Here is a 57,293-nt window from a genome sequence, read left to right on the forward strand (position 1 = left end):
CACCCTCGGCCTCCCGCACGGCCAGCGCGAGCCGGACCATCTCGGCGATCTTGTGCTGCCAGCCCACGGACATGCCGTGCTCGGCCGCCATCGCCTCGATCATCGGGCGGCATTCCTTCCATCCGACCACCGGCCGGCTGACGATCGCGCTGACCGTGGCGTCAGTCAGCGCCCTGGGCACCGTGAACAGCGCAAGCTGGCCGCACACCTGCGCCTGCAACACCGGCGGCCCGGCCGGGGCAGCGCGCTGCTTCCGGAGCTTGATCCACCACCCCTGCCCCACCTTGAGCCCGTTCTTCGTGCGCCGGCGCAGCGGCCGGGCGTCCGCCGACCGGTCGCCGTACATCCCGCCGACGATGAGCTGGACCGGCCGCGGCCGCGCCTCCGCAAGACCCAGGGCCCACTCAGCGTCGTCCTCGGCCCGGATCGCCATCAGGCACGGCTTGCACAGCCCGTCCGTGTTCAGGTGCGCCTCGTGCCGGCATCGCGGGCACACCCCGACCTCGGGATACCGCCTCGCCCAGGGCCGGCACCCGTCGCACACCCGGTTCCAGTGCACCACCAGCCATCCCAGACACACCGGGCAGCTCCGCGCCCGCCCCTCTCCACGCCACATCGCCACCGGCCTGCCGCTCAGTTCGGCGGGAGCGAGCGCGGCCCGGCACCCCGACGGCTCCGCGGCACCGGCCGGAGCGGGCCCGCCGCCGGCTGCTCCTCGGCGCCGACCGCGCGCTGACCGGACTCCGGCGCCGCCTGGGCGTCGGCGAGCGGCTCGGCCTGGAGAAGGTCGGCGACCGTGCAGTTCAGCGCGGCGCACATCTTGTCCAGGTCCTCCAGGCGCACGGTGACCGGGGTCCCGCCCCACAGCGCGGCCACCTTGCTCAGCGACGGATTGAACCCCACCTGCTGGAAGGCGGCCAGCACCTCGGTCGGCCGCCACAGGTCCCGTTGCGCGGCCACCATCCGAAGGTTCCATTTCACCGTAGGTTCCCCTTGTCCATCACCAGTCGTTGAGCCGCCCGGGAGCTCGCGGTCAGGTTCGCGTGCTCAGGGTCGGCGTGAGCGGTCGCCATGTACCGAAGTGTCGTGGTTGCCCAGTCGTGTCCGAGGACCTTCTGCACTTCCCACAACGTCATCCCGCGCTCGTAGTTGTGGGTCGCGCAGGCGTGACGCAGCAGGTGCGGGAAGAGGTCGGTGACCGGGCCGGTCAGGTAGTTCGCGGCCGCCGTGTGCAGCGCCTTGCGGAACGTGGACGGCACGATCGCCGGCGCGATCGGCAGGTTCAGCGAGGCGACCGCGGTCGGCTTGCGCTCCGAGGGCCACAGCGGCGCCCGCGGGTGTTCGATGTCGTCGCCGAACTCGCCGCGGATCTCCTCGATGTACCACCACAGCAGGGCCCGGCCCTCCTGGAACATGTACGCCTCGCGCGGCCGCGGCCCCGAGCCGTGGGCGCCCTTGCCCAGTACGACGAACCGGCCCCACTGCCCGTGCTCCCAGTGCAGGTCGCCCATGCACACGCCGCAGAGCTCCGCGGCGCGGACACCGGAGAGGTAGGCGACCTTGGTCATCACATAGTCGCGGCAGGCGACCAGGTACTTCCGGGCGTTGGGCAGGTCCTCGCGCCACCGGCCGAGGAAGTCGCGCATCGCCGTCTGCGACGGCGGGATCCGCAGGCCGAAGTCCCCGCGGTGCCGGGGCCTGTTGAACGGGTCGATCGGCGACTCGACGGTGGCGCCGAAGCGCCGCATGATCTCGCCGGCGTATCGCTGCTCGAGGAACGCGAAGTACGCGTCGATCTTGTTGATCTTTCCGCGCAGCGTCGATGGTGCCCGCTTGCCCGGCCCGGCGAAGTAGCGGTCGACCTCACGCGGAGACAGCTGCCACGGCACGGTGCCGTAGTAGTCGCAGACCTCCAACACGGGCTTGAGCAGGCCGTCGAGCGTCGTCGGCGCCAGACCGGCCGCGTCCCGAGCCCACTGGTACTCCGAGAGCGTGTCGAGGAAGAAACTCTCCTCGTCGACGGCGGACATGCGGGCCTGTCGGCGGCGCTGCAAGGTGACGACGTCCGCCAGCCCCGACTCCACCGAGACCGCGGCCGGGTCTACTATCGCGCTGGCATCCGCGATCGGGCGTACCAGCGTCAGCACGCGACTTTCGGAATCTGACACGGACCGGGAAATTACAGGGACTACTCGCAGAATCTGCGAGATACTGCTGAGATCTCACACCAACGTGTGAACGCCGCCGAGGGCGCGCCCTGCCTGCTGAAATGCAGCTTCGGAAGCCCAGACAGGGGCAGGGGAACCCGCGCGTACTCCACTAGTGAATGTGCTGCCGTCCGGGAGCACGGTGAGCGTGCGGGCCGTTCCCAGTCCGGTGTACGTCGCCGACAGCGCCTGGTACACGATGCCCAGGTGGCCTCTGGTCTGGATGACATGGCCGTGCTCGGTACGCCGCCATCGTGGGACAGGGTCGCTGAACATGACCGCGCCGCGCAGGCCGGCGTCCGCGGCGGACCTCAGCGCGGCCGAGGTGAAGAAACTCTCGCCGTTGCTGGGTACGGACTCGCTGAGGACGAGACGCGCGATCTCGGCGCTCTCTCGGTAGGGTTGGTTCTACGCATCGAGGGCGGTCATCGTCGCAGCTCACGTCACGTGCTACCTGTGGGTCGACGTGTTGACGGACTGGACGAGCCCATCGACTCGGCTGCGACTGGGCAGTCACCTGCGCTAGGTGTTTATGAACGTCGAGCGCACGGAGGGTCGGGACGTGTCGACTCGCGTTAGGCGATAGACAGGTGGAGTGACGGACCGCGGTGAGCCGGACGCCGGCGACGAAAACGAGGCCCTGCCCGAGCTGTGTGATCTGTGCGGGACGGTGGTGGCGGACAGCACCGAGTTGTATGCCGTGGTCCCGGACTCGTCGGTCGTCCATGCCGTCGACCCACGGCTCGACGGGAAACGCATGGTCGTGGGCTGTTCGCGCGAGCACCTGGCCGAGCTCGTCGAGCAGTACAAGGGCCGGCCGTTCATCGACGCCGAGCTGTGGGCAGGCAAGATCGGCCGTGCGATCGAGGCTCGCGGTGGAAAGGTCACTCCCGAGGAGCTAACCGAGGAGACCGGACTCGCCGAGGCCCAGATCGAACTCGGGATGTTGTGGCAGAACCTGGGCGCGTTGCGCTGGCATCAGCGGTTCGGCGGAGAAGGACCGCCAGAGTCGACGGAGGACCGACCCGGCTGAGGTGAAGCTGGCCGCGCGGACCACGGCGGCCAAGCTGAAGGGTGATACGGCGCTGTCAACCTGCTTCGCCACGCTGTGGAGACGGCCTCCGACGATGGCGGCTGGGCCCACCTCCGCTACGCGCAGTCCCCAGTGATCTGGAGGGTGTCCAGGCTGAGGAAATGGTTCAGCCCGGGCACCGTGTCGCCGTCGTACTGCGAGGGAAGCTCGCACCCCGGGTACACCGCCAGCAGCGGCGGGCCGCCGCCGGTCTGCTCGTCCTCCTCCGCCACCGTCCAGCGCAGAGCCCTGACCGAGTGGTACCACCGGTCGCCGAAGTCGAACAGGTACGTGCCGCTGTGGCCGGGGGCAAGGAACCCGGCCACAGTAGCCCCGGCACCGGCCCCGCTTCCCTCGCCGCCGTCCGAACGGGAAGCGGCCGAAGGCATCCAGTCCCAGTAGCCCCAGGGCAGCTCGACGTCGATCCCGTCCACTCCGCCGCGCGACGGCCAACTCTCGCGGTACAGCCGGTGCCCGGGAGAGAAGCTGAAGCAGGCCATATGCTCCTCGGTCCGGGCGTATACGCGGTCGATCGCCGTGGCCAGGTCCATCCAGTTGTGGCGGCGGCCCAGGACCAGCGTGAAGGCCTCGTCCGGATCGTGATAGTCGCCGCTGACCATCACGACCAGCCCCCGGCCGGGGTCCGGTTCCTCGAACCGGTGGATCGCCGGCGCCCGTTTCGCCCGGCACAGCCGCTCGTCTGCCTCGACGAGCTGGCGCAGGTTCCGCCCGGAGCGGGAGCGGTCGTACTCGCGCGTCCGTGGCCCCGAGAGTTTCGGGTTGCCCGCGCGGGGAGCGGGCAGCCAGCTGAAACCCGGCACGGCCTCCAGTTCGGCGGCTCGCTCCTCGGTAAGGCGGCCCTGACGACGGCGGCGCCGCTGCTCGTAGACCCACTCGCCCAGCGGCAGCGCGTCGACCATCTCCCCGCGCGGGGGCATCCGCTGATGCTCCTCCAGGTAGTCCTCCAGCGCGTCGAGCTGATCGGCCCACCGGTCCTGCCGAGCATTCCAGGACCAGCCCGGCAGCTCTTCCAGGGCCCGGACTTGCACTTCGGTCAGCTGTTCGCGGCGCTGTCGGCACTTGTTGACCCACCTCCCCAGCGCGAGGCCCCGGTAGCGGCTGCGCTGAGGGACATCGGCGTCGCCGTACTCCTCGGCCCAGGACCGCAACAGGTCCAGTCCCTGGGCCCACTGCTCCGAGACGTCCACCGCCTCACGCTCGCTGGTCACGCCCGGCCTCCCCCGGCGGTGGTGGTGGTGCGCACCGGCCATCCCAGCGCCTCGGCGACGACCTCCACCCCGAGGGTCAGCGTCCAGTAGGCCCCCGGCTCCGCGCCCGACAGGTCGCTGCCGACCTGCTCGAAGGCGTCCTCGAGCGAGTCGATCGCGAACTGGTCCACCACGTGCCAGGGCGGACGCTGCCTGGGCCGTTCCTGTGCCTGGGTGCCCAGGCACACCGCGTAGGCGACCACCGCGGGCCACAGCCGCGCCACGAAGTAGTTGTCCGGGTCGTACGCGTCCTCGCCGTCCTCGAGCTCGGCGTTGAGTTCGTCACCGATCAGGCTCCGCACCTGGCCCGTCAGCTGCGGATGAGTACGGTCGACGGCCTCGACGACGGCGGCCAGCGAGGCACCCGGGCCGAAGCCTGCCAGCGCGGCCGGTCGGGCGGCCGGGGGCAGGGGGATCCACAGCCTGCCCGCATCTGCCCAGTGGTCGGCGGCCAGCCGCCGTCCGTCGTCTCCCCGCAGCCGCTCCAGGAAGGCTTGTCCGCCGGCGCAGGCCAGCAGGGCGGCCACCGCGGTCCATCCGGCGGGGAGCGTGATGTCCTGATGGAAGAGCCTGTCCAGGTCCGACGCCAGCTGAAGGGGGTGCAGGTCGACCAGCTCGTTGCTGAAGGCGCACGCCGGGCAGACCCGCGGGCGGGCTGCTTCGGTGACGGTGAGCAGGTGGTCCGCCGGGTAGGGGTCGGCGCAGACCTCGCACGCCCGCCGGTCGGAGAGCTTGGCGATGTGGGCAGCTCGGGCCGCGGCGAACGCGGCCGAGACCTGTTGGACGAGCTCGGCAGCGGGGGTGGAGCCCGGAAGGGTGAGGACCATCGCCTCTGGCTCAAGGTCCATGATCCTGGGGGCGATGAACGTCCACTCGGGGTCCTGGGTGAGGTCGTTGTGCCCGGGGTCATCGGGATCCTCGGGGATCGCCCTGGGCAGCGGACCACGGGTTCGGGCCAGGGAGGACCGCACGGGGCCGGGCCAGCCGGTCCACTGCCCGCACTCGGCAGCACCGTCCGCTTCGACAGGCCAGTGGGCCGCGCGGAAGGCCGTCAGCATCCGCTGCTGGAGGTGTTCGGTGATGACCGGCCGGAGCTGCGGGCCAACGGGGCGGTCCGGGGCGAGGAGCAGCTCCAGTGCTGCGGCCCGGCCCGCCTGGTCCAGTACCGGCGGCAGCAGCCGCTGGCGGGCCGCCTCGACGACACGGCGCAGGGCTTCTTGGTATCCGCACCCACATGCCTGATTCAGGGCTCGGGCGAGTTGCTGCTGGTGGGAGAGAGAGGACGTCTTCTTGCGAGGTCGCGGCATGACCGACTCCTGTACACAACGCCAGCCGGACCGTCCCACCACGAGCCCAGCCGTGTGCACGGATGGTCAAGGAAACGCCTGATCCACGCTCGCCTCCCCGCGGCCGCGGGGTTCACTCCCATAAGGCCGGCGGTGGGGCCGACCCCGAGCATGCACTGGCGACAGCACACTGTGAGAATCATAGCGATTCAAGTCCGCCGTACCGCAAGGCGGATCGAGTATGTCGGCAGTCTGATCGAGGTGTGTCGGAACACGCCCGATTAGTGCCGCTCCGTGGCAAGGTTCTGTTCAGTACCGGGTCCCGGTTGGGCGGCCTCGTGTTCTCTCCGACTGCGAGGGGCGATGAGGCTTCCCGCGGCGGTGAACAGGTCCGTAGTCCGTCTCCGGTTGCTGAGGCCGTTTTGGTGGATCGCGTCACGGCGGCCTCCCCTGCCTCTGGCAGGGGTAGCCGAAACGCCTGCCCTACGCGGCCGAGCTGACGGACGATCGGGCCAGGTCGCGAGCGGCGGATGCGTCACCCGGCGGGAGAGGATCTCCGACATCGTGGGAGACGATCTCCGAGCAGGGTGTCATCGTCCCTGGTCAGCGAGTTCCGTCGGCGCACCTCCCCGCGAAGGAGTGGCGACCGTTCTCTATGTACGCGACAAGCGCCACGGCGGAGGTGGAGCCCAGTAGGTCAGGGCAGGGGGCTGATCCGGCCCGCTGAAGAGGCCGTCAGGGATGAAACGGAGGCCCCGGTCAGCGGCGGGCTTCTCAAGGGCAGGGCGGCGCGAGGGCGGCTGAGACTGTCCGGGGTGGTGTCGAAGTATCTGCGGCGATCAGCCGGCTGTTCTCGATCATCAGCCGTTGGTTGACGTTGCGGAGTGCCTGCATGGCGGTCTCTGCTTGACGGCTGGCTGCGAGCGCTGCGTCTCGTTGCTCGCGCAGTTCCTCCATCTCCGTGTCGCGCAACGAGCGGGCGTTCAGGCCGTCGCGAAGGCGGGCACCCAGGTTATGGGCGCGTAGCGTGCGTAGCTCGTTCTGTACTTCGTGAAGGGTCCGTTGCAGGGCGGTGTTCTGTTCCAGGAGCATGCGGTTCTCGACTTCGAGAGCCGCCTCCTTGCGGGCGGTCGCTGCTGCCGCCGCCCGCGGCCGGTCTTGGGCGAGATGGGCGCGGACAGTCTCGGCTTCGGCTTTGAGGTCGCGGTGGCGTTGAAGGTACTGCAGGTTGACGGCGGCCCGCCGGGTGATCTCCGCATCGGAGAGGGCCTGGCGGTCCTTGCGCATCGCGGCCAGGACGTCGAGCACCCGCTGTCGGCACCGTTCGCTGTCTGCGCGGCGTCGTTCAACGGCGGCCGCCCTGCCAGCGTCGAGGGCCTTGGCCCGTCCGGCGGGGACCGTCGCCTGGCCTGGCTGCGTGCGCGGGGCGGCCGGGCGCGTCATCCCGTCATCGATTCGGTGATGATCGGGTCGACGGTCGGCTGCTCCAGACGCTGCCGTCCGGCCAGAACTGCCGCTACGGGGATGACGGTGAGGAACCGGTCCCTGGTGTGGAGCCAGGACTCCACCGTGGTCCGTTCCTCGGAGGTGAGGGAGCCGATGTCGGCTTCGCATTTGCCGACGAGTTCGTCGATCTGCTGGATCTCCCGGCGCAGCAGCTCCAGGTTCGCCGCGCTCACCGGCCCCGCGGTGAGCACGCTGCCGTAGGCGCTCTCCAGCGCGGCGAGCTGCTCCGCCTTACCGGCGCGCAGCTGGCGCAGCTCGGGCAGGTGGGTGAAGTCGGTGGTGTAGAAGGTGCAGGAGAAGCAGCGGTTGTACACCGGGCAGCCGTGCCCGTCGGCGCGGACGTTGTTCATCTCGTGGCAGCGTCCCGCAGGGACGGGCACCGAGCCGACGCCCGCCCGGATCCGGTCGGCCATGTCGTCGTCGGGGGTGCGGGCGCGAATCCGGCCGCCGGTGAGGTCGAACTGATACTTGGCGGCGATGGCGCGCACCGCTTCCATCCGCCGGGGGTGCGAGGGCCGGTAGTAGACCTGCGTGGTGGAGGGGTCCTGGTGGGCCATGAGGACTTGCAGGATGTCGAGCGGGACGCCGGCGTCGGCGCGGAGCTGGGCGTAGGTGTGCCGGAAGGCGTAGGGGAACACCCGTGCCGGGTCGAAGGTCTTCCCGTGCTCATCGGTCACGGCGAACCGGTCGAGCCAGGTCTCCAGCCAGTAGCCGATCGTGCTGCTGTCGTACGGCCGCTCGCCGAGCGCGTTGGCACGGGAGCGGCGCGGGGTGGGGAACAGCACCATGCGGGTGGACCGGGGCCGGCCGTCTTCGTGGAACAGGTGCGGGGACTCGCCCCGCAAATGGTCCTGCTGGCGGGTGATGACCTCGGCGTCACTGGGATGGAGCGGAAGTTTGTGCCGCCGGCGGACCTTCTGCATCCAGTACGCGAGGAAGGGGTAGGACCGGCGGCGCACCGTCCCGTCCGGGTCCTCCACATCGATGTCGTGCCACTGAAGGCAGTCGAACTCCAGGTGCCGGAGCTCCCACGGCCGTCGGCCCACGCGCATGGCCAGCTCGACGCAGTTGCGGCGGGTACCTGCCGGGAGCAGGGCGAGATTGCGCTCGTCCATGAGCTGGAGGAAGACCTGTTCCGGTAGGGCGTCCTGGGAACGGCCCTCCAGCTCGCTGGCCGTGTCGTCCCGCTCCGGGTACGGCGGCACGTCCATCTCCAGCAGATGGACGTCCGCAGCATGGTTGTCCGCGAGCCATGCCCTGCCATGCTCGAGGACCTCACGCAGCATCTTCACCAGCTCGTAGTGGCGCACCGGGGTGACCAGCAGAGGCCCGGCGGCTCGGCGGGAGGGCAGGAGGCGCTCGGCGACGATCTGCCGTACCGGATCGTCATCGTTGAGGAGCTGGTAGTCGCTGGTGTCACGGGCCCGCTGCGTCAACCAGCGCAGGTAGGCAAGCATGCCGTCCCGGCCGACTTCCCCCGCCCTTCGGCCCTCGCCGGGCAGGGTGCGAAGGAACATCGCGAACCACCGGGCCGCGAAGCCGACGAGCGTCAACCGTGCCGACGAGGCTCCGGCTGCGGCCAGACGGAGGAGGTACTGCTGGGCGAGGTGTGTGACCCAGGGGGCGTGGACGTCCCGCAGATCCACACTCCCGCCCTTGTAGCGGGGGTTGAGGATGTGCAGCCGGACCAGGGCCCGCGTGTGTTCCGTGGCCGGGTCGGCTTCCAGGAGCGGCAGGGTTTGCTGCCACAGCCGTAAATACGTCGTCGTCGCGCCCTTGGGCGGCAGTTCCGCGGCGGCCAGGTCGTCGACGGCATGGTCGCACAGCCAGCGCACCGCCGACTTGACCTGCGCGGGATTGATCCGGCCGCCCTGACGAAGCTGGGCCTCGTATCCGCGCAGCACCTGCACTACGACCGTTGGCTCAAGATCGGTGAGCGGCACGACATCGACGGACGTGTAGATGGCAGCTGCCGTCAGCGCCCAGGCCTCGCGGTCGGGCGTCCCCGCGTTGGACCACTGCCGCTGGTGTGGCAGGCACAGCCGGCTCCGCCGCACCACGGCCATGCGCGGGCAGACGCGGACCAGGCACTTCCCGAAGCCAGGTCGAGGGGCGCGGCCCCGGGCGAGGTACTCCTCGACGGTCAGCCGGAGCCCCCGGCGCTCAGAGGCGCAGCTCTTACACAGGCCATGAACCTCCGCGGCACGGTCGCAGCCCACCTGGCACCGATGCTCGGCGTAGGTACGGCGGGCGAGCGGGACGGGCGTGCTCGCGCACCAGCTGTCAATGTCGCCCGGGGCGCCGGCCTCCCGCCAGTCGGACGCGCAGCGGTGGCACAGCCACGGCCAGCTCGTGGCCGGCCGGTCGCACCCGGCGTGCCGGCACCGGCGCAGCGAGTGCCAGTCGGCGCCCAGGGGGAAGCACAGCTGGAGCGGGGAACGGTCAAGGCCGTGCCGGGCCAGGTAGTCCCAGTCCGGCTCCCACCCGCCTGCGGGAGCTGGGGCGGGCAGAGGTGCAGAAGTCGTCATGCCGGTCCGAAGATCTTGTCGTTCACGGCCTGGGCGGCGTGGGCGACCCGGGCGTCGGAAGGGTTGCGGTACACGTTCTGGCTGGCCACGTCACGGTGGCCGAGCAGGCGTTGGAGGACGTCGCACGCGACGTCGAGGTCGGCTGCGGTCTCGCCGAAGGTATGCCGCAGCATGTGCGGATGGATGTGCCGAATCCCGGCGTCTTGGGCGAGATCCGACACAAGGTCCTGAACCCGCCGCGTGCCGAGAACCTGCCCGCCCGGCTCTCCCGTGGGACCCGGGAACGACACGAAGGCCCAAACGGCGTTGCCCGCCCCGGGGATGGCGAGGCGTTCGCGCATCCAGTCGGCGTAGAGCATCACCACAGGTCCGGGCACGGGAACGACGACGGTGCCGCGGTTCTTGTTCGCCGCCCCGCGCGGATGACCATCACGCTTCTCCAGGTGAAGGTGAGGGCCCAGGCTGTAGGGGCAGCCCGGAACAGTACTGCCGGCCGGGACGAGGTGAATGTCCTCGCGGAACAGACCGACGACCTGGCCGACACGCAGCGCGCACGCACCGAGTAAGGCGACCATGCAGCGGTCGCGGGCGGTCCTCGTAGCGCGCAGGAGCGCGGCGAACTCCTCGTGGCTGGCGGCCGGTGCCCGCCCGGAAGCGTGGCTCGGCCGCGCATCGACACGGATGCGTGGTTCCAGGACGAGTTTCCCCGTCGCCGGGTGCGGAGCGGTGACGAACAGGGCGTCGACCGCCTTCGCGCTGATCCGGCGGAGGTCGGCCAGGTGGAGGTAGAAGCCGTGGATTGCCGCCAAGGCGGGGGCGAGCGTGGAGTCCTGCGGGAGCTGCCCCTGGCCGCGGCCGCTCGTCAGCCGGGGCGTGGTCCTCAGCTTCATCAGGTAGTGCGAGAGTTCGGCGGCCGCGTGCTCCCGCGACAGGTCGTGCTCGTCGCACCAGGCGTGAAAGCGCTTGAGGTGACCCGCGTACGTCTTCGTGGTCGATTCCGCACGGGCCCGGCCGAAGCGCAGGTGGCAAAGGAAGCCGTCCACGTCCTCGACGACCGTCAAGGTGGGCCCGGCAAGGACCGTCCAGTAGGCCAGCGTGTCAGTGACCTCGACCCGCAGGATCTCGGCGGTGGGCCTGTCCACAACGAACACAAGCGGAATGTAGCAGCTCAATCACTCAGCGGAGTAACCGATGATGCGACTGCGCGTGAGCGCACCAAGGAACAGACGGATTGCGGTCAACGTCATTGTGCTGGGGCCGAACGCCCGCTCAGCGCCACCGGCCCCTGCGGGCGCTGCGTGGTGGAGGCACCCCGGTGTACGCAGATACCCCGTGCCCAGGGAAGACTTCGAGGACCGGCCAGCTCGGCTGCCGCACGCCAGTAGGCTGGCTGCGGCCCGTTGGCCTGCCATATCCTCCTCGACTCCAGGAAGTGCTGCCGTGAGTGATCAGCCCCGTCTCGCTGAAGCCGGCGACGACGCCGTCGCCCTCCGGGAAACGAGTCGGAACTATCTCCAGATGGTGGCGCAGTCCTGTGGCGAGAAGTGCGACGCGCTGTGGGCCTGGAACGAGTTCGGTCTGTGGATTCCGCCCGAGGATCCGTCGGCCGCGTTCGAGGAGGTGCAGTGGATCTTCGGTGACTGCAGTCCCGAGGACCCCGCCACCGTCGAGATCCTGTGGAAGTCCTGGGACGAGGCCACGCCGGCCTGGTACCGCATGCACATCATGGAGACCTACGCCGACCGGCCTCGGCCGGCGCTCCGCGGTACCTGGGCGAACCCGGCGACCGGCCTGGTGGAGCTTGCCGACGTGGTCGCGGTGCGGCCTTCCATCGAGGGCTTGCCGCTGAGCTGTACGCAGACGGCGAGTCCGACGTTCCGGCCCTCTCCCCTGCGTCCGGCCGCCGACCCGGAGGACCTGCTGCCCGAGGTCACGATGACCCAGGCCGAGGCGGAGCTGATGATCAGCCTCTACCTCCACCTGGAGAGTCACCGTCTTGGCCCGCTGTGGACCACGATCGACGCGCAGGCAGCGGCAACCCGCGACCGGCTCCTCGACATCATCAACACCGCCGGGGCGGCGGGCTCAAGGACCGACATCAACATCACGGTCGCCGTCCGCGACACCTCTGTGAGCCAGTGCCCGCATCACGTCTTCGACCCGGCGCCGGCCTACACCGGTGTCGACGAGACGCGCACGGTGGGTCTGCACGAGGTGGCGCACGCCCACAAGGACGGGACCGTGGGCCTGGAGGAGCACGGGCATGGGCACTTGCGTGCGGTCCTGACCTGCGTGGCCCTGTACGGCGGGAGCGTCCACCTGGCCACCGTCCCCCTCGACGGCTCGGCCGTCCCGGTGGCCACCGAGTCGCTCTACCGGGTCCACTACGACTGGCGATGCGAGCTCGTGGAGGACGCCGAGCAGCGCCAGATCCGCAACCTCAACGACATGATCGCCCCCCGCGACGGCGGTCGCTGACCGTCCCGGACAGCCGGTCTGACGCAGGGCCGCTACGCGTCGCCCTTGGCACGGATCTTCCTGATGAGCTCGGCGTCGCCGCGCATTACCCCGGGGACCCTGGCGTCGGCTTCGGTCTGTCCGTGCTCCTCGCCGCACGGACACACGCTCCATCCGTCGGTCTCGATGTGGCCCGCGACCTGCTCGATGATGTCGGCGGCTTCGTCGAGCAGCCCGAGCGGAAGTCCCGCGCTGTCGCTCGCCGAGTCCGCTCCGATGGCGAGGCCGATCTCGAAGATCAGGTCTGTCGCGTGCTGCACGGTGCGGGAATCGCCGTTGCTCGAGGCGTACTTGACGGCCTGGGCCAAGGCCATGAGCGGGCGGGAGCAGACCCAGCGCGGCATGAAGACCGTCCGGTCATCGACACGGACCGGCCGTACGCCGTGGACGGTGTGGGCGCCGTCGGTGTCCACCGCGCTGGCCTTGGCGATCTGATCCGCCACGGCGGAGGGCTCGATGTAGCGCAGCGCTGAGCGAGGCTGGATCCCGAGCTGGTCCGCCACCATCGCCACGTTGTGAGCGAGGACGTTGGTCACCGCTACGGAGACGACGTCCAGCCCTCGAGTGAGGAGTTCGGCCTCCGTCTGGGTCGCGAGGGCCTTGAACGCCTTGGTGTTCCTGATATCTGCCACGGTGACCAGCGTAGAGCCCTCGCTGGCGGGCTCTCGCCGGGTGAACAGAGCGGCCCGGCCCGCCGCGGGTTCACCCTTGGGGCTGGCCGGCGTAGGTCTGCGCCTGCTTTCGCCACAGGGTGGCGTACTCGCCGTCGGCGGCGAGGAGGGAGTCGTGGGTGCCCTCCTCCAGGAGGCGTCCGCCGTCCAGGACGATGATGCGGTCTGCGGCGCGGGTGGAGCCGAGGCGGTGGGTGATCAGGATGACGGTGCGGCCCTCGCTCAGGGTGCGGATGCGGTCGTAGACGGCTTCCTCCGCGCGGGGGTCGAGGGCGGAGGTCGGCTCGTCGCAGATGAGGACGGGTGCGTCCTTGCGGTGGAAGGCCCGGGCGCCGGCCAGGCGCTGCCATTGCCCGCCGGACAGGTCGCGTCCGCCCCACTGGGAGGGGGCGAGGTTGGTATCGAGGCCGTCAGACAGGCAGGCGATGACGTCGTCGGCGCCGGAGGCACGGGCTGCGGCCATCACGGTCTCGTCGTCACCGTCGCCCTGGCCGAGGGTGATGTTGTCGCGGGCGGATACCTGCCAGCGGGCGATGTCCTGGGGCAGCAGCGCGAGACGCGACCAGATCTGTTCGGGGTCGGCCGTCGCAAGGTCCGCGTCGTCCCAGGTGACGGTGCCGGTGGTGGGGGTGTAAAGGCCGGCGAGGAGTTTGGCGAGGGTGGACTTGCCCGCGCCGTTCGCGCCGACGATCGCCAGGACCTCGCCGCGGCGCACGGTGACACTGATGTCCTCCAGCACGGGCAGCTCGCTGCCGGGGTAGCGGAAGGTGACGTTGTGCGCGGCGATGACGGCCGGCCGGTCGGGCACCGGGACGGGCGTGGTGGGCAGCTGGGCGCGGTGTTCTGCGTCGGTGAGGAAGGTGGACCAGTCGCCGAGGTAGAGGCCGGTCTTGTAGGTGGAGTTGATGCCGGTGACCAGCTGGCCCAGGAGCAGGCGGCAGGTCTGGACGGCGATGAACGCGGTGCCCGCCGCGGCTGCTGGGATGTGGCCGTCGAGCACGAGGGCGAGCAGCGTGCCGTAGACGACGAGGGCGGCGCCTCCGGCCATGGTGTCGCCGAGGAGCTGGTAGCGGGCGGTAGTGCGGCCGATGCGGGCGGCGTGGTCGGTGAGCCGGTCGGTGACGGTGGTGAACTGGCCGAGGAGCCAGCTGCGCATGGTGTTGGCCCGTACGTCGAGGGCGGTGGCGCGGCCGGCGGTGCAGTAGATGAGGTTGTGGCGCAGGCGGCGGTCGGCCAGGGTATGCCGCTCGGCGAGGTGGGCTGCGCGTGCGCCGCGGACGGCAGCTGCGCCCCGGGGGATCACGGCGAGCAGCAGGAGCGGGAGCAGCAGGGGGTGGAGGGCGGTGAGGATGCCGGCGGCGGCGAGCAGGCCGAGGAGTGCTGCGGTCAGGGCGGTGAGGGCGTCGATCATCAGGTGGGCGTCCTTGGAGGCCCGGTTGGCGGCTTCGCTGTGGTCGCACCAGGCCGGGTCGTCGTAGGAGGCGAGCGGGACGCGGGTGGCGGCGTTGAGGTAGCGCAGTTCGGCGATCGCATCCACGCGGGGGCCGATGCGGGCGGTGACGGCCAGGGTTGTCGCGGCGACCAGGGAGCGGCCGACGGCGGCGCCGGTGATCAGGGCGAGTGAGGGCAGCGCCGTCTGGATACGCTCCGCGGTCGGCCCGGTGGAGAGCAGCGGGGCGAGGGCGCCGCGGGTGGCGTAGAGACCGACCGCGGTGATGACGCCGGTGGCCAGCTGCAGAACGGCGGTGAGCAGGACCGCACGGCGGTCGGCGTCCCAGGCCAGGCGGAGCGCGGTCGCGGCCAGGGCGGGCAGGCGCCGGGCGATGGTGGTGAAGTCGTCGGCGAGGGCGTTGTCGTGGCGCTCGGCGCTGACCGTGTACTGCGGGATGGGCTCCCCGCCGGTGGGGCGGCGGCGCGGCCACGGCAGGCGATGCCGTCGCCGCCCCGGGGCGGAGGTCGTGAGGGTCTCGCGGGTGGCGCTGCGGTGCGCGGTGTCTGTCACATCCTGGGCAACGCCTCACCCATACGGGTGGTTGTGGTGGCGAAGGGTGGCGAATTTCAGTTCGAGCGTTCCACCTGGAGAGCGGGAACGTAGGGCCAGACACGGTCGGTCTCGTCCTGACCGATGATCGCGGTGCCGGCTTCGATCCAGGCGTGGGCCCCTTGGGGGACGAAGCGGGCTCCGATCACCCACCGCACGCGGCGTCCGGTGAGCGCGGCCGCGAAGTGAGCGGCCAGGGATTCCTCCAGGCAGGCGGCGCGGCCGGGCCAGAGACGGGCGGCGCGGCGTACGGCGGCGAAGGCGGCCTCCGCCTCTTGGGGCAGGGCGGTGCGTCCCGGCAGGCGGGTCGCCGCGCGGGCGCCGGCGACGGCGATGCGGATGGGCAGGAGGCGGAGTAAGAGGAGCGCGGCGAACAGGCCGACGTGCCCGGCCAGTTGCTGGACGCCACTGACGGGAACAGGGGTGGCGAACCGGATTTCGGTGCGGTCGTGCGGTGCGGCGGGGGCCGCGCGCTGGAGGAGGTCGGCGCGTTCCAGGTCGTCGGCGAGGGCGGTGAGGTCGGTGCGGACCTGGGCGGGGTCGGCGCCCTTGCTGTGCCAGTAGGCGGTGAGGTCGTCGATGGCCCTGGCCGGGGTCGCGCCGTCGGTGATCGTCTGCCACAGGCGGGCGCCGACCGGATCGAGGAACCGCCACCGGCCGCGCCCGGTGCGGACGTCCATCAGGGCGATGCCGTCGGGGCTTGGGGCGGCGTGGACGCCGGGACGCGTACTCACAGGGTGACCTCCTGTACATGGGCGGTGGTCTGCTCCCACCACGTGCTGCGGGCGGTGGGCAGCGTGGCGAGCCACAGCTCGGTCACGATCAGAGCGTGCAGCGCGGCCAGGGGCGCGCCTTCACCGCGTGCGGCGCTGTCCAGGGAAGCGAGCGCCCTCGTGCCGTCGAGGAGGCCGGCCTGGGCGAGGCGGGAGTCGGCGAGGACGCGGCGCAGGGCAGGGGCGTTGGCGCGCAGTCCGGCGAACAGGCTGCTGGTGAAGGCGGTCTTGGTGCGCCGCTGCAGCAGGTAGTCAGGGACATGGCCGGTGAAGGCGGCGCGAGCCAGGGGCTTGAAGTCACCGGGCTGGGTGCGTGCGTAGCCGGGGATCGCGTGGCAGGCGTCCACCACGAGGTTGTCCAGAAGCGGGGCGTGAACGGGCAGGCCCCACTGCTGGCGGCTGATCTGGTCGAAGGTGGCGTGGCCGTCGCCCATCAGTTCCAGGGCGAGCCGCTCGTGGAGGGCGCCGGGAGTGGTGTCCGACGGGGCGGTCTGGGCGCGGGCGGTGACCAGGTCGGCGACCGCCGCCCGGCCGGCGCGGGTGAGCCAGGTTGTGGCAGCGCTGCTCCCACACCAGGTGAGCATCTGGGCGGCCGACGTCCCGGGACCGGACTGGGCGGTGTTCTCGGAGCCGGCGTTGATCGTGCCCGCCAGGGCGGCGAGGGCCTGGCGGTAGAGGGTGCGCTGCGTGCGGGCGGCCTGCCCGAGCACCGGCCACAGTGCGGCGCGGCGGGTGCGGGCGAACGCCGCGGTACGGCGCAGCGCCTCCCTGCGGTACCCGGCCCGGTACTGGTCGAAGACCATGGTCGAGACGGCGTCCAGGACATCGTCACCGCCGCGGCCCGTCAGGTGTGCAAGCGATCCGTGAGCGGTGGCCGGGCCGAGTTGCGCGGCCTTGATGGCCAGCAGGCCGAGCGTGAACGAGGGAGTGTCGGTGAACGGCAGGACAGCCGGGTCCTGAAGGCCGTCGAAGTGCTGCACGCCGGCCCGGGTGCCGTCGATCGTCGCATGGGTGATCTGCGGATGGTCGTGGGCGATGCGCTCGGCGTAGCGCATGTCGTCCTGCTCGCCCATGCGCGCGTCGGTATAGGTGACTGCCAGCAGCGGCCCGTAGGCGGCGGCCAGGCTGGTGACGGTGCCGCTGTCGACGCCGCCGGAGAGATCCGAGGAGATCGGGCCTGCCACGGTGGCCCGCCGGCCGACGGCGGCGGTGATGGTCTCGCGCACCGCCGGGGTGCCTTCCTCGAAGGACGTCACGGCCGAGGGCACCGGCAGGGCTTCGGTTCGCGGCTGCCAACCGGGCGCCAGGATGAGGGCGTGGCCGGGCGGCACGCGCCGCACCGTGTGGAAGTGGCTGTCGGCGGCCAGGACGTCGACGCCGCGCACAGTGAACGCGCCGAGCAGAACAGCCGGGTTGGGCTCGGCCTGGGCGAACGCGGCCAATGGGGTGGCCGCGGTCGCCCACAGCACACCTTCGCGGGTGGGGATCCAGTACACGGTCACCGCCCCGGCCCGGTCACCGGCGATACGCAGCCCGGTACGGTCGCGCACCACGGTGAGGCAGGAGCCGGGGAGACGCATCGCCGCCGCCCAGGCCCCGCACTCGGCGGCCGTGCGTGCCGCGGAGAACTCCTCGCGGGTGGCAAGGCAGCACCCGATCGCCAGGAGCTCGGCCTGGCCACGGCGGCCCGAGCCGCGGCGCACCTCGCCCGGATCGAACCCAGTCGCCCAGATCCGCGCCGCGCCGTCGGCGAAAACGTCCTGGGCTTCCCGAGGGCGCCAGTCGCTACCGGCCCAACTACCCCGCCCCGTATCGAATGTTCCGGCAATGAACCGCATAGTGGCCACCCCGATCCGCTCGTCCGTGTACTGGTCTGCCGCTGTTCACCGAACGAGCGCCCGGCTCGCCGGCCATCGGCCGACGCTCCGGGCGCTCGCTCACCCGTTCACGCCCCGCTGGGGGCGCCGTACTACTGCCAGTACTGGGTGTCGTCCGCGTTGTTGTTGCCCGCGGAGCCGAGGGTGGCGCCGGTGACCGTGCCCAGCGCGCTCAGCACGGGCGCGGTGTAGGTCTCGGTCTCGGCGGTCGTGGCGGTGGTGTCCATGGAGTACCTCCGGTAGTCGTCGCGCTTCGGATGTCCGCCGGCCGTCCGGGGTGTCTGGCAGCTCCCGTACGGCCTCTCGAACTCCTCTATGACACCGCGCGCCAACCCCGCCCGACAGAGCAGAAGTTGGGTACTTCGTAGGACCCGACCTGGAACGGAACTGGTATTCGAGTGGGAGGTGCCGAGGTCAGCGTGCGTCCAGGAGGTCGAGGACGGCGCGGTGATAGACCGCGTACACCTGCGGGAGCTCGGCGAGACTGGCTCGCTCGTCAATCCCGTGCAGGCCCTCGTAGGGGACGCCGAAGCCGGCGGTCGACGGGATGCCTCCGGCTTCTCCGGCCAGCAGGTTGCCGATGTTGGACGGGCCGGCGGTCTTGGCCCGCACCGTCAGGCCCATAGTGGCGGCGGCGTCCATCAGCGCGGCGGCGGGCTGCTCGTGCGGCTGCAACTGGAAGGGTGGCCAGCTGGCGACCGGTGTGATGCGGGTGGGTGTGGGGCCGGGCAGCTCGGCGTCGAGCTCGGCGGCGGCCTTGCGGACCAGCGTCTCGGCGTCGTGGGAGTCGAAGGCCGGGGTCGTGCGCACGTCGACGTTCAGGTCGCACCGGTCTGCTGCCACGGAGAAGCCCTCGCCCCCATGGATCGCGGTGACCGACAGCTTCGGCGGCAGCGTGAATGCCGCGTCGGCCGCCGGAGGGCCGGGCAGATCGGCGGTGTCCAGGAGCTGGACCAGGCGCGCGGCACGGGAGACGGCACTCAGAACGCTCCGGCTGGAGCCGGAGTGCCCGGAGTGCGCGGACACTGTGAGGGTCGCGCGCCACAGGCCCCGGCCGCCGACGACGACCTCGTCCAAGCCGGGGTAGCCGATCATCACGCCCGTCGGGATGGCGGCCTCCGGGTCGGCGAGGTACGCGCGGGCTCCGCCGAAGCCGCCGGTGTGCTCGTCGACGTCCAGGAGGACCGCCAGACCACCGCGCAGCGTTTCGGCATGAGGCAGCAGGTCGGCGGCGATGTGGCAGAACACTGAGGCGGCGAGCTTGGAGTCGGCAGCCCCCCGGCCCCGCAGAAACCCCTCGACGATGTCTCCGGCCGTCGGCGGGAACGTCCACGCTTCCTCGTCGCCGAAGGAGGCGGTATCCACGCAGGCGTCCAGGGTCCACCACGGGCCCGGCCGGCCTCCGGCGATCTCAACCAGCAGCCCCACCAGCTGGCCCGCCTCGTCGTGCAGGCGCCGGTGCGGCAGCCCGCCCCTGGTCAGCCAGTCCTCCAGGACGGTCAGGACCGGCGCGTAGTCGTCGATTCCTCCGCGGCTGGGCCTGCGGATCAGCTCCTGGGCCAGTTCGATCACGGATGCCGACCGCGTAGCGGCATGGGCCACCAAGTCCTTCTTCACGCTTCTCCTAGTCCTGGCGTTGCGCCGTGCCGGACCGGCAGCGCGCGAACGGCCTCCAACGTTTCCACCGGCCGCGCGGACGCGCACGCCTCCCGCCCATGCTGCACCAGCCCCACCGCGGCCTCGCGACCTAATAAGACCCCACAGTCGAACCCCTCGGCGCCCCCGTGGAAGCTCGGCAGCGGGACCACGGCCGCGGTCTCCGACGCCACGAAGTAGCGTTCCATCGCTTCCAGCGGCTCAACGAGCCCGATGTGGAGCGTCTTGACGCCGTTGCGGCGCTCGCCGGGGTCACGCAGCTCCAGCAGCCGCACCAGATGCTCGGACAACCCGCGGTGACGCGGCGGCCCGTACAGCACCCGGTAGTGCACCAGGTCGGGCTGCTGCGCCACGGCTGTCTCGATCGCCGCCAGGTACGCCTTCTCCCGACTGCGAGATCCCGTGACCACCAGGTGTTCACGCGCACCGGCCACGACCTCGACCATGGCCTCCACGAGATCGGTGTACCGAGTGAGCACCCGCACGACCACGTCGGTTCCGGTGGCCTCCAGAGCACTGGCGGTATCACGCCCGTCCTGGTGGGCGAAGAGCACCTCGGAGCGTTCCCGGTAGAGCTGGCTCAACGCCCGGCGATTCCTCACCCCCGTGCGCTTGCGCCCCGACTCCCACGCACTGAGCAGGCTCGCGTCCGTCGCGCCGCCCGTGATCTCGTTCAGCTGGTCAGCAGCCTCCTCCTGGGTCAGGTTTTGAGCCAGCCGAGCGCGCTTGAGCGCCGAATCCGTCATGGCCGATCCGGTCACCGATCCCCCAAGGGTGTACGTGGACGGCAGGCAGACCGCCGGCGCTTGGCCATCACCGCGTGCCGAGTTGCCGAGTCGCGGCTACGCCGTGCTATGGGTCGCAGCTCTGCCCTGGTTGTGTTGTGCCCGCGCTCGGGCCTGGACCTTCTCCCGGGACGCGACGACAAGAAGAAACCGCTCATCGTGCCCATTACCGCCGTCTGGATCCGCCGACGGTCCCCGCCCGGTAAGCCGCTCCTGCCCTGCACCGTGCCCCCATGCCGATCCGTCTCGTCAGTGAGCGATGCTGCCACCCAGACGCGACAGGCGACAGTCCCCTGTCCAGCGCGATGCGCGCTTGCTGGACGCCGGGGGAGCTTCGACGTGCCCCCGGCGTGGCCGGCGCACTGTGTGCGAGTGCATCAATGAGGGGATGGATGGCTCGCCTCACTGGAGCACCTCCCCACGAACGGTACGAGTCAGTCGATGCTCAGAGGCGATTCACAGAAGGCTCCAGGTGGGGGAAGGCGGTTGTGAGGACCCGGGGGTTCATGGGGCTGGCCAGCACCAGGACGCCGACGAGCGGCAGTCCCTCGACCGCGAGGTCGCCGGCGCCCAGCGGCGCCTCCTGGTCGAGGAGTCCGTAGGGACGGTGCAGGACGGCGGGCCAGCCGGACAGGTAGTGGTGCCGCTGCACGAAGGCCTTCGCGGTGGCCTCTGGGATGGTGGTCACCGTGTAGCGCTGGGCACGGAACCCGCCTTCGGAGACGTGGCGCCACGTCGGGGTGCCATAGCGCCATCGCTGGGTGAAACCGCGGGGGTCGCCGACCTTCATGGCCCGCAGGTCGGCGGGCCGTGGCGTGATGATCGAGGTCATGGGCACCTGCGCTGGGCGTCGGTGATGTGGTCGAGCAGGTCCTGGCGCCACCACAGGGCGTGGCGCATGCAGTTGTTCTCACGCTGGTGGGACTCGCTGCATCCGCGCTCGTGGCGGCCGCCGTAGGACCAGGCGAGGCTGTCGGCCGAGGCCACGCTCTTGTGTGCGATCTTCAGACCGGCCTTCTTGAAGCCGAACGCGTGGATGCGGATGCCGGCCTGCGCGAGGTCCGCGAGCAGTATCACAGGCAGGTCCAGGCGTGGGCGGCGGCAGATGCTTCCGACGCCGACCAGCGGTTCCTTCGTCAGGTCCACTCCGGCCTTGTCGAACATGTCGACGCACTGGAAGTAGCTGGCGGCCGTCCACCCCTGGATCACAGGGATGATCGGCAGGTCGGGTGCGAGTGAGCGCAGTTCGACGAAGTTCGCGACGGTCAGCTCGAGATGCTGCTTCAGCGTTTTGCCCGTCTTGCGGAGGACATCCCATTCGCACATCCAGTCCTGCTGGGCGGCGGCATGGAGCTGGCCCACCTCGTCGTGGTAGCGGCGGACCGCTGCCGCGTAGGTGCGGGCGTCCTGGCGCCACCCTCCGTGGAGCGAGAGCTCGCTGAACCCCCCGCTGTCGAGGAACCAGCTGTGCCGGGCGCGCGGCAGGGCCCGCCGGCCCGTGAGGCGGCGGTGTGAGACGCACAGGGGGACGTCGGCCGTTTCGAGCCAGGCCGGGTGATGGGCGCCCAGGAAGAACTCGAAGGCCGGTGTGGGCGGTGGTGCGGTGATGGTCACGGCGTGCGGTCTTCCGATGGGTTCGGGGCGGACGGGTCGGGATCGGGCCAGGGCGCGGGCAGGGTGGGGTCGCCGTCGCGCTCGCGGACCTTGTCCAGCGCGCCGGCGGCCCGGAGGCGCGGGACGTGCAGTTCGGCGGCCTCGTGGCCGCTGGGCCTGCGGCAGCGTCGGCCCGCGGGCGCTTTGCACCCGGGGCAGTCCAGGGACAGGGGGCAGGTGTAGCCGTCGACCAGACCGCCGCAGGGGCACGTCGCCCCGAGCGGTGCCCCGGCCCGGTCGATGAGAATGCCGCGCGCCAGAAGGGCATGCAGTTCGGACAGCAAAGCGGGACGGGGGACCGGCTGGGTCAGCGCCGTACTCGGGCGGTTCACGCTGGACACTCGCCGTCCTCGCAGAAGACGGCGCCCCTGGGCCACAGCCGGGTGATGCCGAGCGTGGTCAGCAGCCGCGTGAGGTCGCTGTCCGGGGGCTCAGGCACCAGGAGGGTCTTGGTGAGGGTGTTGCCGAACAATCCGCTCAGGTCGAGGAGTTCGCCGATGGCTTCCTGGAGGGCCGGGCGGCTGATGGTGCCCCGGGCGATGACGAGCCTGCCCGTGGTGAGATCGACCAGGTCGACGGCGAGCGGGTGCGGCTCGCCGGCCATCTTCAGTGTGCATCGGCTCAGTTCGTGCCCGGCCGCCAGGAGGTGGTCACGCAAGGCGCAGAGCAGCAGCTCCGCCGCCGCGTCCTGCGGCGCCGGCTCTACTCCTGGGTGGGGGCGGAACGGGTGGAAGAGGGGCACGGGGATGACGTGGGCGTGGGCCGAGCGCGGCCCCGGGGGAAGAGCTGGAGCGGACGAGGGCAGGAAAGCCGGATCGTGCATGGCGGACCAATCGGGGTGATGACGTGGGGTGGGGCGGGCCCGGCCAGTGAATCCTGGCCGGGCGAGGGGTCAGTCTGAGATCAGACGCATGCGCTGGGCTTGGGCATCCCACCGGCACTCGGCGTAGAGCCGGTTGAAGTCAGGCATGGCGTCCGGGTGGTCGGCCGAACATGGCTCCCAGCCGCTGGAGCCCAGTCGCGCGTAGAACCCGTACTCGTGGCACTCGGCCTCGCCGGGCATACGTCCGGTCCACAGCGTCCTGCACCGGTCGGTGAAGTGGCCGCAGCCGGATCGCTGCAAGCCGGTGAGGGCGCACCGGGCGAGGTCGCAGCGATCCGTGTGCAGTGATCCGACGGTCGCGTAGCAGCTCGGGCAGGGCCCTGCGGCGGACTGGGTGTCCGTGGCGACGTCGACCAAGTGCTGCAGCCGGGCGCCGATCCAGGCCTCCTTGTACGCCACGAAGATCTCGACCGTCTCATCGGCCAGGCCGAGCGGGCCCGTGACCATGATCTCCCCAGTGTCCGTGACGGCGAGTTGGGTGTCGGTGTAGCTGGTGGTGGTGATGACGGTAACGGTGAACGAGCCGCTGGTGAGCGTGCGGCGGACGAGTGTCACGGGAGGGCATTCCTCGGGGCGGGCGGGGCAGAGGTGGGGAGCGGAGGGGCGCGAACTTCGCGGGGCGGGGTTCGTCGGCTGGCCAGGATCGCCTGCGGTGGCTGCTTGGGGCGGTGCTCCCGTCCAGGGGCAGGCGACCGGCGCCGCTCCGGCGACGATTCCGTCCCCGCCCGCGCAATGATGTCGGGGTAAATCCAGTTATGAAACGTCGTCCGGGTGGATGGTGTGGTGAGCGGCCTGGGCGACCAGCGCCCCGAGGTCGGTGCGGAACGGGATGCCGTCTCCGGGGGCGGGGTTTCCCTGCTCGTCGCGGAACTCGATGAGCAGAAGCCGTGCCAGGGTCTGCTGTGTCGGCCACGGCACTCCTCGGGCGAGCCGGCCGTCAGGTCCGATCTCTTCCGTCAGGGCCTTGATCTGCCCCCCGTTGAGGGCGGCGCGGCGGCCTGCCGCGGTGATGATGAACGGGCGGGAGTCGTCGGCGCGGTCCAGGTCGTCGAGGGCGGCTTGGCCGTTGAGGACGTAGCCGTCGGTGTCGTTGCGGTAGGCGTACTTCTCCGTGACGAACAGGCGCAGCATCCGCGGGCCCACCTTGGGCAGGTGGCCGTCGGGGTGCAGGGAGGCCGTCCGCAGACGGGCGACGGCTGTTGTGGTCAGCGTGGTGGAAGGCATGAAAGCTCCCGGATGTCGGGGGTGGAACGAGGGGTGGCCCGTCAGCGGAGCGTGAGCCGGGGGGCGTAGTGTCGGCCGAGCCCGCCGTACGGGATCTCGGCGCCCGCACGCCGGGCCTGGTTCAGAAGACCTTTCAGGGTCCGCTTCTTGGAGTCCGCGTGCGCACCGAGGTGTGGCCGTGTGATGCGCTTGGGCAGCCGGTCCAGCGGCCACTCCCACACGAGGTGGTGGGGGTACTTCGGGTTCCGCTGTCGATCCAAGGGGCCGGTTGTCAGGCGGCCCTCCGCCGTGTAGACGAACAGGGAGTTGGCACAGAGGAACTTGCCCTCCGGGAAGAGCTCCGCCACGACGGCACAGATCGCGTCGAGAACGTCTGGGGTGGTCTCCTTGAGAGCGGCCCGGGCGGCGTCCATCGTGCTGATGGCATCTATCTCTGGGGTGTTCACGAATCTCCCGAGGACGTCGGCTTTGCGGCAGTGGGTGCTGTCACGTGTGACGGGGTCAGCCGACCGGGGCACTCACGGCATACCCATACAGTACATACATAAATCCAATTATGCAATCCATGGGTGAGGTGTCGGCATCCCCGTTCCTGGCATCCCGCCGGCGCCTGCCGCTCGCTCCCTCGGGCGGTTGGCCGCTGTCGTTTTGCCGCCGGAAGGGGGCGGATCCGCTGTGCTGAACCCGGGGCGTCTTCGTACGTGCCGGGTAGATCAGGCGACCAGGCCGTACAGCGCGACTTGACGGGCGCGGTACTTCGACGTCATCGCCCGCCCGACATGCGCCGCCATCGCCGTACCTGCCGGCGGCCGCGCGGCGGGACCCTCGGCCGCCTCCAGGGCTTCGGCACGCCGGACGATCTCCCGCATCGACAGGCCCTTCTTGAAGTCGGCGCCGATCTTGGCCTCGGTCCGGGCGAACGCCGCGGCGAGCTCCGGCACGCGTCGCGCGCCGTTCACGAGGTCGCTATTGCATCCGAGGACACAGAAGACGCAGCTCAGGCGCCGGTTTCCCCAGTCATAGGCCGGGTGGTACGGAATTCGGGAACGGGCGATCTCCCGCCATACCCTCCGGTCGTTCCACGTGTGAATAGGTCGCCATGTCGTGATGTGCCGGCGGCCATTGCTCGCCCCGCGGTCGATCTCCACCTCGGCGAGCTTCGCCCGCTGGGTGCTCTCGGCCGCGCGCTGCCCGATGCAAGCCAAGATCCGCACGGGCCGTCCCAGGTGCGCGAGCTCGTTGGTGAGCCGGGTGTAAAGGGTCCGGATCGGCCCTCGCTTTTCGCCGCTCGTGCACCAGCGCGCCGAACTCGACGGCCAGGCCGGCGCGACCTTCGCCTGCGCCGGGTCCTCGCCGCGCTCGAGAGCGTCCTTCTCTGCCTTCGCCTTCAGCTTGGCGTGGCGGGTTTCGACCCGGTCGAGGAAGTCGACGCCGGAGGTCACCACCTCGAACCGTCGGACTCCGCAGAGGCGGGCCTGCAACTCGGCGAGCTCGCGGGTGCCTTTCCACTCGGCCCGGCCCAGGTCCGCGTGCACGACGACGACCTTGTCCAGCATCCCCAGAGCCTTCGCGCGGCGGACGACGTACGAGAGCATCGCCTGGCTGTCCTTGCCACCGGAGGATGACACGACCACCCAGTCCGCGTCCCGGATCAGCTCGTCGGGGACGGTCGTCGACGGCGTGAACGGCACGGACGGATGCACGGCCCGCCTGCGCTTCCGCTTCGGCTTGGGCTTCGGAACGACCAGGACGGCCGCGGGGTCCGCGGGGTCCGCGGCCTCGAGGCCGCGGAGGCTGAAGAGGGCGTCTGTGCGCATAGCGGAGCGTCCTTGGGGATCGTGCGGGCCGGAGTGCAGCCTGGGCCGTACTCCGGCGCTGGTGGTCGAGCTAGTGGGGCGGGTGGGGCGGCCGCCCAGGCGGGGCTATGAGTCGAAGACGCAGAACCGGAAGGGCAGCTCCGGGGCCGCCTGGACGCGGTCTCGTAGCACCGGTGCATCCGTGTCAGCCCGCAGTCGTCACGACCCGCCTTCCTGCGCGGGGGCCTGGGGCCCGCAGCCCGGCTCCCACGAGAGGTGGATGACCGCCGGACGCTCACCGGGTTCGTACGCGAAGTGCCACCTCAGGCCGTCCTCGTCCGTGGCACGCCGGCGGCCTGCGTGATTCGACGGGAGGTCGGGTCGTACGTGGGTGCTGCGGCTGTACGCGGCCTCAACCACCTTCTTCCCTGTCGAGCGGGTGAACTCGGTTCTGAGTACGTCCTGGGCGAAGCGGCGCAGCACCAGGGTGGTGAAGCGGACCGGGAGGCCGTCCTGCAGCGCGAGGACCCAGCCCTTGTCCGTGCGGCGGCGGCTTCGGCTCCGGCTGGGCACACCGGCCTTGACCTGGGCGTAGGTGCGGTCACGGTGCGCGGTGCCGTAGCCGAGGACGCAGGCGGCGTCAGGCGAGAGCAGGAGGGAGAACCCTTCTCGGGCCAGCATCCGCCAGGCGCCGCCCTCGACGCGCTGATGCGTGCCGGTGGCGATGAGGTTCTCCAGAAGCGAGCGGATCTCCGCTTCCGCCGTCGCGCGGTCGCCCCCGTGCGCGGCGCAGTACCGCTCGATCGCCGAGCGGGTCACCCCGAGCTGCGGATCGTGCGCTTCGTCGGAGGCCAGGGGCAGCCGATCCGTGGCGGCCGTGACCAGCTCGCGCGCGGAGGGAGCAGCCGGGCACGGGTCTGCCGGGGCGATCGGCTTCTGTGGGCGCCGGAAGCCGGCGCACGTGCCGCACCACCCGTCGGCGCGCTGTGTCGGCCGGTAGCAACGGCCTCCGCCGCGCTCGTAACGGGAGCAGCGACTGTGGCTCGTGAGCGCGGCCAGGGAAGAGGGGGTCGGTCGGTCGTGCATGCGTGGTCCTTGCGGGGGCGAAAGACAGGTCGTAGGGGGACGGAGCCCTATCCGGCGAGTCGGACGTCGAGGCTGAACACCAGGTGATCCGGCGGCAGTTCGTCGAGATAGCGGTTGGCCAGGTCCAGGTAGCGCGTACTGCCGGTCTCGTCGTCGTCGGCGGCGCTGATGAAGGACGGGTTGATGTGGAGGATGCCGTCGACCGTCAGGAGAAGGTCACCGGGAACGGCGCGCTGCCGGGCGCGTTCGACGAACGCATCGTGGTCCAGCGCGACCAGAGCGGCAGTCTCTGCCATTCGGCGGTGCGACCGGGACGCATCGAGGTCGGTGAGGACCTGGAGCTGCGGTTGGGCGCGGAACTCCTGGAGTGCTCGGCCAGGGGCCTGCGGATGGCGCTGGCGGAAGGAACTGAGGGGGACGGCCGGGGACAGAGTGGCCGTGGCGCTCTTCCACGCACGGTAGAGCCGGGAGGCCTGCGTGGCCCGGTGTACGCGCATCGCGGGGAAGTCCAGCAGATCCCGGCGACCGCCGCTGCACGTGGGAAGGCCGGATTGGCGTGCCCGGGAGCTCTGGACGAGGCTCCCATCGCTCGGTGTGGCGTCCGGGCGGACGGCGAGATGGGTGTCGTATCGCCCGTAGGCGGTCCAGGTGTAGAGGTCGTCGGGGTACGGCGCGATCGCCTCGTTGATCGCGTCCGCCCAGTCGTGCGGGTCGTTCAGGGGCGGGAGGCAGACGAGCGCATGGCGGGAGGTCATGGGGGTCCTGCGTGAGTGAAGGGCAGCGGCCCGGCTCGCCGGACGGCCGGTCGCTGCCGGTCGGTCTTGTGTCGCTGGGGCGGCGTGCATCGGTGTCATCGGAGCTGGAGGTAGAGCTCTTCGCCGGGGATGAGGGAGCCGACAGCGGCATTGGTGAGCCCGCGGAGGATCACCTCCGCCTGCGGCTTGAGGTCCTGCGGCACCGTGAGCTGTTCGCACCGCTCCCGTCCGCGCCGGGACGCGAGCGGCAGATACAGCCCGTCCACGCTGTAGCGGACCGGCTGCGGCTGGGATCGGGTCGGCTCGGACGCGACTGCGCGGATGACGAGTTGCGGGGCGTGGGCGTCTTCCCGCGCCTGGACCTCGGCGATGACCGGAGCCAGCAGCCGGGCGAGCTTGGCCAGTTCGAGCCGGGTGAGCCGCTCGTGGGCGGCGACCAGGATCTCGTGGACGGCGTAGTCGTCGTGAAGGCGGTTGATCTGGTCGAGGACCGGACGGACATCGACGGTGCGGGACTGGGTGGTCATCGGCGGACCTTCCTTGGTGCACGTGTACGCGGCGGTGCCAGCGGAGGTTGTTCGGGGCCTACGGGAGCCCCGAACACGCCACCACCCTACCGCTTTAAATCCAATTAAGCAATCTACGGGTGTGGGGTGAGGCTTCTCAGGAACGCGTCCCGGCGGGCGATCGCCTCCTCGCGCTCCTGGTGCGCCTGCGCCAGGCCGCTGTCGCCGGCGAGCGCATCCGCGCAGGCGATCAGCACATCCGGCCCCAGGCGCCACAACAGGCTGTTCGCGCCGAGCACAGCCGCGGTGAGCGGGTCGATCTCGGCCCCCACCCATCGGTACTGCGCGGCATCCCGCTCCAGGTAGTGCAGCAGCCGGGCCTGCGCGCGCCACATGGCGCCCGAGCCGGCCGCCGCTTCGCCGATGACCGTGCCCGGCGGAAGGTCGTCGGCGAAGTACTCGACCATGTGATTGGTGACGACGTCGGGCGTGTGGAACGCGCCGCGGCGGCTCTTCTCTCCGCGGTTGCTCAGCTCCTGCAGCAGTCGGCCCAACAGGTCGGTCGCCAGGTAGCGCTTCGGATCGGCGCCGTACTCGAGGATGCCGCCCTTGAACAGATGGTGGGTCATCTCGGTCACGGCCTGCGCGGTCTGCTGAGGCGGATCGGCGAGCCACCGCCACAGCAGGCCGGACCGCTCCACGAGATACGGCTGGCTCTGCCACAGATGGGCCCACATCTGCCGGAGCACGACGATGAGGTCGTCCGGGTCCAGCGCGGCAACGTCGTGGGCGAGCTCCGGGCTCTGTGCGTCGGCCAGCGGGAGCAGGGCGAGCGACGCTGTGGTGCCCAGGGGGATCTCCAGCGACGAGGAGGGCCACAACGTCGTGATCGTGTCGATCAGGCGCCGGGCGTGCTCCTGCGGGTCCTCGGGGAGGAACGCACGGCGCGCGTGCGCGGAGGGAAGCCAGGTCAGGTCACGCGGGCGGGTGGTCATCGTGTTCCTGTTCATGCGGCGTGGGCGGAGATGAGGGTGTCGAGCTTGCGGAACGCGTCGTGGGTGGCCTTGGCGAAGGCGGCGGCGTCACGGAGCTGGTCTCGGTGGGTCTGCATCTTCCGCTGGTGGGCGAAGGCCTGCCGGCTCAGGTCGCTATGGGCCAGGGTGTTGCCCACCGCGACGACCGCCTTGGGGCCCAGGTCCCAGACGACGGTGTTCACCGCTGCTCCGGCGGCCGCGATCGGGTCGAGCTCCTGCATGACCCACTCGTGCTTGTGCGGATCCCCGCCGCGTTCGCGCATGGCCTGCACCATGGAGCGGAACATCCCGCCGGTACCCGCAGCCGGCTCGTTGAACGACTGCCCGCGTGTCGGCTCGGCATCGGAAACGGATGCGCCGTCGTAGAGGAGACGGGCCATCATGTCGGCGACCTCCGGAGGCGTGTGGTACTCACCCAGGCCACGGCGCGAGCTGTGATGCCGCAGATTGGTGATGGTCCACGACATGAGGTCGATGTCGGAGCGGTAGTACGGATCCTTGTCGCCGGTGTACTGGAGTACGCCGGCGCGCAGCGCGGCCCGGGTGACGGCCGCGACGCCGCGCAGGGCCTGCTCGTCGAGGTCCTCCTCCGTCCAGCGGAAGATCGGTGCGGCCACATCCATGAGTTCGGGGCGCAGCATCCACGTCGCGGCGTAGATCTCGGCGTAGCCCTTGGCCAGGACGCGCGGGGGCTGGGCGGCAAAGTAGCGGGAGAGCTGAGCGGCGTGGAGCGCGCCCGGGGACTTGATGGGGCACAGGGCCAGGGCCGCGACCACGCCGGCCGGAATGTCCATACGGCTGCTGCCGCAGCTGTGGTACCAGGCGTCGGCGACGGATTCTCCGAAGTCGGAGCCGCGGCGGCGGGTGATGGGGAAGGGCGGACAGTCGGTGGTGCCGGCGTGCCGGGCGCATCCCGGATCGCGGCAGTCGGCGGTGCCGTCGGGCTGGCCGTGGCCTGCTGGGGCCAGAGCTGCCGGGGCGGGCCGCCGGGCGGAGGCGAGGGCTGCTGTGAGGCGGGAGGTCAGGTCGGATGGTGCCATGGGTGAGCTGTCTTTCGTGCGCTGTGCTGATGGATCGTGGGGCCGGCGCCGCGTTCAGCGCGGGTCGGCGGGAAGCCGGGTGGCGGGCGCGACCTTCGGCCATACGACGGTGTCGGGTGCCAGGTGGGCGCGCTGGCTGCTGAACCAGCGCCGGGCTGTGAGCTCGGCGTCGTCCGCCCGGGCGGACGTGATCTCGTACGACGAAAGCCCACTGGCGTACAGCACGTTGTAGAGCGCGTCGTAGGCCGCGGCGTCCTCGTCCGGAGTGCGATAGACGGCGAGCACCGCCATGCGATGGCCGTGGTCGGCGAAGGCGACCGTCCATGTGTCGAGGGCCGCCGGCGGGTATCCGCTGGCGTGCGCCTCGTCGAGGGCCCGGGTGAACTCCGCCGGGTCCGTGGTGGTGTGCTCGCGCCAGGGCAGGAGTGCGTGGCCCAAGGCGTAGCGGCCTGCAGTATCGGGCCGGCAGTGTTCGAGGACCTTCGGGGGATCGCCGAGGCTGAGGATCTCGATACTCGGGCCGGTGAACCGGAGCTTGAGGGCGATCGAGGCGTCCGACCGGGAATCGGCTGCGATCCTGCCCGCCACCTCGCGAGTGAAGCGGGGCAGGACCATCCCGTCATGCCGGTGGCCGAGGACCTCGGCCGGATACGGCCCGGACCCCCTGAGGGTGACGGAGGACGGGAACCATTCGGCCGGCCGGCTGGAAGGCTGTGTGTGCATGCTGCTGTGTTTCTGCGTCGAAGAAGCGCGTCGGAGGGCGCGGCTGGTGAGGGCGGCGTTCAGGTGCGGCAGCCTCAGGGCGCCGTGAGTACGCGACCGAGACATAGAGACTACTTACATATTTCCAATTAGGCAATTTAATTGGTGGTGCCGATCCACAGGAACCGGAACGCCGCCTTGAACTGCTCGTGACGGATCAGGGCGTCGGGCATGGCGCGCAGCAGCCGGGCCCGGAACTCCGGCCCGTGTGATCGGCCCCGCGGGCGCGTCCCGTGGACCAGTTCGTGCACCAGGGCGTATTCCAGTAGCGCCGGCGGGAGCTGGAAGGCCGCCCAGTGCAGCGTCAGCCGGTGAGCGCGTTCCTGGTAGATCGCTCCGTTGCAGCGGCCGAGGTCGCGCACCTCCAACTGCGGGAGCCGGCGCCGGGTACGCATGCGGGACCAGTGCGCCGGCGCCGTGCTCTCCAGCCAGGCCCGGCCGGCCCGCGCATACCAGTCGATGACCGGCTGCGCGCCGCGCCTCTCCAGGTCACCGCGGTAGACGACGAGCAGTCCCGTCCCGTCCTCCTGCTGCCGCATGCGGACCGGAACGGGCGTGTCGACCAGGTGCAGCCGGATGGTGCGGCCGAGCCAGAGCAGCTCGCAGCCGTCCACCAGGCGCCTGTCCGGGTGCCGGGGCGCCCTCTTGGCCATCTGCCGGGCGTGGGCCTCCAGGCGCGAGGCGTTCTGCCGGACGAACTGGGTGATCTCGGCGGCTGTCGACGTCGGCAGGATGCGCACGACACGGCGCCCGTCCGGTCGCGTCGTCACCGCATGCGTGGTGCGCCGATGCGACACCACGACGTCGAAGGTGCCGGAGGTGAGGGTTCCGTCGGCTTCCAGGGCTGCAGTGACACCTCGGATGAGGTCCTCATCCGAGGTGACGGGCGGGTTCATGAGAAGGGGCTCCTGTCGGTCGGTCCGGCGGGCGGGACGCCGGCGTCGGTCGGCACGTCTTGCCGGCACCGGGCCGGCGACGTGTCAGCGGGCAACGTGCGAGGCCCCGGCGGGAGTTGAGCTCGCCGCCAGGGCCGTACAGTCGGGGAATGCTGGTGTCGGTCCGGGACCGCGTTCCTCCAGCTATGGATCGGGACAGATGGGGCCCTGCCGGGCCCGCTGGGAAATGGCGCGGGGGCCGCGCTGCTGCCGATTACGCAGCGCCTCGTGATCTGCTGCCGCCCGCACTGGCCATGGAGCGGACGTAGCCCTGCGCAGCCGTGGTGTCCTGCGGGTTGCCCAGCGCGGTGGCGAGGGCGGTGACCAGCGCGCGGAGCTGGTGGCTGAGACTGTCGCGGGTGATCCAGTCCCAGGCTGCGTCGTGGCGTTCCCGTAGGGGGAGGATCTGATGGACCAGTTCCTGCGCGATCTGGTCGCGCGCGGCCTCGCACAGGGCGTCGACCAGGGCGGCCGCCCTGGTCTCGGGCAGACCGCCGTCGGCGAGCCTTTCGATCATGTCGTGGCGCTGGCTCTCTAGGTCGGACGCCTGCCGTCTCGCGCGGCTTCGAGCGGAGGGATGCACGAGGTGGGCTTCTCTCGGTGGGAGGGTGGCGCGGCCTTCTGCTTGACCGGCTGCGCCACCTGGTGATGGCGGCTGGCTCGGGATGGCTGCCCGACGACTCGGCGGTGGGCGACTCGCCAAGCAGCCATCGCCTCCTCAAGGGGCCCGGCGCCCCAGAAGCGCACGCGTCACTGCGGGCCGGGTCGAGGATCCGGAAATACGTACCTCGACCGGATTCATGAGGTCTCTTGCGTGCCGTCGTTGGTCCGCTCCAGGGGCGCGGCCTTGAACGCGGCGCATGCCGGGGTCTCCTCGTGAAGGTCGGGACCGCCGTTGCGGCGGCCCGTGCCGATCACCAGAGCGCACTTCAAGCGCTGGGAGGCGTCGGCAAGTTCCTTGACCTGGAGATGAGCGCAGCCTCCGCAGTGCTGTCCGGTCGCGAGCGGGCGCCGGGTTGCAGGGTGAATACCTGCGTCCAGGGCCTGGCGCACGAAGCCGCGACCGCGCCCGTTACGGCCGCCGGCCGAATCTGTGTGCTGGGTAGGGGTGTTGTCAGTGGCGGGCGAAATGATCATGGCAGATCCTTGTAGCTAAGGGGAGACGGCGGCTGCGGGCGTTCCCGCCGCCGTGCCACGGTGGCGACGGCCGCGAGCATCGTGACGCTGACGATGGCGAGGCCGTACGCCGAGAGCATTGCGGTGCGCGCCAGGAAGTCGACGGTGACGGCTCCGTCGGCGAACCGTGCCGGGGTGATCCCGGTGGCCGCCTGAGCCGTCATGCCGGCCCCGGTGGCGGCGACTGCCGTCACGGCCAGTCCCTGGCCTGTGCGGCGTGAGGTGTCACGGCGCGCCTGGACAGATGTGTGCTCGCGGGCCGGGAGGGGTACAGGCATGGTTCTCCGGAAGTCGGGCGACCGGACGGCGCTCGGCGGTGTCGGTGGACACCGTGCCCGCGTCGACTGCGGGGCACCGTCACAACGTAAGACTACCTTTGTAAATCCAATTATGCAATTACGGAGTGATGGGCGAGGGTTTCAGGGCGGTAGACGGTGTGCCCGTGAGCGCCCTGCGCGATCACGACGGTCCGTCCAGGGCCCGCCAGGCTCCTTCGGCGGCCGGCGGCCACGCACAGCTTGCGCACGCTACGCCCGTGTACAGGGCGATGACGGCGTGGGCTCGGGTCTGCCGCGTAGTGTTCATCCGCCACCAGGGACATGGCGTGCATGACATCGCGCACGCGCTCGGCGATCTCGCCCGCGCCCAGGTCGCGCCCGGCGGCGTAGCGCCACAGCGCGGCGACTGCCCGGGCTGCCGGAGAGGTGTCCGGGGCATGCACCGTGCTGTCCCTGATGAGCCAGTCGATGACCTGCCCCGTGTACGGCGCCGAGAACGGGGCGCCTTCGAGAAGCTCCAGAAACTCTAGGGCTTCAGACTCGTCAGTGACGGGCAGGCGAGGTTCTGTCTGCATCGCAGACCTCCTCGGTTGGGGCACCGTCCGCAGATCATGGACCGGTGCATCCGCGATGGGTTCGTTCGTGTCGGGCGGGGGAGAGGCTTCACCCGCCAACCCGCTTTAAGCTACAGCAGTATATCCAATTAAGCAACGCAATCGGTTGGCGGACGCTTCTCGGTGCATCAATGTCGAGCCCAGGTCACCAGGGGCGAGTTCGAAAAGATCCGGAACTCGCCCGCACCGCCGTAATTTGTCAAGGAAAGACGGGCACAGAGACTCTTTTAATCCCCCGCACTCTTTTCACCCGCCGACAGCTTCCCCCGCGTGAGGCGTCTGCGGATCTCCTGGTAAATCGTCTCCCGATACCACATCGGCTCGAATACCTCCGGGCGCTTGCGGTCGCCCGGTCGCCGGTCAGGAGCTGCGATCTGCTCCCGCAGGAGATACGACTGCATGGTGCGCCGCGATGCGGGCTTCCCGCTGATCGCGTTCCCGCGGATGACGCCGTACTCGGTGATGTTGAGCAAGTCCTTGGGGTCCCCTGCGGGAAGAGGCTTCGCGAACTGAGGCTCGCCGCCGGTGTAGGCAGTCCACACGCGGGGCCGGTGTACGCGCACCCACTCATCCACCGCCTTCGCGTCCCACTGCCCCTCCGACACCGGCGGCGGGAACGCGGCCGCCACGACCTTGCCGCTGGTGTCACGTCGTTCCGGGGCCTTGGTCCAGGCGTCCACCGCGTTGAAGGTCATGTCGAACCGCTTGGCCATCTCGGACCGCGATTCGGTGACGGACGGAGGCGCGACCGCGGCCTTCTTCTGCCTGCGGGGGCTGGTGGCCGCGCCGGCCGCGGGTGCCTCCTGCCGGGGCGGCCAGTACTGCGGCCGCATGGCCTGGACCCACGCGTCGACCAGCGCGACGTCCCACAGACCGTCCTCGCCCTTCGCCGGAAAGTTGACCAGCGTGGTCCACACGACGGTGTCCTTCGGCTTGACCCCGTACCGGGCGCTGATCCCCGCTTCGTCGATGCGGCGGTTGGTCATGGACGTCCTTGAGGGTCGGGGCGGAGGTGCATCGGACTACTGGTCGGACTTCGAGGCGGCGCCGCGCCGGCCGAGAGGGCGAAGCAGGTAGGGCAGGGCGGTCTCGGGCTTCCACATCGGCTCGTCGACCTCGGGCGTCTTGCCGTCATTCGGCAGCCGGTCCGGGGGGGCCAGCAGGCCGCGCGAACGGTAGGCCCGCATCGTCGACAGGGCGGTCGGCTTGGCGCGGCCCTGTTCCCGGCCGTCGAGCTCGGCGATCTTCTCCAGGGTGAGCAGGCCCGGGTTCCTCTCGAAGTGCCGCTTCAGAGCCTTGCTCGGCTCCCGCAACTCGCCTTCCACCGGCGCGGCCGACGAAGCCTTCTTGGCCTGCCGCGGGGTGGCGAGGAAGGGCAGGGCGGTCTCGGGCTTCCACATCGGCTCGTCGACCTCGGGGGTCTTGCCGTCGTTCGGCTTGCGGTCCGGCCGCGCCAGCTTGCCCTGCGAGATGTAGACCTTCAGGGTCGACAGGGCGGTCGGCTTGGCGCGGCCCTGTTCCCGGCCGTCGAGCTCGGCGATTTTCTCCAGGGTGAGCAGGCCCGGGCTCTCCTCGAAGTAGCGCTGCAGGAACTCGCTCGGCTCCACCTCGGCGCCCTCCTCCTGCGAGGGCTTGGGCGCACCGCGCCGGCTGCCCGGCCGGCACAGGTAGGGCAGGGCGGTCTCGGGCTTCCACATCGGCTCGTCGACCTCGGGGGTCTTGCCGTCGTTCGGCTTGCGGTCCGGCCGCGCCAGCTTGCCCTGCGAGATGTAGTTGTCGAGGGTGGACAGCGCCGTAGGCTCGCGCCCGTGTTCCCGGCCGTCGAGCTCGGCGATCTGCTCGAGGGTGAGCAGGCCCGGGCTCTCCTCGAAGTAGCGCTGCAGGAACTCGCTCGGTTCCTGGCGCTCAGCGTCGCTCTTGCCGGTCTTGCGCCGGACTCGGCGCGGACGGGTGATGTAGTCGTAGGCCGTCTTGCGGAACCACATGTCCTCAGTGACTTCGGGCTGACCCCCGTCACCGGCACGACGATCAGGCCGGGCGAGCACGCCTCGGGAGATGTAGGTGCGCAGGGTCGCGACCGGCGTGGACTCGCGGGAGAGGAACCGGCCCTCGAGCACCCCGATATGGCGGAGAGGGAGAAGGTCCCGGGGCCCGCCGGCAGGCAGCGCGGTGGCCTTCTCCTTCTGCTTGGGGTGAGCCGCTACCCAGGCCTCCGGCTTGTGCTCCAGGACCCACTCGTCGACAGCTGCCTCGTCGTACAGCTGGGTCTTGCCCCAGCCCTTGTCGAGGCAGGGCGGGAAGGTCTCTTCGAGCGTCCAGGAGGCGGCGGTCGAACCGCCCACGTGGTAGCGCTTTGCGATCTTTTCGACCGTGGTCTGCTTGATCTTCGAGTTTGCGGGGATCATCGTCTACTCCAGGGCCTGCGTGGCCTGATCGTTTCCCGCCGGCCGCGGATGCGCCGTCGGGGGGATGCTGTTGTGCGTGGCCAGCGGCCCCTTCCTGTGCCTCGCTGACGCCCGGAGCGGGCTGGAAAGACGCAGGGAGAGACCCGGCTCGCAACGTACAGCGATTCAAGCGATTAAGCAATTCGTCATGGGTGTGTTGCCGTGGGTTGCCCTTGGAACCGGCGCGGGCGTGCCGGGGAGCCTGTGCTCCCCGGCACGCCCGGAGGTTCATAGTGCGGTGATTTCTGGCCCCGGCCGGACGGGTGGGCCGGTAGCCGGCGGGTCAGGAAGCGAGACCGAGTTCGCCTTCGGCCGTGCGGCGCTGCTTCTTCTCGGCGAGCTTCTTGTCCAGGGCGCGCTGCAAGCTGCTGAAGGTCTCGTCACCCTGGCGCTTGAGCAGCATCGGGATGTAGTTCGCTGGGATGCCGACCTTCGGCGACTCGCTCAGGACGGACAGGAGGTCGGATTCCGTCTGATCGGTGTAGCCCGCCTCCTCCAGTTCCTTGACGCCGGGGAACACGTCGGCATGGCGGTCGCTCTCCAGGTCCAGCAGATGGTCCTCCTTCCCGCCCAGGCTGTAGCACCACAGGAAATTCTCGGGCGGATTCGGCTCAACGAGCCGGCGGAAACGTGAAACGGATTTCGTGTAGCAGTAGAACCAGGTGTCCGCGGGGGCGTTCCGCATGATGCGCAGCCATGCCTGCAAGTATTCGTCGGAATGGAAGTCGCCGGAATCGTGCAAGCGAATCCACTTTCCTCGGTACCGCCTGTGCTGGAGTTCCTCGGTCATCTGGGCTTCCCACTCGTCCAGGGCGTGCATCGTCATCCACATGTTGCGCTCGTGCGCGGCCAGGACGACCGGCCACCGATAGGTCCCCACCCTCGCGTAGCAGAGCTTGGCGCAGGCCCCGGCCTCCGGGCAGGCGTTGTATGTCGATCCATCGGAAAAGCGGCCGGCCCAAGCGGGAAGTGGCCAGTTGAAGATCCCTTCAGCTCGCAATTGCCGGTTCTGGGTGAGGAGCCACCGGCGCGCCTTGGGCTTCGTGTGCGGCGTGTCGGCGGTCGAGCTGGTGTTCATGTCGTGCTTTCCGTCTGGTTGGAGCTCGATGTGTCGGCCGGGCAGTCGTCATGGGGCGCGGCGCAGGCGTGCACACCGAACTTGGTGATGCCGCCTGCGGTTATCAGCGCCAGGTAGGCGAGTCCGAGGTCCAACTGCTGGCCCGCCTCGGCGGTGTGCTTCTTGCTCGGGAACTGGAGAACGTCGCCGCGGCCGCCGATGGCCGCGGCCGCCGTGGCCCGGAGCGGGTCCAGTGCGTGCGGTGGCATCCGGCTGATCTCGAGCATCGCGATCGGCAGCGCGAACAAGAGGTGTTCGGTGAGGCCGTCGTGGAAGATCTGTTCCTTCTCGGTGCGTCGCGCAGGGGCCGGCACCGACACCACGGTGATGGTCGGTTCGGCCTGCTTCCGTAGCGGGTGCGGGGGATGGGAGCGAGTCATCGGTACTGCTTCGATCTATTCGGGCGCGGCGACGCGTTCGGGCGCCGCGACGCGGGGTGCTGCGGACCCGACTACGTCGTCAGTGGCTGACGCGGGAGCGGGCAGTCATCGTGATGGGCGGGCGAGGTGCGGTAGAACGGGGACTCGGCGAGGTCCTGGGCGCCACGCAGCCAGTCGCCGTAGTCGGCCAGGTTGTTGATGCACACCGTCGGAACGCGCGCTCCGCACTGCGGGCACGGGGCGATGGGGCTCAGGGCGAAATGCCGGGTGCTGTCGTAGGCGGCCAAGAACTCGCGGGTCACGGATCCGGCCGGGATCCGCAGCCGGATGGCCGGGCTCAAGGCCCCTTCGATGAGGGGATGGAGGTCGTCGGCCTGGCTGATGACGGGAACCCACCGCCTCAGGCGGAGCACGTGGCGCAGCCTGGTGCGCGCATAGCCGACGGTGGCGAAGACGGCATACGGTGCTGCCGCGCCGCCGATCCGGCTCGGCCGGCCCTCTGCTGACCTTTGGCCAGCGGCGCGGAGTGCCGCGTGGTCGAGCCGGGCCAGAGCGCGGGTGCTCATCATGAACGGCATGGGCAACTCCATGGGGTGAAGGGCCGGTTGGGCGGGCGTTCGGTCCGGGCGCGGCGCCGTGAGCGCCGCGCCCGGAGCCTGTGCCTCCGCTGTGCTGGGAGGGGGCAGCGGAGGTCGAGCCGCACGCGGGCGGCTCCTTCACAGGGTCGCCGGGCGGTGCGTGTTCACACCCGGCGACACACCTAAAGGTACGGCAGTAAATCCAATTACGCAACATGAGAGGATGGATGGCGGACCTTGCGTAATTGGAAATAGTGCTGTAGAGTTGAGTCATCAACGCCGGAGAAGGTGACCGGCGAGCAGTACCAGAAAGGTGGCGAACCCGTGTTCACCACTGAGCAGAAGCCCGTTTTCGTCTATGGCACGCTCCGTGCCGGGCAGGGCAACTACTTCGGCATCCTGGAGGGCACCACGATTCAGGAGCGCCCCGCGATCCTGAACGACTACGCGATCTTCGGTTCCGGTGTCCCCTTCGCGATCCAGCGGGACGGCCGGCAGGTCGTCGGCGAGGTCATGGACGTGGACCCCGAGCGGTGGCCCGACGTGCTCCGTCGGCTCGACCGGCTCGAAGGCTACCGGGGTGACGGCCGCAGCAACATGTACGACCGCAAGGTCCGCACCGTCACTCTGGCCGACGGCAGCGAGATCGAGGCGTACGTGTACCTCGCGGGCGAGTCGTCCCGCCGCTGGTTCACCGACGCCGAGGAGATCCCCGGCGGCGACTTCGTCAAGGCGGAGTCCCAGTAAATCCGCATCGCCCTCTGGGGTGGGCGGATGAACACCCCACCATGCAGTACCCGTCAGGCCGCGCGCGGCGCGGCCTGACGGCTTGAGCAGTACACCTCGGCCTCCTCGCGGAGAATCGAGGCAGAAAAGGAACAACTATGTGCGGTCTGTTCGGAGTTGTCCGAAACCAGACCTGTGACCCCACCCGCGCCACCATCATGTGTGCCGCCCTGGGGCATCTGGCCGAAGAGCGAGGAAAGGACTCGGCGGGCCTGGCATTCGCCACGGCCGCAACGCAGCCGCTGACGCAGCGTCCGGTCAACAACCGCCGTGACGTCACGGCGGGAGGCTGGCGCATCATCAAGGGATCCGGCCGGTTCCGTAACGTGTGGAAGTCCGACTACATGAGTGACCTCGACGCGGCTCCGGTCGCACTCGGTCACACCCGCTGGGCGACCCAGGGGCGGACGACGCTGGTCAACTCCAGCCCGCTGCAGGTGGGGCAGCTCATCGGCACGCACAACGGAGACGTGGACGCGTGGCGGCTGCGGGCGCAGTATGACCTCCCCCGAGCGGCGGGTGAGACCGACACCGAGGTGCTCTATCAGGCGCTCGACCAGGAGCGCGGGGTCATCTTGCCCACCCTCGACGTCCTGGAGTCCGTCGTAGGCCGCGCCGCGCTGGTGTGGACGGACCGGCGCTGGCCGCAGCTCGTCATGCTGGCCCGTACAGCGGTGAGCCCGCTCTCCGTCGCCGTCGACACCGAGGGGAACCTCTACTGGGCGTCCAACCCGGGATGGTTCCGCAAGGCCGCGCGTGCGGCGGACGTGACCATCGCGGAGATTCTGATGGTGCCGGAGGGCACGCTGATGATGATCGACTACTCATCGGGCAGTCCGGCCCTGGTGAGCAACCGCCGCTTCACCGCGACGGCGCGGGCGAAGGATGACCGGCTGGCGCACATCGTCGCCTACCGGGGCTTCAGCATCGAGGACCAGGTGGCCGACGAGGAGGTGTGCAGTCACCGGACGCTGCGTGAGCCCCAGCGCTCGCGGTCCGTCACGGCGCCGCTGTGGCTGTCTCCCAGCGGCAAGTAGGTCATCGGCCCGAAGGCAGAAAGGGGCCGGGGCACCGCGTACTGCGGTGCCCCGGCCCCTTTCGTTCTTGACCGGCCCCTTTCGTTCTTGACCGGCCCCTCAGTACCGGCCGTCGTGCCAGCGGGTGCCGGCGAACAACGCGGCCGCCTGCGCCCGGTTCTCCTCCCGGCCGAAAATCCTGTCGGCCATGTCGCGGAACGAACGCGTGGCATTGGTCCATGCCTCGCCGGTCAGGCGCCCACGCTGCCCGGCCTGAGCCCTCGCACGGCGATGGTGCCCGACCCGCTGCGGAGGCGGCGGAGGAGTGCTGCCGGCCTCCCGCAAAGCCGCGTTCGTCAGGCCCAGCGACACGTTGACCTGGGCCTGGATGGTCCCAGGGTCCAAGGAGCCGTCCCACATGCGGAACTCGGCGTGGTCACTCTGCCGGCCGTGGACGGACTGGAAGTTCAGCCCGATGTGATGACTGTTGTTGTAACCCCGGACGGCCGAGACCGAAGTGTACGGGCCCGACGGCTGGGTGTTCGGGGTGCACCACTCCAGCCCTCGATGACGGTCGGCAGCGGGGTTCTGGGCGAGCCGGTAGATGACGTCCTCGTACCCGGCCACCGTGTTGATCAGCTGGTTGTGGTTCTCGACGGTGTGGTCGTAGTCGGGGACCGCGACGTGGACGTGGCCGCCCGTTCGCGGGCTGGCGATGCCCCCGTTGCGCCGGACGATCTCGCACACCTGCGCCAGGTTGTTCCAGGTCTGCGGCTCGTCGTAGAGGATGGGCGAGACGATCTCGCCGGCAACAGTGCTGTCGTACTCCAGCCGCCACGCGTTCGGTGCGTCGGTGTAGCCCGCGCGTGCCGAGGCGTGCCAGCCGTTCACGTTGGCGTCCGGCGCGATTCCCGCCTCGTGGAGTTCGCGCGCGATGCGCCGGCTGGCGGCCTGCCGCTCGGAGTGCGTCATGGAGTCCGGGTAGTCAAACTCGATCTCCACTCCGAACGCGCGGCCGCCCTCACGGGCGCCGAGGCCGCCGGTGGCGTTCTCCGTCATGTACGGCACCAGGGGCTCGCCCGCCCGCTGGCGGTCTCGGGCCTGGTCGTAGGCCTCCTGGAAGGCGTCCATGTCCTCCAGGTAGGAGCGCACCGCAGGCTGGGCCGCCCGCTCGACGCGCGCCTGGTCCTGCGCGGCGATCGAGGCGGCGTGCTCGGCCGCGACTTCGTCGAGGACTTCCTGGGCCGCGGCCCGGTCGATCGCGGAGCGGCCGCTTGAGCCGAGCTGGTCCTGAACCAGGTTGGCTATGGCGCCCTGGTGAACGCAGGTGCCGTCCTCGTCGCCGGCGTGCATGTCGCCGCCGGTGCACCTCAGGTTCTCCGGGCTGACCTGGAGTTGGCCGTCCGGGCCGCGGCTGACCCGGACGTCGCCCTCGATGAAGTGGCGTCCGTCCTCGTCGGCGACGCTGGCCCCCAGCTGAACCAGGGCGTCCTGTTCGCCGGTCACCTGGCCCCGGATGATGTCAGGGTTGCGCGGCAGGAACAGCAGGTGGTCGTCGCCGCTGACCACGTAGGTCTGCAGGATCGGAGCGTCGGCCGCGGTGGTGTCGACGATGCGGACCGTTGTGCGCTCCGGCCGCTCCTCAATGGTGAGCGGCGCGGCCTCGGCGACGAGCGTGTCGGTACCGCGTGTGGGCGCGACGCTGTGGTGCTGGTGATCTATTCGGCTCCCCGACCCCACGATCATTCCCCTCGGACATTGGGCGGCAGTGCGCCCTGCTCGGCGGCCACGTGGATCACGCCGGCCTGGTGCAGCGAGACCAGCAGGCTCCACTCGTCGTCCGGCTCGATCCAGATCAGCGCGCCCTCGGGTCCCTCAGGCCGCGGCAGACGGCCGGCCGGCTTGTAGAACGTGGTCACCAGCACCAGCGGGACGGGAGCGTCCCAGCGGCTGACGATCGGCGGCGTGTCCCGCGGGGCGAGGAGCGCCTGCTGCTGCTCGGGGGTGCACTGCCCGAACTCCTCCGACGCCGCGAGCCCAGCCTGCAGCTGGACCTGAAGACGCAGGGCGAGCCGGATTCGGGCAGCGGCCTTCTCCTTGGGGCTCACCAGCTCGGGGTACTCCGGGATCAGGCCTTCCATGAGTTCGGCCGGAGTGTCGGCGTAGCCGCGCCAGCTCCCGCCGTCGTAGATCATCTCGAAGACGTAGTTGCTGCCGTCGTCCTTGGTCGGAGGAGCGAGAGGCGTGGCGGCCGAGGAGGCATTGCGGGTGCGGATGAACGTCATGACATCTCCAAGGGGTTAGCGGCGCTGCCAGCGGGTTTCGTGGAAAAGAGCGGTGGCCTGAGCCTTATCCTCAGGGCGCTGGAACAGTGAGTCGACCAGGTTCCGGAAGTTCGCGGTGGTCGTGCGCCAATCGTCACCGGACAGCCGCCGCCGCTGTCCGAGTCCGGCCTGACGTCGCTGCTCGCGGTGGCTGCCCAGCTCCATGCGCGGACCAGAGACAGCGGTGTCCTGCCGGACGGCCGCGGCGGCCATGCCCAGGGAGAGCTTCACCTGCGTCTGGATCACGGATGGGTTGAGCGAGCCGTCCCACAGCCGGAACTCGCCGTGGGCGCTCTGCCCGCCGCGCCGGGCCCCGCTGAGATTCACCGCCTGCCCGTGGAACGAGCTGATGTCCGAGATCGACGAGTAGCCCTCGGACGGCACGGGGTTAGGGCTGCACCAGCGTGTACCCCGGTGCTGGTTCCCTTCGGAGGCGGGGTTCTGCGCGAGCCGGTACAGCACATCCTCATGGGCCTTGTACATCTGCATGAGGCGCGTGTGATTGGCGACGTCGTGGTCGAAGTCGTGCATGCCCACGTGCACGTGGCCGCCGGTGCCGAACGACGCACGACCGCCGTTGCGCTCGATGATCTCGCAGGCCGTGGCGAGGTTCTGCCAGGTCTGCGGCTCGTCGTACAGGATCGGCGAGACGAGCTCGCCGGCCACCGTGCAGTCTTCCTCCAGCCGCCACGCGTCCGGGGCGTCGGTGTAGCCCGCGTTCTGCTGGGCGTGGTAGCGGTACTGCTCCGCCGTGCGGGAAAGGCCGGCATCACGCAGTTCACGGGCGATGTTTCGGATCGCCTGCCGCCTGTCGACGCCGGGCTCGATGTCGAACTCGATCTCCACTCCGAAGCCGCGGCCGCCCTCGCGGGCGCCGAGACCGCCAGTGGCGTTCTCCGTCATGTACGGGACGACCTGCTCACCGCGCTCGGCGCGGTCGCGGGCGGCGTCGTAGTCGCGCTGGAAGGCGTCGAAGTCCTCGGTGTAGCTGACCTCGTCGGGCGGCCACTGCTCGCGGGCCTGCTCCTGGAGCGAGGCGGCGGCCTGGTGCTCGGCGGCGACCTCGTCCAGGACCTGCTGAGCCGCGGCCCGCTGGACAGCCCGCTCCTCCGCACTGCCCCATTCCGGCGGGAGGTCCCGCTGCTGGGGCACCGACACGCCTGTGCCGGTGGCCTGCACGATCTGCTCGTCGAGCGAGTCCTCGGCGTGACCGAACTCTTCCTGCAAACGCTGGCGGAGCTCGTAGAACTCGGCGAGCTCCTCCGGGTTATCGCGGCCCTCGGCTACGGCCGTGCCGAGCTGCAGCACGCGGCTGACCAACTGCTGGTGTTCGTCCTCGGGGGACAGGCTGACTCCCTGGCTGGGAGCGCTGATGGTGGTGCCCGCCGCGGTGGTGGCGACGAGGTGGTGCTGGTGATCGATTCTGCTGCCGGATCCCATGGGTACGGCCCCCTTTCGGTGATCTGGCCGACCGAGGTGGTGCAGGTCGGCGGTGTGATGTGTGGACGTGACGGTGGGCGCTACCAGCCCTGGGACTCGGGCTGTTGCCAGCGTGTGACCGCGTACAGCGAGGCCGCCTGCTGCATCTGTGCGCGCCGGTGGAAGATCTCGTCGGCGAACTGGCGGAAGTGGAGGCTGTTGGTCTCCAGCTCCCCGACGCGGAGGCGGTGGTCGGGCCCCCAGTCCCGCCGGTGGCGGCCGAGCGGCATCCGCTCCCCACGCCGGGTGTGCGCAGCACTGCCGCGCACGGCCGCGTTCACCATGCCCAGGGAGAGGTTGATCTGCGTCTGGATGACGGCGGGGTCGACCGAGCCGTCCCACAGCCGGAACTCGCCGTGGTCGCTCTGCCGGCCGTGTGCTGCCGAGAGGTTGACCGCGCGGCCGTGGCCGTTGCGCTGCACGTCGCTCAGTGAGCGGTATCCGCCTGTGGGCACGAAGTTGGGCTCACACCATTCGGTCCCGCGGTGTGCGGAGTTGGGGGCGATGCGGTTGGCGGCGAGCCGGAACAGGACGTCCTCGTAGTGGTCGTACATCTGCATGAGGCGGGTGTGGTTCGAGACGTCGTGGTCGTAGTCGTGCAGGCCGACGTGCACGTGACCGCCGGTGCGTTCGCTGGCGCCGCCGCCGTGCCGCCGGACGATCTCGCAGACAGTGGCGAGGTTCTGCCAGGTCTGCGGCTCGTCGTACAGGATCGGCGAGACGATCTCGCCGGTCACGGTGCAGTCGTCCTCCAGCCGCCAGGCGTTGGGGGCGTCGGTGTAACCGGCTGCGGCCTGCGAGTGGTAGCCGTGTTGCCGGCTGTCACGCGCCAGGCCGGCCTCGTGCAGGTCCCTGCCGATGGCGCGCAGCGCCTCCTCCTGGTCGTCGTAGTCGCCGTCGGTGACGAACTCGATCTCGACGCCGAATCCGCGCCCGCCTTCCCGGGCGCCGAGGCCGCCGGTGGCGTCTTCGAGCAGGTAGGGCACTGCTTCTTCACCGCGGAGCTCCCGGCTCCACGCGGCGTCGTGGATCTGGCGGAAGGCCTCGAAGTCCTCGACGAAGCTGACTTCCCGCTCGTCGGGCCACCGGTCACGGGCCTGCACCTGGAGCGCCGCGGCAGCGTTGTGCTCGGCGGCGACCTCGTCCAGAACCTGTTGTGCGGCAGCGCGCTGTACGGGGATACCGGCTGGCGGCTCGGTGGCCCGGGGCGGGAAGCCGGGGCTGTCATGATCCTGGACGTCTTCGCGGTCGGCGTCCTCGATGAGGCCGTGTCCGTTCCACAGGTCATGCTCCATCCGGAGCCGGTTGCGCAGGCCCCAGTACTCCATCGTTTCCTCGATCGTGGCCTGTCCGTTGTTCGCCTCCCAGCGGGCCTGGATCGCCAGAGCCTGGTCGATGAGTTCACGCTGACCCTCGGGCATGAGGTCGACCCGCTCGGCCGGGGCCTCAATGGTCAGCCCCGCCGCGGTGGTGGCGACGAGGTGGTGCTGGTGGTCGATCCGGCTGCCCGAGCCCATAATCAGGCCTCGTTCCGCGGGGTGATCGTGCCGTCGGCCAGGCCGGCGTAGAAGCGGACGTTGGCGGTGAACAGGTCCTCGGTGCGCGCGTGGGTGTCGACACGCCCGTCCTCGGTCATGACGGCGCCGTGGCGGGCGTACTGCAGCGGGTTCTGGCTGATGAGGTAGAGCCGGCCCGGGAAGAGAGCCTTGAGGGTGGCGATCCGGTCGGCACGGCTGGCTCCAGTCAGGACCATGGGCAGGTCCGGCGGGAGGGTGGCGGCCAGGTAGGTAAGACCCGGGACCGCCATCTCCTCCCAGTCGGCCTGCGTGCGGAACGTCTGCAGGTTCATGGCCAGGGCAGGCGGCAGAGCGGGGGTCTCGTCGAGCCAGTCGAGGTAGCGGTCGAGGTCTTCGAGACGGAGCCAGTAGATGTTGGGAACCGCCGTGACACCGGCGGCGGAGAGCTCGGCGGCGAGCATCAGGTTGCGCCGCATGTTGATCAAGTTCTCGGCGCGGGGCTGGTTAAAGTACATCGACGCGTTCGGGGTGAGCACGAGGTCCCACTTCTGGGCGGCGAGCATCTCGGCGAAGCCGTCGGCCTTGCGGCGCGTCCAGTACGCCTCGACGAGAGGGTCTTCCGCGTAGCCGCTGAGGATGGCCTTCTGCTCGGGCCGCAGGTTCAGGAACTGATGCGCGGTCTGGCCTTCCCAGCGGGGGAACAGCTTGTGCGTCTTGGGGCTGATGACGCGGCGCAGCCCGAGGGCGTAGGCGGGCCAGCGGAGCTGGGCGTCGAGGGTCGGCACGTCGTGTCCGTCGACCTGGGGGGTGAACAGGGGCAGGTCGGGGAGGGCGCCGGGTGCCCGCAGGCCGGTGAAGTGCATCGTGCCGCCGATGTCCTTCATCCAGGCCTCGCGGTCGGGCCGGGTGCCGCAGCGGATCGGGCAGCGGGTGCAGGCCAGTCCCGGCTCGCTGCCGGGGAGCGGGTCCTCGGCGCGGGCGCAGCCGCAGTACTCGCAGCTGGAGGTGCAGCCGGAGCACACGGGTTCGACGGCCCTGGGGTTGTCCATGAAGAAGGGGCAGTTGTTGCAGTCGCAGCCGGAGGCGGGTGCCGGAACGGGCTTCCCGATTCCGGGCATGGGCAGGGGGACGGTCATGCGGCAGCGGTCCTTTCGGCGCCGGCGCTGGTGTGGCGCTGGAGATCGGTCAGGAGCATGCGGAGTGAGCCCGCGTCGAATCGGTGGAGGGTGCGGCCGTCTGCGAGTTGGGTGTTGAGCGCGCGCAGGGCCTCAAGGGCGGCGGTCACGACGGGCGGATCGACAGGCTCGAGCGGCTCGTCGACGCGCGGATGTTGCTCGCCCTCCGATCCTGCGGTTGCCGGTTCCTCGGAAACCTCGTCGAACGCTGTCGTTTCGCCGCTCTGTCGGGGCTGTTCAGCATCCGCGCCGTCAGCCAGGGGGGCCGACGTCGTCTCGTCCGGAGCTGCAGCATCGTCCTCGGCGCCGTGGCCAGCCGGCGCCGGTAGCCGGGCAAGTGCCGCGGCTCGTTCGGCGTTGGCTCGCTCGTATGCGGTGACCGCAGCACTGGCGGCGGTGTCGGCCGGCATGTCCGGGTTGGTCGCCTGTGCCCGTGTAGCGGCCGACAGCAGGTCCGTGCGGCCGAGACGCTTGACGGCCTGCCACAGTTCAGCGGCGGCCTCGCGACGTCCGCGGCTGAGGCGGGCGAGATTCGTCCGTGCCGCGAGAGCGACTTGGTGCTGGTCCATGTCCGCGGACAGTTCACGCGGCAGGGTCCGGAACGCGGCAACGACCTCGCGAGCTCGGCGCGGGGTGATCTGCAGGCCCAGCCGGCGCAGCACCAGGTTCCACGGCGCGGCGAGGTTGGCGTCGCTGCCGCGCAACTTCTCCAGGGCCTCGAAGCGGGCGACGGGGTCTTCCAGCCGCTGGACGGCCTCGCTCACCTCGATGCCGGCGTTGTCGAGCTGGGCACGCAGGATCGCGCTGCGCTCCAGGAGCAGAGCCTTGGCGAGCTCGCCGGGCTGGAGGTCCTCGCGGGCCAGGTTCTCCACCAGCTGCCAGGTCCGCCGGTCCTCGTCACTCAGCGGTCCAGGGCAGATGACGGCGGGCAGCCTCTCGAACCTCGGGTTGTCGGGCTGGTTGACCGCGCCCCAGCGGCAGGCCCGGTAGCGGCGTTCGCCGATTACCAGGCGCCGCTGGATGCGGTTGTCCGGACCGGGCAGCTCCTCCACCAGGACGGGATGAAGCACGCCGACGGTCGAGATCGAGGTGATCAGATCGGCGAGGCCTTCCGGGCTGGTGCTCGGGCCCGGCCCGCGGCCCTGCACGTCGGTGTAGACCGAGCCGCGCATCGGGAGCATCTCGAAACGACGCTGGCGCAGGTGCTCCGAGCTCTCCAGAGCCTCGGCCAGCCCCAGGACGGCGGGCGCAGGGGCCGGGGATTCCTCAACGGCGACGGTCATCGGCAGAGCCTCCTTTCGCAGGTAGTCGTCAGGCGCCCAGGCGCCCGCCCCGAAGGGGTTATGCGTGCAGGTCAGCGGGGAGCAGGAGCGGGCGGGTGGCGAGCCGACGCCGCCGCGGCCGGTCGGCGCAGCAGCATGTCGGTGAGGGGATGCCGCTGCTCGGGTGTTCCGCGCAGCAGCGGCGTGAAGATCCGTCCGAACGGGCCGTGCTCCTTGAGCTGCGCAAGGGTGGTGACCCCCACGGAGAGGTTGCTGGCGAGCCGGGACAGGCGGGGGTCGACTCGCGTGAGCGTGTACAGGTCCTCGGTGCGGTCGGCGAGGCGTTTGGCCAGGGTGGGGCCGGGCGCACCGTCGAGGACGATCAGCAGGCGCGGGAAGGCCGGGTACGCGTGCTGCCACGCCGGCCGGGTCGACGCCGCGGAGCGCCGAGCCCGGTCGGGGTGCTGCGGCACGAACTCGTACAGCCGCCCATACGCGGAGACCTTCTTGGCGAGCTCGGCCGCGGTCATGGTGGCCCGGTCGAGCTCGATGAACACGTTCAGCATGGTGCGCGCGCCGCGGTGGACGTGGACGTAGTGCAGGACGGCGTCGGAGATCACGTGATCGTCTTCGAAGCGGCGCTGCCCGTCGCGGATGCGGTGGGCGACCTCCGGGGTCCACGACAGGGGCGTGCAGTCATGCCCGAGCCGGCGCGCGTGCTCGACGAACGCGATGCCGGCCTCGTTGACGGCCAGGGTGTGGGCCTGGCGCGTGCTGGCCGCCGACTCGGGTGTCACCCGGTAGCGGCGGGAGAAGACCTCCGCCGCCTGTTCCACGGCGTCGGCACCCGTCTCGGTCAGGAACCACACGTAGGGACGGTTGAACCCGTGGCCCGGGCTGGCCTTGCCCTGGGCGCGCAGACGCTGGACGAGACCGCCCTCCTCGAGGGCCACCAGCTGCCGCCGCAGGTAGGACGTGCTGTGAGCAGTCGGCGTCAGCAGCCTTGCGAGCTGATCCGTGGTCATGAGGCGGTGCTGGTAGAGCAGGTCGAGGGCCGACTTGGCGACGGCGTGGAAGCTGAGGGTCCGCTGCGGGCGGTGCAGCAGTTCGGGTTCGGTCTGGGTGCTCATCCGACGTGTGACCCCTTGGTCTTGGTGAGGTAGGTGACGTTGCTGGGGGCCGGCTCCTGCTCAGCCGGGCCCTGGCCGTCATCCGGCGGCTCGGGGCCCTGATCGTCGGCCGGCGGCTCCCCGGGACCGGGATCGTCGTCGTCCGGCGGGGGCGGCGGCAGCGTGGCCATGAACATGCGGATGCGGGTGTCGAGCCTGGCGAGGTCGTCGAGGATGTCCCGCACCCGGCGCCGGCGCAGGTTCTCGTTGACCGCGGCGTCCAGGCGGTGGACGTCGTCGGGGCGGTGGTAGTCGCTGTAGACGTCCTCGACGCTCGCGCCCCGGACCCGGAAGGGGTCGCTCTGGCCGCCGTCGAGGGTGACGGACATGACGTAGTGGTAGCGCTGCAGCTGCGAGATCGTGTCGGGCGCGACCTTCTTGCCCCAGCGCCGCACCACCATCTGCGCCTCGTCGATGTCGCTGGCCGTGGTGGACAGGATCGACAGGTTCTGCAGCAGGCCCTGCCTCGTCGTTGCCGACAGCCGCTGCGCCATCTGCGTCATCGCCAGGAGCTTCACCTTGTACTTGCGCAGCTGCTCGGCGATGGCGGCAAGGGTGCCCTTGCTCGCGCCGTCCACCGCAGTCAGCTCGTCGATGAAGGCGTAGAAGTCCTTGCGGTCGGCGACGGGCATGGTGCGCCGTGACAGCCCGGCGCGGAACAGGTCGTAGATCAGCAGGCAGGAGACGATGCGGTCGGTGTCGCCGGTGCCGGACGGGCACACGAAGACGACGTTCCCGTTGTCCATGGCGTGCCGGATGTCGTACGTGCTCAGCGAGGACCCGAGGAACCCCTTCAAGGCGTTCGAGCTGTCGAGGCGCTCGATGATGTTCGTGACGACCGGAGTTGCCTCGTTGGAGTACTTCGGATAGGTCTGCACCCAGAAGTCCCGCAGTGTCTTGGGCAGATACGGCACGACCGCGTCTCGCCACACCTCGTCGTTGAGCAGGGTGCGGATCTGGAATATCGTCGGCGCCAGCTCGGGCTTCCCGGCCTGCGACAGCATCCAGGACAGATGGGCGAGGGTCTGGACCGACCGCGTCAGGATGGTCTTGGCCCGCCCCGCGGAGTCCGACCAGTTCAGAGCGCTCGCGAAGCCGGTGACGATCGCGTTGACGATGTCCGGGATCTCCTCCTCGCCGCGGTTCTCCATGGACAGCGGGTTCCAGGAGCCCACCATCGCGTCCAGGTCCGGCGACGTCAGGTCGATCTCCCACAGCCGCGGCTCGATGTGCGGATGAGCGAGGTAGGGCCGCGCGCGCTGCCAGCCGTCGCCGTGCGGGTCCAGGAAAAGGGTCCCGTGCCCGTTGTGAGCGAGCGCGATCGCCTGCACCAGCGACATTTCCGTCTTGCCGTATCCCGCCTTCCCGAGGAACAGCCCGAACAGCAGGTAGGCCAGGGGCAGGCCGGCCAGCCGCTCACCGCCGCCGGGCTTGGTCACCCACCCCAGGGGAAGGAGATCCGCCTGGCCGGTCCACGTGGGCAGGCTCGGCGGCGGCGGGGGCACCACGCCACCCGAACGGGCGACGTTGGCCGCCATGTTGTGCTTCGTGGCGGGCTTGAGCAGGCCGGCGAGCTCCGCGCCCGTCACCCAGCTGGAACGCCGCGGCGCGAACTCTCCGGTGACGAATCGGCGGTCGAAACTGCGCCGGTAGAGCCGCGAGTCCGCACGCAGCCGCGTCACGAGCAGGTTCAGACCCACCGGGCGCAGGTGATTGTCGCCGGCCCAGCTTTCGAGCGTTGCCATGATCTGCTCCAGCAGTATCCGCGGCCGCGCCGGATCGGAGGAGCAGGTACGAATCAGCATCTGGAGGGCGAACACCGGATCCGCGCCCGGACCGAACTTGCCCATGGCCGCCTTGACGTCGGACACAGTCGGCATGCGCTGGCGCTGAGCGGGGCGCTGGCCGCCGCGGCCCTGCTGCCCGCGCATCTCCGCGGCGATCTCGCTTCCCAGGGACGCCAGGCGGTCCAGGCCGAACCCGCCCCCCGAGCCCTGCTGCGGAAGGCCGGGGATCGCCGGCATCCCGCTGGGGTTGCGACGGGCTCGCGCCAGCAGGCGGCTGCGCCGACGGCCGACCCGGGAGGGCGATATCGGCACCAGGTCCAGGACGATGTCCGCTCGTTCCCCCAGGTCCTCACGCACATCCGCGACCGCAGCCGCGAGCGCCTCCAGCGGATCGGGCTTGATCGGCACCTCGCGCAAGGCGAGGTGGTCCGGCAGTGCCAACGCCAGCTCGGCGCGGGCTACGTGCTGCTGCTTGGGCGTGTCCTTGCGCGGTTTGGGCCTGCGCGGTCCGCGTCCGTGACCGCGGGGGGATGTCGCCTTCTTCTTGCTCACCACAGACTCCTTCGGGGGGTCACGCCGCAAGAGCGGTCTGAGAGCTGGTGTCGAGGTCCGCGCCGAGACGGATCTCCGGACGCTCGGAGCTGGCTACTGCGGGACCGACCGCCCGCATCTCGCACTGGCTGTAGCTCTGGTGGCGAAGGACCGACGCGGCCCGGGCCGGCCCTTCAATGCGCATGGTCAGCAACCCGCCCTGGGACAGCAGCCGCACACGCACCGCCGTGCCGCGCACAGGGGTGAAGGCCCAGCGCGAGACACTCCGCTGCGCCTGGGCCAGCTGCTTGGCGAAACGGAGGACGTCCTCGAGCACCGGGTCGAAGCCGGTGGTCGGGAGGAGCTCGAACGCCTGCCGGTCCTTGAGCGGCTTCCGGCCGAAGCGTCGACGCGCGACGGAAACGGAGATGGCGACGACCACCGGCACGGGAATCAGCCACCACACGTTGCCGGTCAGCCAGGTGAGGGCGGTCTGCCCGTACGCCGGGAGGTCTTGTCCGACTTGGATCAGCCGGTCGATGACGTCGTTCGTGGTCATCGGGCGGCTCCTGGGCGCGGGAAGGCCGGAAGGAGAGAGGCAGCAGGCATGTCGGAACTCCGGGGAGACGGGGAGTGCGGATGCCTATAGAGGTGTGGTTTCGGACGTCCGTGTGACATTGAGTCCGAATAAACTTCGCCCGCCGTCGCCTGAGGAGATGCTGGTTGCCCTGTCGCCTCGAACGCTGAGCGAATCTCACCGAACGTTGACGGATCGCAGTTCGTCTCATCGAGCGCCGAGTGCGCAGGCCAGGAGGGGCCGCAGCGGTGCCCTGCTCCTGTCGACGTATTGGGTCACGCGAGCGAAGCACGGAGCGCTCGGCGGCGCGGCGGCTGACCCGGTCGGAATCAGCGACGCAGCGGGCGCAGCCTTGGTGAGAGAGGTGAGAGACGGCTCGGCACGCCAGCATCCGGGCCGCTCATGTCCCGTCTACGCCGAACGGGCCCCCTTCTCAAGGGAGGTGGCACGCCCGCGAAACGCCTTGCCAGCCCGCCCGACCGCGCAGAGTTTCACCAGCGCGGTCGGGTCTCATTGGCAGAAGAGCGCCGGCCTCTCCTTGAGAGGCCATGACGAGGCGTGCAGGTCAGATCTTGACGCCTTGGCTGCGCAGGTAGCGCAGCGGGTCGATGTCCGATCCGTACCCCGGTCCGGTGCGTATCTCGAAGTGCAGGTGCGGGCCGCTGACGTTGCCCGTGGCGCCGGAGTAGCCAATCCGGTCACCGCCCTTCACCTTCTGCCCATCCATGACGATCAGTGAGGACAGGTGCGCGTACTGGGAGTACTTGCCGTCCCCGTGCCTGATCACCACCTGATACCCGTAGGCGCGGTTCCAGCCGGCCGTGACGACGGTGCCCGGTCCAACTGCGCGGATCGCTGTACCGGTGGGCACGGGGAAGTCGATGCCGGTGTGGTAGCCGCTGGACCACATAGAGCCTGACACGCGGTACCCGGTGCCGATCGTGTCGTTGGCGACGGGCGCCACCCAAGTGCCCGATACCCCGCCTGTGCGCGGCTCGGTGTAGTTCGGCCGCTTCATGATCAGAATGCGTGACTTCCAATACGAAAGAGGCTCGATCCGGACGTTATGTCCTGTTCTCGGGGCGTCGATGACTTTGGACTCGCCGATGTACATGGACACATGCTCCGGGTGGGCGGCGCTGCCCCCTGTGAAGATCAGGTCGCCGGGGCGCAGGTCGTTCACCGACTTCACCAGCGTGCCGATGCCGACCTGGGCGTAGCTTGTGCGGGGAAGATTCACCCCGACCTTGCTCCAGGCGTACTTGACCAGGCTTGAGCAGTCGCACCGGTTGCCGTCGGAGAACGGTGGCTTGCAGTTCCCGCCGAAGAGGTATGGGGTGCCCAGGGCTTCCTTCGCGCCGGCAACGACGCTAGCGAGACCGTCGGAAACCTTTCCCTCCATCGGGGCGGCCCACTTCTCTGCCCTCTCCCGGATCTCGCGAACGTATCGCCTCGTCTCTTCGTACGGCGGGATGCCGTTGTACTTCTGTACCTTGAACGGGCCGGCGTTATACGCGGCCAGCATGTTGTCCGACTTGTCGCCAGGAACGTTACGGACGTCTTCGGCGAGGTCGCAGTCGTAGTCGACGGCCGCCGGCACCGCGTCGACCGGGTCCCAGACGTCCTTGTCGCCGTCTCCGTCGCCGTCCTTGCCGTGGGTCTTCCACGTACCGGGAATGAACTGTGCGATTCCCTGGGCCAGGGGGACCTTCACCTTGGTCCCGTCCTTCTTCTTGACGATCTTGTAGGACTCGGCCTTGGGGTCGAAGCTGCTCTCCTGGTACAGCTGCGCGGCCAGGAGGGCAGGGGTCACCTCGGGACATCCGTACTTGCTGATGGCGTTGTAGATCAGGGTCCGCAACCAGTCCGGGACATCGGCGCTCTTGGAGATGCCGCCGCCGAAGCCGGCGTTCTGGATGTCATTGCCGGTGTTGTCGCTGCCGAGCTTGGTCACGATGGCGATCACGGCGGCGACGATGAGGGCACAGAAGCACAGCCAGGCGATGCCGAGGTTCATAAGGGTCTTCTTCACCGCGGTCTCCTCAGGCGTTCACGATCGCGGCGACCCGCCACGCGCCTGCGGGCTCGTGGCGCATCTCGAGTGCGAGCTGATCGTGGGAGCGAGTGGCCGGCTGCCCGGCAGCGCGGGTCGTGCAGGTGTAGAGGAGCCGCACGTAGGCCCGTGTCGTTGTCGCGGAGGGGGCTCCGTCGGGGGTGGCGACGCGATCTACAACGCAGGTCACGCGGACTTTGCCTGCGGTCCACTGCTGCCACAGCCGCGTGGACCGGTCGCCCGGCTCGCGCAGTTGGGCGGCGAACTCGTCGGTGGCGTACGCGGCCGCGCGCCGGCCGGCATCGCTGAAGGAGACGTCGTGTCCCGGGCGTGCGTCATGCGAGGCCCACGCCAGGACGAACCGACGTGCCGTGTCGGCAGCCTCCGGTGGCACCGCTCCCGGAGCGGACGGCTCCTGTTCCGCCGCCGCGGTGCCCTGCGACGTCGGCGTCGGACCGGCTGACGATGTGCTGGGCGCGGAGGAAGCGGGTCCTGGAGAGGCCGCGGCAGTATCCGGCTCGGCAAACGGGGCGACCCGGCCGCGGTCGACGACCAGGAGCAGGATCCCGGTGATCGCCAGGAGGGCGGCCGCGGCGAAGAGCGCAAAGATCTTCCAGAAACCTGACTTCTCGGGCTGGGATGCGGGCATGGACACCTCCTGTAGGCGAGGCAAGGCGAGGGAAGTTCGGGCGCGGGGGCCAGCTCTGTGCTGACCCCCGCGGTGATCGCTCAGCTGCGGCGTCGAGGCGGACCGGCAGGCCTCGTGGCCCTACGAATGGCGCGCGGGGCCGTGGGCGGAGGAGGTGCCGGCGGGTCATCGCCCCGCCTGGGCATGGGCGGGAGGCTCAGCACGGGCATCGAGATGGACGCCGGGTCCGCTGCGGGACCGGTCGATGAGGAACCGGCCCCCGACGGTGCCGGGGCTGCGCCGGGAACCGGGGGAGCGGTGGCGGCTGCGCGTGTGCCGGGAGGGTTGGACGGCCGGGTCGTGCCTGCCAACGGCTGAGCCATCCCGAGTTGCGCGTTGGCTGCATGACGGCCGACGAACCGCGCGGCAGTCTGCACATTCCGGCGGTACTCGCTGCGGAAAGCCCGGGTGCTGTCGACCTTGGCGGTGACCCGGTCAACAGCCCGGTTCTTCGCCGCGGTCAGCTGCCCCTTGAGTGCAGATGCACGCGCGGCTGCGGCAGCGCCGCCCCGCTTGGTGGCGGCGATTCCACGGGGAATTCCGACCGGAGCGCCCGCAGTGGCGAGAGTGGCGACCTTGGTCGCCTTCCAGCCGAAGCGAGCGGTCGCTGCTGCGCCCTTGCCGGCCATGAGGGTGACGCGTCCGCCGCGGGACTGCGACAGCTTGTTCGTGGCAGCCGTGGCGAGCCGGCGGCGCAGTGCCTGCTTGGCGGCTCCCTGGGCGGCGACCTTCGCGGCGGTGGCGGCACCGCCGGTGCCCACGGCGGCTGCGGCGTTGGCTGCCAGCCGGGCCGCGGAGCGCAGGCGGCCTCCGCGCTTGCCTTGCTGCGGCGGCCCCATCCACATCTGCTTGGCGCTGCGCCCGGCTCGGGCGAGCGGCTGGGTGACCTTGCGTGCCTCGCCGCGTGCCTCGCCGAACAGCTGCTTGATGCCGGGGGCGGTCTCGGCGTAGCGGCCGAACTGGTTGAAGACGCTCTGGCGGCTGCCGCCGACCCGGGCATTGGCCAGGCGGCGGTTGAGGTTGACGCTGACCTGCTTCGCCGTCTCCTTGATCTTCTTCTGGCCGACGAGCCCAGCGACCGCGGCCAGGTCGAGGCAGATGAACTTGACCGCGAGGATCTCCCCGGTGTCCGCGTCGATCAGCGCGATGATCACGACGATGAAGACGGCGAGGAACAAGATCGCGAGGATGACGCCGAGGATCGCCTTGACGATCGCGGACACCCAGCGCCACAGCACTCCGCGGCCGCCGCCCGGCAGGATGCCTGCGGCCAGGGCCCAGTGGCCCTTCATCGCTTCGAACGCCAACCAGCCCTGCGAGACCAGGAAGGTGCCGGTGACCAGCACCATGAGGACGGACACGATGATCGCGGCGAGAGCGACGAACGCGGCCGAGAAAGTCATGTCGGCCGATGCCTTCTTCGCGTCCCCCTTCTTGACCTTGCAGACCTTGGTGAAGTGCTCGCCAGAGTTGGTGAGCTGGGCTGAGTAGGTGGCTTCACCCGTGGGGTTGATCCGGTTGGCTTCGTAGAAGTCGATGCCCATCTGCTCGAAGTTGTATTTGACCAGCGATGCCTCGGCGAAGGCCTTCGAGCAGGCAGGATCCTTGAACGTCTTGCCGTAGAGCATGAGCTGGGTCGGCTTGACGATGAACGCGTCGACGAGGGCGTCGGTGATCGGTTTGGAGACGTTCTCCGGCTTGGTGTCTCCTGCGGGGTTCTGCGACAGCACGACTGCGCTCACCTCGAGCGACAGGTCTTTGGCCTTGCCGACCATCCCCTCGTCGCTCAGCAGCATGGTGGAGCTGCCGGGAGACGGCTGGTCGTGCGTACCCAGCAGTACCTGGGCGGGGGAGAGCAGCACCGTGGTGGCCACGGCGGCCACGACCAGGGACATGCCGGCCTCGGCGAAGCCGCGGCTGCGGTTCTTGAACAGGATGTGCCACGCCGCGTACAGGCCGGAGAAGAGTAGGAAGAGTCCCGGCAGGCCGAGGCGGTTGATCACCTGGTCACGCAGGCTCGTGGCGATGTCGTCGGCAGGCTTGACGAGCATCTTGGCGAGGCCGAAGTCGAGCGCCCAGTCGATCAGCCAGCACGAGAAGCCGATGAACCATTTGGCGATCCCCATGAAGAGCTGCGAGAGCAGGTTCCAGATCTTCAGGTCGATGTCGTTCCAGTCGCCTGTGTCCGAATCCACGCTGTACGCGCTGATCGGGACGCCGTCCCTGTCCTTGACGTTGAAGGGCTGCAGCAGCCCGTCGGAGGCGTCCTTGGGCGACTTGCTCAGGTCCTCGACCGGACGGTTCTCGTCGCCCGGCTGCGTCGCAGGCGGCGTCAAGCCGGGCCGGGGCTCCATGGGGTTGTAGGAGTCCTCCGGCTCGGGCTTCGGCTTGTCCTTGCCGGGCTCGGGCTTCGGCTTGTCCTTGCCGGGCTCGGGGTTCGGCTTGGGCGTGGGCTTGTCCGGCTTCGGGGTCGGTTTGGCG

The 57,293-nt window shown here is 70.1% G+C and carries 55 protein-coding genes (2 of these 55 only partly in view); 4 read left to right on the forward strand and 51 right to left on the reverse strand.

All coding sequences use genetic code 11. The features are described from left to right. From IE326_RS33345 to IE326_RS33355, 3 genes are all read right to left on the reverse strand, one after another. Positions 1-433 carry the start of a hypothetical protein gene (locus IE326_RS33345; protein ID WP_308440351.1) on the reverse strand. It extends 1,721 nt beyond the left edge of the window, so only the first 433 of its 2,154 coding nucleotides appear in the window; the start codon lies at positions 431-433; its stop codon lies off the left edge, out of view. 200 nt (positions 434-633) lie between these two features. Then, positions 634-963, reverse strand: coding sequence for a helix-turn-helix domain-containing protein (locus IE326_RS33350; RefSeq protein ID WP_229915768.1), 330 nt, complete (start codon positions 961-963; stop codon positions 634-636). Between the two features lie 14 nt (positions 964-977). Continuing rightward, the gene (locus tag IE326_RS33355; protein WP_190044147.1) at positions 978-2,147 is read right to left on the reverse strand and encodes a tyrosine-type recombinase/integrase; all 1,170 of its coding nucleotides are present in this window, start codon (positions 2,145-2,147) and stop codon (positions 978-980) included. A 655-nt stretch (positions 2,148-2,802) separates the two neighbouring features. On the opposite strand from IE326_RS33355, the gene IE326_RS33360 reads away from it, so the two are divergent. After that, positions 2,803-3,240, forward strand: coding sequence for a hypothetical protein (locus tag IE326_RS33360; RefSeq protein ID WP_190044148.1), 438 nt, complete (start codon positions 2,803-2,805; stop codon positions 3,238-3,240). A gap of 116 nt (positions 3,241-3,356) precedes the next feature. Here the strand turns inward: IE326_RS33360 and IE326_RS33365 are convergent, their stop codons facing one another. The 5 genes from IE326_RS33365 to IE326_RS33385 form a co-directional block, all read right to left on the reverse strand. Beyond that, complete coding sequence (locus IE326_RS33365) at positions 3,357-4,508, reverse strand: helicase associated domain-containing protein (protein WP_190044149.1); 1,152 nt, start codon at positions 4,506-4,508, stop codon at positions 3,357-3,359. Next, positions 4,505-5,854: a hypothetical protein gene (locus tag IE326_RS33370; protein WP_190044150.1), complete on the reverse strand. Its 1,350-nt coding sequence runs from the start codon at positions 5,852-5,854 to the stop codon at positions 4,505-4,507. The genes IE326_RS33365 and IE326_RS33370 overlap by 4 nt, the downstream gene beginning before the upstream one ends. Before the next feature lie 753 nt (positions 5,855-6,607). Further along, positions 6,608-7,141, reverse strand: coding sequence for a hypothetical protein (locus IE326_RS33375; RefSeq protein WP_190044151.1), 534 nt, complete (start codon positions 7,139-7,141; stop codon positions 6,608-6,610). Between the two features lie 131 nt (positions 7,142-7,272). After that, entirely contained in the window at positions 7,273-9,405 is a 2,133-nt protein-coding gene (locus tag IE326_RS33380; protein ID WP_190044152.1) for a tyrosine-type recombinase/integrase, read from the reverse strand. A gap of 458 nt (positions 9,406-9,863) precedes the next feature. After that, complete coding sequence (locus IE326_RS33385; RefSeq protein ID WP_190044153.1) at positions 9,864-11,018, reverse strand: tyrosine-type recombinase/integrase; 1,155 nt, start codon at positions 11,016-11,018, stop codon at positions 9,864-9,866. A gap of 289 nt (positions 11,019-11,307) precedes the next feature. On the opposite strand from IE326_RS33385, the gene IE326_RS33390 reads away from it, so the two are divergent. Next, complete coding sequence (locus IE326_RS33390) at positions 11,308-12,345, forward strand: hypothetical protein (RefSeq protein WP_190044154.1); 1,038 nt, start codon at positions 11,308-11,310, stop codon at positions 12,343-12,345. A 32-nt stretch (positions 12,346-12,377) separates the two neighbouring features. Here IE326_RS33390 and IE326_RS33395 read toward each other — a convergent pair whose 3' ends face one another. The 31 genes from IE326_RS33395 to IE326_RS33540 all read right to left on the reverse strand — a co-directional run bounded on the left by IE326_RS33395 (position 12,378) and on the right by IE326_RS33540 (position 38,448). Continuing rightward, a complete protein-coding gene (locus IE326_RS33395; RefSeq protein ID WP_190044155.1) occupies positions 12,378-13,016 on the reverse strand; it encodes a hypothetical protein in 639 nt (212 codons plus the stop codon). A 70-nt stretch (positions 13,017-13,086) separates the two neighbouring features. After that, complete coding sequence (locus IE326_RS41625; RefSeq protein WP_190044156.1) at positions 13,087-15,057, reverse strand: ABC transporter ATP-binding protein; 1,971 nt, start codon at positions 15,055-15,057, stop codon at positions 13,087-13,089. Positions 15,058-15,113: 56 nt separating this feature from the next. Continuing rightward, positions 15,114-15,830, reverse strand: coding sequence for a lasso peptide biosynthesis B2 protein (locus tag IE326_RS33405; protein WP_229915769.1), 717 nt, complete (start codon positions 15,828-15,830; stop codon positions 15,114-15,116). Continuing rightward, positions 15,827-17,572, reverse strand: a complete 1,746-nt coding sequence (locus IE326_RS33410) for an asparagine synthase-related protein (protein ID WP_190044157.1) — start codon at positions 17,570-17,572, stop codon at positions 15,827-15,829. Before IE326_RS33410 ends, IE326_RS33405 begins: the two co-directional genes overlap by 4 nt. Before the next feature lie 266 nt (positions 17,573-17,838). Further along, entirely contained in the window at positions 17,839-17,973 is a 135-nt protein-coding gene (locus IE326_RS41630; protein ID WP_268983050.1) for a hypothetical protein, read from the reverse strand. A 187-nt stretch (positions 17,974-18,160) separates the two neighbouring features. Continuing rightward, positions 18,161-19,363 carry a M20 family metallopeptidase gene (locus IE326_RS33415; protein ID WP_229915770.1) on the reverse strand — a complete coding sequence of 401 codons (1,203 nt, stop codon included), beginning with the start codon at positions 19,361-19,363 and terminating at the stop codon, positions 18,161-18,163. Continuing rightward, positions 19,360-20,163, reverse strand: coding sequence for a helix-turn-helix domain-containing protein (locus IE326_RS33420; RefSeq protein ID WP_229915771.1), 804 nt, complete (start codon positions 20,161-20,163; stop codon positions 19,360-19,362). The genes IE326_RS33415 and IE326_RS33420 overlap by 4 nt, the downstream gene beginning before the upstream one ends. 469 nt (positions 20,164-20,632) lie before the next feature. Beyond that, positions 20,633-21,019: a hypothetical protein gene (locus tag IE326_RS33425; protein WP_190044158.1), complete on the reverse strand. Its 387-nt coding sequence runs from the start codon at positions 21,017-21,019 to the stop codon at positions 20,633-20,635. Then, on the reverse strand, positions 21,016-21,801 hold the full coding sequence (locus IE326_RS33430) for a deazapurine DNA modification protein DpdA family protein (RefSeq protein ID WP_190044159.1): 786 nt from the start codon (positions 21,799-21,801) through the stop codon (positions 21,016-21,018). Before IE326_RS33430 ends, IE326_RS33425 begins: the two co-directional genes overlap by 4 nt. Then, entirely contained in the window at positions 21,798-22,172 is a 375-nt protein-coding gene (locus IE326_RS33435) for a zinc finger domain-containing protein (RefSeq protein WP_190044160.1), read from the reverse strand. The genes IE326_RS33430 and IE326_RS33435 overlap by 4 nt, the downstream gene beginning before the upstream one ends. Then, positions 22,169-22,582: a hypothetical protein gene (locus IE326_RS33440; protein WP_190044161.1), complete on the reverse strand. Its 414-nt coding sequence runs from the start codon at positions 22,580-22,582 to the stop codon at positions 22,169-22,171. The genes IE326_RS33435 and IE326_RS33440 overlap by 4 nt, the downstream gene beginning before the upstream one ends. 150 nt (positions 22,583-22,732) lie before the next feature. Next, complete coding sequence (locus IE326_RS33445) at positions 22,733-23,278, reverse strand: hypothetical protein (RefSeq protein ID WP_190044162.1); 546 nt, start codon at positions 23,276-23,278, stop codon at positions 22,733-22,735. Positions 23,279-23,476: 198 nt separating this feature from the next. Continuing rightward, positions 23,477-23,947, reverse strand: coding sequence for a hypothetical protein (locus IE326_RS33450; RefSeq protein ID WP_190044163.1), 471 nt, complete (start codon positions 23,945-23,947; stop codon positions 23,477-23,479). Positions 23,948-23,988: 41 nt separating this feature from the next. Beyond that, the gene (locus IE326_RS33455; protein WP_190044164.1) at positions 23,989-24,393 is read right to left on the reverse strand and encodes a hypothetical protein; all 405 of its coding nucleotides are present in this window, start codon (positions 24,391-24,393) and stop codon (positions 23,989-23,991) included. Between the two features lie 267 nt (positions 24,394-24,660). Next, complete coding sequence (locus IE326_RS33460) at positions 24,661-25,764, reverse strand: phosphoadenosine phosphosulfate reductase domain-containing protein (RefSeq protein ID WP_190044165.1); 1,104 nt, start codon at positions 25,762-25,764, stop codon at positions 24,661-24,663. Between the two features lie 198 nt (positions 25,765-25,962). Continuing rightward, entirely contained in the window at positions 25,963-26,829 is an 867-nt protein-coding gene (locus IE326_RS33465; RefSeq protein WP_190044166.1) for a hypothetical protein, read from the reverse strand. A 47-nt stretch (positions 26,830-26,876) separates the two neighbouring features. Beyond that, a complete protein-coding gene (locus tag IE326_RS33470) occupies positions 26,877-27,584 on the reverse strand; it encodes a hypothetical protein (protein ID WP_190044167.1) in 708 nt (235 codons plus the stop codon). 95 nt (positions 27,585-27,679) lie between these two features. After that, the gene (locus IE326_RS33475; protein ID WP_190044168.1) at positions 27,680-28,111 is read right to left on the reverse strand and encodes a hypothetical protein; all 432 of its coding nucleotides are present in this window, start codon (positions 28,109-28,111) and stop codon (positions 27,680-27,682) included. Positions 28,112-28,224: 113 nt separating this feature from the next. After that, the gene (locus IE326_RS33480; RefSeq protein ID WP_190044169.1) at positions 28,225-29,085 is read right to left on the reverse strand and encodes an N-6 DNA methylase; all 861 of its coding nucleotides are present in this window, start codon (positions 29,083-29,085) and stop codon (positions 28,225-28,227) included. A gap of 11 nt (positions 29,086-29,096) precedes the next feature. Beyond that, a complete protein-coding gene (locus tag IE326_RS33485) occupies positions 29,097-30,164 on the reverse strand; it encodes an N-6 DNA methylase (RefSeq protein WP_190044170.1) in 1,068 nt (355 codons plus the stop codon). Between the two features lie 54 nt (positions 30,165-30,218). Next, a complete protein-coding gene (locus IE326_RS33490) occupies positions 30,219-30,887 on the reverse strand; it encodes a hypothetical protein (protein WP_190044171.1) in 669 nt (222 codons plus the stop codon). 137 nt (positions 30,888-31,024) lie between these two features. Further along, positions 31,025-31,822, reverse strand: coding sequence for a YgjP-like metallopeptidase domain-containing protein (locus IE326_RS33495; RefSeq protein WP_190044172.1), 798 nt, complete (start codon positions 31,820-31,822; stop codon positions 31,025-31,027). Between the two features lie 253 nt (positions 31,823-32,075). Beyond that, entirely contained in the window at positions 32,076-32,378 is a 303-nt protein-coding gene (locus IE326_RS33500) for a hypothetical protein (protein WP_190044173.1), read from the reverse strand. Between the two features lie 281 nt (positions 32,379-32,659). Beyond that, complete coding sequence (locus IE326_RS33505; protein WP_190044174.1) at positions 32,660-32,998, reverse strand: hypothetical protein; 339 nt, start codon at positions 32,996-32,998, stop codon at positions 32,660-32,662. Then, entirely contained in the window at positions 32,995-33,231 is a 237-nt protein-coding gene (locus tag IE326_RS33510; protein WP_190044175.1) for a hypothetical protein, read from the reverse strand. Before IE326_RS33510 ends, IE326_RS33505 begins: the two co-directional genes overlap by 4 nt. 194 nt (positions 33,232-33,425) lie before the next feature. Further along, on the reverse strand, positions 33,426-33,890 hold the full coding sequence (locus IE326_RS33515; protein ID WP_190044176.1) for a hypothetical protein: 465 nt from the start codon (positions 33,888-33,890) through the stop codon (positions 33,426-33,428). 266 nt (positions 33,891-34,156) lie between these two features. Further along, positions 34,157-34,915 carry a hypothetical protein gene (locus tag IE326_RS33520; protein ID WP_190044177.1) on the reverse strand — a complete coding sequence of 253 codons (759 nt, stop codon included), beginning with the start codon at positions 34,913-34,915 and terminating at the stop codon, positions 34,157-34,159. A gap of 36 nt (positions 34,916-34,951) precedes the next feature. Further along, positions 34,952-36,334, reverse strand: a complete 1,383-nt coding sequence (locus IE326_RS33525) for a hypothetical protein (protein ID WP_190044178.1) — start codon at positions 36,332-36,334, stop codon at positions 34,952-34,954. Between the two features lie 322 nt (positions 36,335-36,656). Then, positions 36,657-37,451, reverse strand: a complete 795-nt coding sequence (locus tag IE326_RS33530; RefSeq protein WP_190044179.1) for a GP88 family protein — start codon at positions 37,449-37,451, stop codon at positions 36,657-36,659. After that, positions 37,448-37,870, reverse strand: coding sequence for a hypothetical protein (locus tag IE326_RS33535; RefSeq protein ID WP_190044180.1), 423 nt, complete (start codon positions 37,868-37,870; stop codon positions 37,448-37,450). Before IE326_RS33535 ends, IE326_RS33530 begins: the two co-directional genes overlap by 4 nt. Positions 37,871-37,941: 71 nt before the next feature. Beyond that, a complete protein-coding gene (locus tag IE326_RS33540) occupies positions 37,942-38,448 on the reverse strand; it encodes a hypothetical protein (RefSeq protein WP_190044181.1) in 507 nt (168 codons plus the stop codon). A 324-nt stretch (positions 38,449-38,772) separates the two neighbouring features. On the opposite strand from IE326_RS33540, the gene IE326_RS33545 reads away from it, so the two are divergent. Next, positions 38,773-39,195: a gamma-glutamylcyclotransferase family protein gene (locus IE326_RS33545; protein WP_190044182.1), complete on the forward strand. Its 423-nt coding sequence runs from the start codon at positions 38,773-38,775 to the stop codon at positions 39,193-39,195. A 137-nt stretch (positions 39,196-39,332) separates the two neighbouring features. Then, positions 39,333-40,271 (forward strand): class II glutamine amidotransferase, encoded by a 939-nt coding sequence (locus IE326_RS33550; protein WP_190044183.1) that lies wholly within the window; start codon positions 39,333-39,335, stop codon positions 40,269-40,271. Positions 40,272-40,370: 99 nt separating this feature from the next. Here the strand turns inward: IE326_RS33550 and IE326_RS33555 are convergent, their stop codons facing one another. The 12 genes from IE326_RS33555 to IE326_RS33610 form a co-directional block, all read right to left on the reverse strand. Beyond that, positions 40,371-41,996 (reverse strand): amidoligase family protein, encoded by a 1,626-nt coding sequence (locus IE326_RS33555; protein ID WP_373310343.1) that lies wholly within the window; start codon positions 41,994-41,996, stop codon positions 40,371-40,373. After that, positions 41,993-42,535, reverse strand: a complete 543-nt coding sequence (locus IE326_RS33560; RefSeq protein ID WP_190044185.1) for a hypothetical protein — start codon at positions 42,533-42,535, stop codon at positions 41,993-41,995. The genes IE326_RS33555 and IE326_RS33560 overlap by 4 nt, the downstream gene beginning before the upstream one ends. A gap of 15 nt (positions 42,536-42,550) precedes the next feature. Next, a complete protein-coding gene (locus tag IE326_RS33565) occupies positions 42,551-44,014 on the reverse strand; it encodes an amidoligase family protein (protein ID WP_190044186.1) in 1,464 nt (487 codons plus the stop codon). 80 nt (positions 44,015-44,094) lie between these two features. After that, positions 44,095-45,570, reverse strand: coding sequence for an amidoligase family protein (locus IE326_RS33570; RefSeq protein WP_190044187.1), 1,476 nt, complete (start codon positions 45,568-45,570; stop codon positions 44,095-44,097). A 2-nt stretch (positions 45,571-45,572) separates the two neighbouring features. Next, positions 45,573-46,706, reverse strand: coding sequence for a DUF4417 domain-containing protein (locus IE326_RS33575; RefSeq protein WP_190044188.1), 1,134 nt, complete (start codon positions 46,704-46,706; stop codon positions 45,573-45,575). Beyond that, positions 46,703-48,028: a ParB/RepB/Spo0J family partition protein gene (locus IE326_RS33580; RefSeq protein ID WP_190044189.1), complete on the reverse strand. Its 1,326-nt coding sequence runs from the start codon at positions 48,026-48,028 to the stop codon at positions 46,703-46,705. The genes IE326_RS33575 and IE326_RS33580 overlap by 4 nt, the downstream gene beginning before the upstream one ends. Positions 48,029-48,099: 71 nt before the next feature. Then, positions 48,100-49,137, reverse strand: coding sequence for a replication-relaxation family protein (locus IE326_RS33585; RefSeq protein WP_190044190.1), 1,038 nt, complete (start codon positions 49,135-49,137; stop codon positions 48,100-48,102). Next, complete coding sequence (locus tag IE326_RS33590; RefSeq protein ID WP_229915772.1) at positions 49,134-51,515, reverse strand: type IV secretory system conjugative DNA transfer family protein; 2,382 nt, start codon at positions 51,513-51,515, stop codon at positions 49,134-49,136. Before IE326_RS33590 ends, IE326_RS33585 begins: the two co-directional genes overlap by 4 nt. Before the next feature lie 19 nt (positions 51,516-51,534). Continuing rightward, positions 51,535-52,053, reverse strand: coding sequence for a hypothetical protein (locus IE326_RS33595; RefSeq protein WP_190044192.1), 519 nt, complete (start codon positions 52,051-52,053; stop codon positions 51,535-51,537). Positions 52,054-52,636: 583 nt separating this feature from the next. Next, positions 52,637-54,103 carry a peptidoglycan DD-metalloendopeptidase family protein gene (locus IE326_RS33600; RefSeq protein WP_229915773.1) on the reverse strand — a complete coding sequence of 489 codons (1,467 nt, stop codon included), beginning with the start codon at positions 54,101-54,103 and terminating at the stop codon, positions 52,637-52,639. A 10-nt stretch (positions 54,104-54,113) separates the two neighbouring features. Continuing rightward, on the reverse strand, positions 54,114-54,773 hold the full coding sequence (locus IE326_RS33605) for a hypothetical protein (RefSeq protein WP_190044193.1): 660 nt from the start codon (positions 54,771-54,773) through the stop codon (positions 54,114-54,116). Between the two features lie 80 nt (positions 54,774-54,853). Further along, positions 54,854-57,293: the 3' portion of a hypothetical protein gene (locus tag IE326_RS33610; RefSeq protein ID WP_268983051.1), read on the reverse strand. Its footprint extends 155 nt past the window's final position; 2,440 of the gene's 2,595 nt are visible here — the last part of the coding sequence; the start codon falls outside the window, past its right edge; its stop codon occupies positions 54,854-54,856.

Source organism: Streptomyces filamentosus (genome assembly GCF_014654895.1).
In the GTDB taxonomy this organism is placed as follows: domain Bacteria; phylum Actinomycetota; class Actinomycetes; order Streptomycetales; family Streptomycetaceae; genus Streptomyces; species Streptomyces filamentosus.

What these genes read in the sequence shown, in the direction of transcription:
- IE326_RS33540 (WP_190044181.1), bottom strand. Translation starts at nt 38,448, where the DNA reads ATGCCGTTCATGATGAGCACCCGCGCTCTGGCCCGGCTCGACCACGCG.
- IE326_RS33350 (WP_229915768.1), bottom strand. Translation starts at nt 963, where the DNA reads ATGGTGGCCGCGCAACGGGACCTGTGGCGGCCGACCGAGGTGCTGGCC.
- IE326_RS33380 (WP_190044152.1), bottom strand. Translation starts at nt 9,405, where the DNA reads ATGGCCGTGGTGCGGCGGAGCCGGCTGTGCCTGCCACACCAGCGGCAG.
- IE326_RS33500 (WP_190044173.1), bottom strand. Translation starts at nt 32,378, where the DNA reads ATGATCGAAAGGCTCGCCGACGGCGGTCTGCCCGAGACCAGGGCGGCC.
- IE326_RS33485 (WP_190044170.1), bottom strand. Translation starts at nt 30,164, where the DNA reads ATGGCACCATCCGACCTGACCTCCCGCCTCACAGCAGCCCTCGCCTCC.
- IE326_RS33585 (WP_190044190.1), bottom strand. Translation starts at nt 49,137, where the DNA reads ATGAGCACCCAGACCGAACCCGAACTGCTGCACCGCCCGCAGCGGACC.
- IE326_RS33575 (WP_190044188.1), bottom strand. Translation starts at nt 46,706, where the DNA reads ATGACCGTCCCCCTGCCCATGCCCGGAATCGGGAAGCCCGTTCCGGCA.
- IE326_RS33605 (WP_190044193.1), bottom strand. Translation starts at nt 54,773, where the DNA reads ATGCCCGCATCCCAGCCCGAGAAGTCAGGTTTCTGGAAGATCTTTGCG.
- IE326_RS33490 (WP_190044171.1), bottom strand. Translation starts at nt 30,887, where the DNA reads ATGCACACACAGCCTTCCAGCCGGCCGGCCGAATGGTTCCCGTCCTCC.
- IE326_RS33530 (WP_190044179.1), bottom strand. Translation starts at nt 37,451, where the DNA reads ATGAACACCAGCTCGACCGCCGACACGCCGCACACGAAGCCCAAGGCG.
- IE326_RS33525 (WP_190044178.1), bottom strand. Translation starts at nt 36,334, where the DNA reads ATGATCCCCGCAAACTCGAAGATCAAGCAGACCACGGTCGAAAAGATC.
- IE326_RS33555 (WP_373310343.1), bottom strand. Translation starts at nt 41,996, where the DNA reads ATGATCGTGGGGTCGGGGAGCCGAATAGATCACCAGCACCACAGCGTC.
- IE326_RS33505 (WP_190044174.1), bottom strand. Translation starts at nt 32,998, where the DNA reads ATGATCATTTCGCCCGCCACTGACAACACCCCTACCCAGCACACAGAT.
- IE326_RS33425 (WP_190044158.1), bottom strand. Translation starts at nt 21,019, where the DNA reads ATGACCTCGATCATCACGCCACGGCCCGCCGACCTGCGGGCCATGAAG.
- IE326_RS33550 (WP_190044183.1), top strand. Translation starts at nt 39,333, where the DNA reads ATGTGCGGTCTGTTCGGAGTTGTCCGAAACCAGACCTGTGACCCCACC.
- IE326_RS41630 (WP_268983050.1), bottom strand. Translation starts at nt 17,973, where the DNA reads ATGGACACCACCGCCACGACCGCCGAGACCGAGACCTACACCGCGCCC.
- IE326_RS33450 (WP_190044163.1), bottom strand. Translation starts at nt 23,947, where the DNA reads ATGCCTTCCACCACGCTGACCACAACAGCCGTCGCCCGTCTGCGGACG.
- IE326_RS33565 (WP_190044186.1), bottom strand. Translation starts at nt 44,014, where the DNA reads ATGGGATCCGGCAGCAGAATCGATCACCAGCACCACCTCGTCGCCACC.
- IE326_RS33480 (WP_190044169.1), bottom strand. Translation starts at nt 29,085, where the DNA reads ATGACCACCCGCCCGCGTGACCTGACCTGGCTTCCCTCCGCGCACGCG.
- IE326_RS33520 (WP_190044177.1), bottom strand. Translation starts at nt 34,915, where the DNA reads ATGACCAACCGCCGCATCGACGAAGCGGGGATCAGCGCCCGGTACGGG.
- IE326_RS33560 (WP_190044185.1), bottom strand. Translation starts at nt 42,535, where the DNA reads ATGACGTTCATCCGCACCCGCAATGCCTCCTCGGCCGCCACGCCTCTC.
- IE326_RS33470 (WP_190044167.1), bottom strand. Translation starts at nt 27,584, where the DNA reads ATGACCTCCCGCCATGCGCTCGTCTGCCTCCCGCCCCTGAACGACCCG.
- IE326_RS33465 (WP_190044166.1), bottom strand. Translation starts at nt 26,829, where the DNA reads ATGCACGACCGACCGACCCCCTCTTCCCTGGCCGCGCTCACGAGCCAC.
- IE326_RS33370 (WP_190044150.1), bottom strand. Translation starts at nt 5,854, where the DNA reads ATGCCGCGACCTCGCAAGAAGACGTCCTCTCTCTCCCACCAGCAGCAA.
- IE326_RS33495 (WP_190044172.1), bottom strand. Translation starts at nt 31,822, where the DNA reads ATGAACCCGCCCGTCACCTCGGATGAGGACCTCATCCGAGGTGTCACT.
- IE326_RS33580 (WP_190044189.1), bottom strand. Translation starts at nt 48,028, where the DNA reads ATGACCGTCGCCGTTGAGGAATCCCCGGCCCCTGCGCCCGCCGTCCTG.
- IE326_RS33535 (WP_190044180.1), bottom strand. Translation starts at nt 37,870, where the DNA reads ATGACTCGCTCCCATCCCCCGCACCCGCTACGGAAGCAGGCCGAACCG.
- IE326_RS33570 (WP_190044187.1), bottom strand. Translation starts at nt 45,570, where the DNA reads ATGGGCTCGGGCAGCCGGATCGACCACCAGCACCACCTCGTCGCCACC.
- IE326_RS33475 (WP_190044168.1), bottom strand. Translation starts at nt 28,111, where the DNA reads ATGACCACCCAGTCCCGCACCGTCGATGTCCGTCCGGTCCTCGACCAG.
- IE326_RS33460 (WP_190044165.1), bottom strand. Translation starts at nt 25,764, where the DNA reads ATGCGCACAGACGCCCTCTTCAGCCTCCGCGGCCTCGAGGCCGCGGAC.
- IE326_RS33595 (WP_190044192.1), bottom strand. Translation starts at nt 52,053, where the DNA reads ATGACCACGAACGACGTCATCGACCGGCTGATCCAAGTCGGACAAGAC.
- IE326_RS33515 (WP_190044176.1), bottom strand. Translation starts at nt 33,890, where the DNA reads ATGCAGACAGAACCTCGCCTGCCCGTCACTGACGAGTCTGAAGCCCTA.